The sequence below is a fragment of the Acinetobacter sp. V116_7 genome (assembly GCF_056735735.1).
The window spans coordinates 1-42,781 of the sequence record NZ_JBWZIF010000020.1; the positions used below are offsets into that span (position 1 = coordinate 1).

At 39.4% G+C, this 42,781-nt stretch carries 47 protein-coding genes, 1 tRNA gene and 1 pseudogene; 17 read left to right on the forward strand and 32 right to left on the reverse strand.

The features are described 5' to 3' along the window. Positions 1 to 341: 341 nt before the first annotated feature. Positions 342 to 912 (reverse strand): annotated as a pseudogene (locus tag AC1PJP_RS08480) (TetR/AcrR family transcriptional regulator). 88 nt (positions 913 to 1,000) lie between these two features. Between AC1PJP_RS08480 and AC1PJP_RS08485 the strand changes: the two are divergent. Then, entirely contained in the window at positions 1,001 to 2,215 is a 1,215-nt protein-coding gene (locus AC1PJP_RS08485; protein WP_479766812.1) for an oxygenase MpaB family protein, read from the forward strand. 68 nt (positions 2,216 to 2,283) lie between these two features. Here AC1PJP_RS08485 and AC1PJP_RS08490 read toward each other — a convergent pair whose 3' ends face one another. The 4 genes from AC1PJP_RS08490 to def form a co-directional block, all read right to left on the reverse strand. Beyond that, positions 2,284 to 2,490 carry a hypothetical protein gene (locus AC1PJP_RS08490; protein ID WP_049838257.1) on the reverse strand — a complete coding sequence of 69 codons (207 nt, stop codon included), beginning with the start codon at positions 2,488 to 2,490 and terminating at the stop codon, positions 2,284 to 2,286. A gap of 54 nt (positions 2,491 to 2,544) precedes the next feature. Then, complete coding sequence (locus tag AC1PJP_RS08495; protein WP_416685787.1) at positions 2,545 to 4,659, reverse strand: TonB-dependent copper receptor; 2,115 nt, start codon at positions 4,657 to 4,659, stop codon at positions 2,545 to 2,547. Between the two features lie 72 nt (positions 4,660 to 4,731). Beyond that, entirely contained in the window at positions 4,732 to 5,157 is a 426-nt protein-coding gene (locus AC1PJP_RS08500; RefSeq protein WP_005309169.1) for a DUF2946 family protein, read from the reverse strand. A 43-nt stretch (positions 5,158 to 5,200) separates the two neighbouring features. Next, positions 5,201 to 5,731 carry a peptide deformylase gene (gene def, locus AC1PJP_RS08505; protein ID WP_004795267.1) on the reverse strand — a complete coding sequence of 177 codons (531 nt, stop codon included), beginning with the start codon at positions 5,729 to 5,731 and terminating at the stop codon, positions 5,201 to 5,203. Positions 5,732 to 5,853: 122 nt separating this feature from the next. Here def and AC1PJP_RS08510 point away from each other — a divergent pair, with 122 nt between their 5' ends. From AC1PJP_RS08510 to tsaC, 3 genes are read left to right on the forward strand one after another with little or no spacing between them, the layout of a single operon-like run. Next, positions 5,854 to 7,008, forward strand: coding sequence for a LysM peptidoglycan-binding domain-containing protein (locus AC1PJP_RS08510; protein ID WP_479766813.1), 1,155 nt, complete (start codon positions 5,854 to 5,856; stop codon positions 7,006 to 7,008). Positions 7,009 to 7,028: 20 nt separating this feature from the next. Further along, positions 7,029 to 8,162, forward strand: coding sequence for a DNA-processing protein DprA (gene dprA / locus AC1PJP_RS08515; protein WP_198308394.1), 1,134 nt, complete (start codon positions 7,029 to 7,031; stop codon positions 8,160 to 8,162). A 49-nt stretch (positions 8,163 to 8,211) separates the two neighbouring features. After that, positions 8,212 to 8,781: an L-threonylcarbamoyladenylate synthase type 1 TsaC gene (gene tsaC / locus AC1PJP_RS08520; protein WP_013199176.1), complete on the forward strand. Its 570-nt coding sequence runs from the start codon at positions 8,212 to 8,214 to the stop codon at positions 8,779 to 8,781. A 391-nt stretch (positions 8,782 to 9,172) separates the two neighbouring features. Here the strand turns inward: tsaC and AC1PJP_RS08525 are convergent, their stop codons facing one another. Both AC1PJP_RS08525 and AC1PJP_RS08530 read right to left on the reverse strand, forming a co-directional pair. Beyond that, positions 9,173 to 10,093: a DMT family transporter gene (locus AC1PJP_RS08525; protein ID WP_107882118.1), complete on the reverse strand. Its 921-nt coding sequence runs from the start codon at positions 10,091 to 10,093 to the stop codon at positions 9,173 to 9,175. Positions 10,094 to 10,204: 111 nt separating this feature from the next. Beyond that, positions 10,205 to 10,858, reverse strand: a complete 654-nt coding sequence (locus AC1PJP_RS08530) for a TetR/AcrR family transcriptional regulator (RefSeq protein WP_151767486.1) — start codon at positions 10,856 to 10,858, stop codon at positions 10,205 to 10,207. 135 nt (positions 10,859 to 10,993) lie between these two features. Here AC1PJP_RS08530 and AC1PJP_RS08535 point away from each other — a divergent pair, with 135 nt between their 5' ends. The 4 genes from AC1PJP_RS08535 to AC1PJP_RS08550 all read left to right on the forward strand — a co-directional run bounded on the left by AC1PJP_RS08535 (position 10,994) and on the right by AC1PJP_RS08550 (position 14,401). Next, complete coding sequence (locus AC1PJP_RS08535; protein WP_198308392.1) at positions 10,994 to 12,208, forward strand: MFS transporter; 1,215 nt, start codon at positions 10,994 to 10,996, stop codon at positions 12,206 to 12,208. A gap of 21 nt (positions 12,209 to 12,229) precedes the next feature. Further along, positions 12,230 to 12,994 (forward strand): AraC family transcriptional regulator, encoded by a 765-nt coding sequence (locus AC1PJP_RS08540; protein WP_479766814.1) that lies wholly within the window; start codon positions 12,230 to 12,232, stop codon positions 12,992 to 12,994. A 121-nt stretch (positions 12,995 to 13,115) separates the two neighbouring features. Then, a complete protein-coding gene (locus tag AC1PJP_RS08545) occupies positions 13,116 to 13,661 on the forward strand; it encodes a glutathione peroxidase (protein ID WP_479766815.1) in 546 nt (181 codons plus the stop codon). 143 nt (positions 13,662 to 13,804) lie between these two features. Next, on the forward strand, positions 13,805 to 14,401 hold the full coding sequence (locus AC1PJP_RS08550; RefSeq protein ID WP_479766816.1) for a hypothetical protein: 597 nt from the start codon (positions 13,805 to 13,807) through the stop codon (positions 14,399 to 14,401). A 58-nt stretch (positions 14,402 to 14,459) separates the two neighbouring features. Here the strand turns inward: AC1PJP_RS08550 and AC1PJP_RS08555 are convergent, their stop codons facing one another. The 10 genes from AC1PJP_RS08555 to AC1PJP_RS08600 all read right to left on the reverse strand — a co-directional run bounded on the left by AC1PJP_RS08555 (position 14,460) and on the right by AC1PJP_RS08600 (position 22,636). Beyond that, the gene (locus AC1PJP_RS08555; RefSeq protein WP_004795288.1) at positions 14,460 to 14,879 is read right to left on the reverse strand and encodes a F0F1 ATP synthase subunit epsilon; all 420 of its coding nucleotides are present in this window, start codon (positions 14,877 to 14,879) and stop codon (positions 14,460 to 14,462) included. A 17-nt stretch (positions 14,880 to 14,896) separates the two neighbouring features. Further along, positions 14,897 to 16,291 carry a F0F1 ATP synthase subunit beta gene (gene atpD, locus AC1PJP_RS08560; RefSeq protein ID WP_004795290.1) on the reverse strand — a complete coding sequence of 465 codons (1,395 nt, stop codon included), beginning with the start codon at positions 16,289 to 16,291 and terminating at the stop codon, positions 14,897 to 14,899. A 30-nt stretch (positions 16,292 to 16,321) separates the two neighbouring features. Then, a complete protein-coding gene (gene atpG, locus AC1PJP_RS08565) occupies positions 16,322 to 17,191 on the reverse strand; it encodes a F0F1 ATP synthase subunit gamma (RefSeq protein ID WP_002114131.1) in 870 nt (289 codons plus the stop codon). A 77-nt stretch (positions 17,192 to 17,268) separates the two neighbouring features. Beyond that, on the reverse strand, positions 17,269 to 18,813 hold the full coding sequence (gene atpA, locus AC1PJP_RS08570; RefSeq protein ID WP_004795293.1) for a F0F1 ATP synthase subunit alpha: 1,545 nt from the start codon (positions 18,811 to 18,813) through the stop codon (positions 17,269 to 17,271). Positions 18,814 to 18,859: 46 nt separating this feature from the next. Further along, complete coding sequence (locus AC1PJP_RS08575; protein WP_004795294.1) at positions 18,860 to 19,396, reverse strand: F0F1 ATP synthase subunit delta; 537 nt, start codon at positions 19,394 to 19,396, stop codon at positions 18,860 to 18,862. Positions 19,397 to 19,408: 12 nt separating this feature from the next. Further along, positions 19,409 to 19,879: a F0F1 ATP synthase subunit B gene (locus tag AC1PJP_RS08580; RefSeq protein ID WP_004795296.1), complete on the reverse strand. Its 471-nt coding sequence runs from the start codon at positions 19,877 to 19,879 to the stop codon at positions 19,409 to 19,411. A 38-nt stretch (positions 19,880 to 19,917) separates the two neighbouring features. Next, on the reverse strand, positions 19,918 to 20,163 hold the full coding sequence (atpE, locus tag AC1PJP_RS08585) for a F0F1 ATP synthase subunit C (RefSeq protein WP_000424060.1): 246 nt from the start codon (positions 20,161 to 20,163) through the stop codon (positions 19,918 to 19,920). A gap of 84 nt (positions 20,164 to 20,247) precedes the next feature. Next, positions 20,248 to 21,123 (reverse strand): F0F1 ATP synthase subunit A, encoded by an 876-nt coding sequence (atpB, locus tag AC1PJP_RS08590; RefSeq protein ID WP_004795298.1) that lies wholly within the window; start codon positions 21,121 to 21,123, stop codon positions 20,248 to 20,250. 104 nt (positions 21,124 to 21,227) lie between these two features. Next, the gene (locus AC1PJP_RS08595; protein WP_296527626.1) at positions 21,228 to 21,626 is read right to left on the reverse strand and encodes an ATP synthase subunit I; all 399 of its coding nucleotides are present in this window, start codon (positions 21,624 to 21,626) and stop codon (positions 21,228 to 21,230) included. A 170-nt stretch (positions 21,627 to 21,796) separates the two neighbouring features. Continuing rightward, positions 21,797 to 22,636, reverse strand: coding sequence for a metal ABC transporter solute-binding protein, Zn/Mn family (locus AC1PJP_RS08600; protein ID WP_174729102.1), 840 nt, complete (start codon positions 22,634 to 22,636; stop codon positions 21,797 to 21,799). Between the two features lie 127 nt (positions 22,637 to 22,763). Between AC1PJP_RS08600 and AC1PJP_RS08605 the strand changes: the two genes are divergently transcribed. From AC1PJP_RS08605 to znuB, 3 genes are read left to right on the forward strand one after another with little or no spacing between them, the layout of a single operon-like run. Continuing rightward, complete coding sequence (locus tag AC1PJP_RS08605; RefSeq protein WP_005309148.1) at positions 22,764 to 23,261, forward strand: transcriptional repressor; 498 nt, start codon at positions 22,764 to 22,766, stop codon at positions 23,259 to 23,261. Next, a complete protein-coding gene (gene znuC / locus AC1PJP_RS08610) occupies positions 23,234 to 24,022 on the forward strand; it encodes a zinc ABC transporter ATP-binding protein ZnuC (protein WP_479766817.1) in 789 nt (262 codons plus the stop codon). The genes AC1PJP_RS08605 and znuC overlap by 28 nt, the downstream gene beginning before the upstream one ends. A gap of 3 nt (positions 24,023 to 24,025) precedes the next feature. Then, positions 24,026 to 24,835, forward strand: a complete 810-nt coding sequence (znuB, locus tag AC1PJP_RS08615; RefSeq protein WP_476009753.1) for a zinc ABC transporter permease subunit ZnuB — start codon at positions 24,026 to 24,028, stop codon at positions 24,833 to 24,835. Between the two features lies 1 nt (position 24,836). On the opposite strand, the gene AC1PJP_RS08620 is transcribed toward znuB, so the two are convergent. After that, positions 24,837 to 25,463 carry a LysE family transporter gene (locus AC1PJP_RS08620; RefSeq protein WP_023274342.1) on the reverse strand — a complete coding sequence of 209 codons (627 nt, stop codon included), beginning with the start codon at positions 25,461 to 25,463 and terminating at the stop codon, positions 24,837 to 24,839. A gap of 159 nt (positions 25,464 to 25,622) precedes the next feature. Between AC1PJP_RS08620 and AC1PJP_RS08625 the strand changes: the two genes are divergently transcribed. Continuing rightward, the gene (locus AC1PJP_RS08625; protein ID WP_192455753.1) at positions 25,623 to 26,543 is read left to right on the forward strand and encodes a Dyp-type peroxidase; all 921 of its coding nucleotides are present in this window, start codon (positions 25,623 to 25,625) and stop codon (positions 26,541 to 26,543) included. 45 nt (positions 26,544 to 26,588) lie between these two features. Here AC1PJP_RS08625 and AC1PJP_RS08630 read toward each other — a convergent pair whose 3' ends face one another. After that, a complete protein-coding gene (locus tag AC1PJP_RS08630; protein WP_013199187.1) occupies positions 26,589 to 28,286 on the reverse strand; it encodes an NAD-dependent malic enzyme in 1,698 nt (565 codons plus the stop codon). Between the two features lie 496 nt (positions 28,287 to 28,782). On the opposite strand from AC1PJP_RS08630, the gene argS reads away from it, so the two are divergent. Together argS and AC1PJP_RS08640 are read left to right on the forward strand one after the other, a co-directional pair. Next, on the forward strand, positions 28,783 to 30,573 hold the full coding sequence (gene argS / locus AC1PJP_RS08635) for an arginine--tRNA ligase (RefSeq protein ID WP_479766818.1): 1,791 nt from the start codon (positions 28,783 to 28,785) through the stop codon (positions 30,571 to 30,573). Between the two features lie 154 nt (positions 30,574 to 30,727). After that, positions 30,728 to 31,342 (forward strand): SPOR domain-containing protein, encoded by a 615-nt coding sequence (locus tag AC1PJP_RS08640; RefSeq protein ID WP_416663432.1) that lies wholly within the window; start codon positions 30,728 to 30,730, stop codon positions 31,340 to 31,342. A gap of 40 nt (positions 31,343 to 31,382) precedes the next feature. On the opposite strand, the gene AC1PJP_RS08645 is transcribed toward AC1PJP_RS08640, so the two are convergent. From AC1PJP_RS08645 to guaA, 7 genes are all read right to left on the reverse strand, one after another. Continuing rightward, the gene (locus AC1PJP_RS08645) at positions 31,383 to 32,051 is read right to left on the reverse strand and encodes a glutathione S-transferase family protein (RefSeq protein WP_035332057.1); all 669 of its coding nucleotides are present in this window, start codon (positions 32,049 to 32,051) and stop codon (positions 31,383 to 31,385) included. A gap of 112 nt (positions 32,052 to 32,163) precedes the next feature. Further along, positions 32,164 to 32,571 (reverse strand): OsmC family protein, encoded by a 408-nt coding sequence (locus tag AC1PJP_RS08650; RefSeq protein ID WP_005309135.1) that lies wholly within the window; start codon positions 32,569 to 32,571, stop codon positions 32,164 to 32,166. Further along, on the reverse strand, positions 32,568 to 33,515 hold the full coding sequence (locus AC1PJP_RS08655) for a pirin family protein (RefSeq protein ID WP_049838240.1): 948 nt from the start codon (positions 33,513 to 33,515) through the stop codon (positions 32,568 to 32,570). The genes AC1PJP_RS08650 and AC1PJP_RS08655 overlap by 4 nt, the downstream gene beginning before the upstream one ends. A 161-nt stretch (positions 33,516 to 33,676) precedes the next feature. Then, positions 33,677 to 33,982 carry a DUF3861 domain-containing protein gene (locus tag AC1PJP_RS08660; RefSeq protein ID WP_016144037.1) on the reverse strand — a complete coding sequence of 102 codons (306 nt, stop codon included), beginning with the start codon at positions 33,980 to 33,982 and terminating at the stop codon, positions 33,677 to 33,679. Positions 33,983 to 34,003: 21 nt separating this feature from the next. Next, the gene (locus tag AC1PJP_RS08665) at positions 34,004 to 34,393 is read right to left on the reverse strand and encodes a Fur family transcriptional regulator (RefSeq protein WP_479766819.1); all 390 of its coding nucleotides are present in this window, start codon (positions 34,391 to 34,393) and stop codon (positions 34,004 to 34,006) included. A gap of 13 nt (positions 34,394 to 34,406) precedes the next feature. Further along, on the reverse strand, positions 34,407 to 34,934 hold the full coding sequence (locus AC1PJP_RS08670) for a PadR family transcriptional regulator (RefSeq protein ID WP_005309127.1): 528 nt from the start codon (positions 34,932 to 34,934) through the stop codon (positions 34,407 to 34,409). 188 nt (positions 34,935 to 35,122) lie between these two features. Then, positions 35,123 to 36,691, reverse strand: a complete 1,569-nt coding sequence (gene guaA / locus AC1PJP_RS08675; protein WP_004795322.1) for a glutamine-hydrolyzing GMP synthase — start codon at positions 36,689 to 36,691, stop codon at positions 35,123 to 35,125. A gap of 385 nt (positions 36,692 to 37,076) precedes the next feature. Between guaA and AC1PJP_RS08680 the strand changes: the two genes are divergently transcribed. Continuing rightward, entirely contained in the window at positions 37,077 to 38,294 is a 1,218-nt protein-coding gene (locus AC1PJP_RS08680) for a DUF445 domain-containing protein (RefSeq protein WP_171056882.1), read from the forward strand. Positions 38,295 to 38,361: 67 nt separating this feature from the next. On the opposite strand, the gene AC1PJP_RS08685 is transcribed toward AC1PJP_RS08680, so the two are convergent. Beyond that, positions 38,362 to 38,799, reverse strand: coding sequence for a DoxX family protein (locus AC1PJP_RS08685; RefSeq protein WP_004795325.1), 438 nt, complete (start codon positions 38,797 to 38,799; stop codon positions 38,362 to 38,364). A gap of 194 nt (positions 38,800 to 38,993) precedes the next feature. Between AC1PJP_RS08685 and AC1PJP_RS08690 the strand changes: the two genes are divergently transcribed. After that, positions 38,994 to 39,641 (forward strand): DedA family protein, encoded by a 648-nt coding sequence (locus tag AC1PJP_RS08690; RefSeq protein ID WP_005309124.1) that lies wholly within the window; start codon positions 38,994 to 38,996, stop codon positions 39,639 to 39,641. Here AC1PJP_RS08690 and AC1PJP_RS08695 read toward each other — a convergent pair whose 3' ends face one another. The 5 genes from AC1PJP_RS08695 to AC1PJP_RS08715 form a co-directional block, all read right to left on the reverse strand. Beyond that, positions 39,642 to 40,232 carry a LysE family translocator gene (locus AC1PJP_RS08695; RefSeq protein WP_479766820.1) on the reverse strand — a complete coding sequence of 197 codons (591 nt, stop codon included), beginning with the start codon at positions 40,230 to 40,232 and terminating at the stop codon, positions 39,642 to 39,644. 214 nt (positions 40,233 to 40,446) lie between these two features. Then, positions 40,447 to 40,833, reverse strand: coding sequence for a hypothetical protein (locus tag AC1PJP_RS08700; protein WP_004795328.1), 387 nt, complete (start codon positions 40,831 to 40,833; stop codon positions 40,447 to 40,449). Positions 40,834 to 40,843: 10 nt separating this feature from the next. Continuing rightward, positions 40,844 to 41,686 (reverse strand): ParA family protein, encoded by an 843-nt coding sequence (locus AC1PJP_RS08705; RefSeq protein WP_003655596.1) that lies wholly within the window; start codon positions 41,684 to 41,686, stop codon positions 40,844 to 40,846. Positions 41,687 to 41,762: 76 nt separating this feature from the next. Continuing rightward, a complete protein-coding gene (locus AC1PJP_RS08710) occupies positions 41,763 to 42,155 on the reverse strand; it encodes a SirB2 family protein (protein WP_045437026.1) in 393 nt (130 codons plus the stop codon). An 11-nt stretch (positions 42,156 to 42,166) separates the two neighbouring features. Then, positions 42,167 to 42,475, reverse strand: a complete 309-nt coding sequence (locus tag AC1PJP_RS08715) for a BolA family protein (RefSeq protein WP_000051228.1) — start codon at positions 42,473 to 42,475, stop codon at positions 42,167 to 42,169. Positions 42,476 to 42,704: 229 nt separating this feature from the next. Here AC1PJP_RS08715 and AC1PJP_RS08720 point away from each other — a divergent pair. After that, positions 42,705 to 42,780, forward strand: a tRNA-Gly gene (locus tag AC1PJP_RS08720). The last annotated feature ends 1 nt before the right edge of the window (position 42,781 follow it).

The following is a 42,781-nucleotide window of genomic DNA, read 5'->3' on the forward strand; positions in this document are numbered from 1 at the left end:
TTCCTGGTTCGTCACCAGCAAGCTAGGTCGGCTATATTACTCTTAATCTCTTAAAAGTCAACAGGTAATTTCGATATTTTTAAAACTTAATCTCAAAACCAACTTCTCATCAAATTCATCACTTAAAGTAACCAACTTAATCCCAAGTAACTGTTTTTCAACAAGTTATTATCTGCATCACCGCCGATGGATGTGCATTATAGAGGATTAACATCCCTTTGCAAGCGAAAATTAGAAACTTATGACTTGAGCGTTCACTTTTAAATCAACAATCAATATAACATATTGTTTTATATTAATAATTATTTTAATTATTTATTTTTGACCTAAATAAGCCAGTATCATGCTCGACAATTCGCGCTTAAGTTGTTGTTCTGATATAAGAAAATTGTTCTGACTCACATATCGCATCATCGTAAAAAGCGTACTATTAATAATTACAAAGGATTTATGCTTCACCTGTTCGAAGTCCCACTGATGAGGATTTCTACTAAATGTATATAGCCCTACTTCAAAAAAATGCTTTTCTAAAATCTGAGCAGCTTGCGAATGGCTATAGTCATGCCAATGTTTCAACACTTCTATAAAAAATCCATGATCGGCTTTTAATGCATTAAACCCTAGCTCTATCGCCAAGGGGATGAGCAGGTCTAAAGGAATATTTCCTTGCTGCATAACCAGCTCTTTAAGTTGATGTCCTAATAGTTCGCTTTTACGGCGTAATAGTTCTTCTATGATTTGATCTTTATTCTTAAAGTATTGGTAAATCGAACCTACACTTACTCCAGATTTCTCTGCAATTTTAGGAGTTGTGGTATGTAGTAATCCATATTGGGCAATACAGTGCTGTGTCGCCTCTAAAATATGGCCAACAATAATTTTTGAACGCTGTTGCTGTGGAGCTTTTCTCATCAGTTAGTTATTCGTTAAATGCGAATTGAATGCGAATAATTATTCATATTAGCCTATTTATTATTCAGTTCAATAAGTAAGTAACGATATGCAAACGATTAGCCCAACTCGACTTGCTTCTTTTAATGACATGCAAGACAGTAATTTCTTTACTCAGTTTTTAAATATCTGTTGCGAAAAACCAGCTCAGCCAAACTATACGGAATATGTGTCTTTACAACGTGCTCTTTGTGAAGGGGACGTTGAAATGGATAAGGTGATTGATTGGGTTATGCAAGATCCCAAAGGTCACCGAATGTTTTTTGAGAAGATATTATTTCAAGGCCGCGATGACCTATCTGAGCCGCTACCTACTGAGTTAGAAAATTTCTTTAATTACATTGAACAAAAGCCCGAATGGTTAGACAAGCGCCAAATTGATGAGGCTGTTAAATTTACTCATCGTTTAGGAGTAAATAATGGTTTTATCCTTAGAGATTTATCTTTAATGGCAGGATACTTATATCCGGGATTTAATCAGCCTCTAATTTTAACGGGCGCATTAAAGAAACAGGCGGGTACTCGTTTAGCAGAAACTACAAAATGGTGGGTTGATATTACTGAACCTCAGGGGCTTTCTCGTTTAAGCTCAGGTTTCACGTCAACGATCTATGTTCGCTTTATTCACGCACTTGTTCGTCGACAATTAAAAAAGTCTGATCGTTGGGATAGTGAAGTTTGGGGAATTCCACTTAATCAATTTGATTTAGCAATGACTAATTTAGCTTTTAGTAGTGTAGTTTTACTTGGTATTAGAGCTTTAGGTGTATGGCCAACGAAACAAGAAGCTAAGAGTTTTTTACATTTTTGGCGCTATGTTGGCTGGTTGATGGGTATTGATGAAAAATGGCTTATTCAATCTGAAACCGAAGGTTGGCGGTTACTTTACTGGATGCAGTTTGCTCACCCTCGCTCTGATCACAGCAGTGTTGAATTAGGATCAAGCTTATCTAAAGAGCCTTTTGAGAGAAAATATCTGCATTTACGCTCTTTGCAGCAAAAACTTGCTTACCACCAACATTTAGAACTTACCCAATTTTTTATTGGTAAGAAAAGAATGAAACTACTTGGATTGCCTCAGCAGTCCGCTTCATGGTTTGCTTATTATTTGATTGTGCGCAATTCACTACTTTATAGTGGTGCGAAGCTTTCACCAAAAGTTGAAAAGTTTTTATCCAAATCAGGTCGCAATATACAAAAGCTTGGCTTAACGCTTTATCAGAATCAAGGTAAGGCAAAAACCTTAGCAAGTATGCATCAATAATTTTTAAAACCTAAAAATAACAAAAGGAAGCCTGTTAACCAGACTTCCTTTTTCAAATATTAAGACGCTTATTGAGATGATGAACTATGCATTTCAGCGTGATTCATTTGCTCAGGTGTCTCCATCATTTGCTTATTTTTTTGACTTGGCATGTAGTCAGGCTCATTGTTGATCGCCAAATAAAAAATGATCATAAACAATAAGCTTAAGATACAAGCCACAATAAGTGACTTCCATCCCCACCACGATTGTTCAGGCGATAATTTATTTGTCATTTCATTTCTCTCATTCAATTAATATTTTCAGTTCATTTCATTCGCTATAGCTTATTAAAACTTCATACTCATACGAACCCAGTAATTTCTTCCGATATTGTTGAATTGCTCTTCACTCGCAAATCCAAAACCTGCACTACCTGCTTTGTTTAAGTGTTCGGTATAGGTTTTATCTAATACGTTATCAACACCAACAGAGACATCAATATCTTTACGAAGGTTGTAACTTCCGTTTAAAGAAAGAGTTGAAAAACCTTTACTTGGTTTGAGGTCATACCCCACGATGTTACCTTGATGTAGACTCACGCGGTTTTGCTCAGCAACAGCTCGCCACAACAGACCTAAATTATATTTGTCAGCTACATAGCGAATATTTAAGCGACCTTCTAAAGGTGAAATTTGAGGTAGTGGTTTGTCATCTGTAGTGTTTTTACCCCATGCATACATCGCACTCAAATCTGCCTGAATATGATCGGTAAATTGATATCCAATACCAGCTTCTGCACCAGCAATGGTTGCATCGACATTTTTGGCACCCGCAGTAATATCATGACTCATGTCATGCCCATCCATTCCCATACTTGGATGATGGTGGTAACTCATTAAAATGTAGTCATCTACTAAGCCTGCATAAGCAGAAGCCCATGTATTTAAAGCACCATGTTGCTGCTGGAAGCCCATATCCAACTGTAATGTTTTCTCAGGATTTACACCGTTAAAAGTATTGGTTGAGCCAGCATTACCGTGTTTAGGCGAGAAAAGCTCCCAATAATCAGGCATACGCTCTACATAACCTAAACCGATATAGCTTTTTAGGTCATGCTTAGGATGTTGGTTTTCCCAGCGGACAAATGCACTTGGTAATGTCTTTTCAAGTTTAGTGTTAAAACCTTGTGCTTGAGAGTCGGCACGTTCATCTTCAACTGTGACTCGATCTAAACGCACACCTGTGACCAGTTTGTTGAGATCGTTCCATTGATAACCAAGCTCACCAAAAGCACCGTATGATTGAAAACGCATATCTTGACGATATGGAACATTCATAGAAGGCATATTTGGCGATGACATGCTACCGCCATGTTTATTGAATTGAGAATCTACACCTGTAATCAAACTCCACTTATTCCATTCAGAAGTCATGGCCAAACGTGAGTTTAATGTACGGCGCGTTACCTGCATTGCCATCGCGTTCGGCATCAGCATGGTCATACCACCATGATTCATTTCAACTAATGGCGGAGTACGTAAGCTAAAGTTATCCATAATATGGTCGTTATAGCTGTAGTTCACCTGCCCTTCAATTTTCTTAATGACATCAGTGATATTTTTCTTTTCAAAACGCAATCCTAAGCTCTCACGCGCAAACTGAGAACCGTCCATTGAACGTCCAGCATAAAGCGATTCACCATCAGATTTCCCACCCGTGAGCTCGATCCAAGTGTCTTCGTCTGGAGTGAAGCCAAGTGCTACATCAGCATTCCACTTTTTCCATGCTGAAGGAACGGTATTGCCATCACCGTCTTGATAACTATTAGACTCTGAACGGTTGGCATTTAAACGAATATATTTCTTTTCATCGCCAATTGCCGCCTCAACGTTATGGTCAATACGTCCATATGAACCTAATAAGACACTTGCTTGTCCACGATAAGGTTTTTCAGAGGTGAGTTTCTCAGGCTGACGTTCAAAAAGGACTGTTGCAGCAGAACCTGTATTGGCATATTGAACAGTTTGGGGACCTTTAATGACAGAAATACGATCATAACTTTCTGGTGAGATATAAGAAGTTGGAGCATCCATACGGTTTGGACATGCACCTAGGTTTTCTGTTCCATCTGTCAAAATTTTGATGCGTGAACCAAACATGCCTCGGAAGGTCACATCACCATTTGTTCCACCGCTTTGTATTGAATTAAAACCCATAATACTTTGTAGATAGTCTGCCCCATCTGTAGCAGGTACTGGCTGAATTGGCTGCTTCGGGTCTGCATGTACAATCAAACCATTTGCATCGTTACCTTGTTGTGCTGTAACAACAATAGGTGCTAATGAGTGAAGTGTTTTGGTATCAGCATCATTTCTTTCTGAATCAGCAAAAACTAGACCCGAATGAGAGACAGCAAGCATCGCAACCCATAGAGGTTGTAATAAGAATTTAGAATGTGGCATTTTTATACGCTCTAAAACATAAATAAAGTGATATTGAAGTCAGTTAAGACCCCAACAAAAAATTGCTTTTATTTATGCAAATAGAGGCGGTGCACGCCCTTGAGGGAGTAGGAAAAGTCGCTGTAGCGCAAAGTAAACATGTCGAAATGCTTGTTGATAGGCAACTAAGCGGACTTGTATACGGACTAAAACTTCTTTCACACCAAATTCAGGTGGTAAAACCAGATTGGCATAGACGGTACAATATTGACACTGGTGATTTGCATCATGATGATCATGTTGCCCAGAAGCTTGTGCCTGTTCAATATGATGTTCATGATGTGAATGCATGGTATGTGACATGGTTTCCATTTGTGCTTTGGGTTTAAGCAAAGCACGAGTAATAGTTTCACAGACCGGAGCAATTTGATATTGCTTCGGTAATAGCGGCTGTAGAAATACCGCAACCTGTAAAAATACTGCTGCACATGCAAGCAGTAACCCACTACGAAAAACCAAAAATCACATCCACACTACATTAATGTTTCAAGAATAGAAATTTTTAACGTTTTACTGCAACTTTTTCACGCTCACGTTGACGAACAACTTTTTCGACTTTTTCTCGAGCACGTTGACGTTTAAGTGGCGACAAATAATCCACAAATAATTTGCCATTTAAGTGATCCATTTCATGTTGGATACAAACAGCGAGAAGTCCATCAGCTTCTATCTCAAATGCTTGACCTTCAAGGTTAATTGCCTCAATTTTCACACGTGACGGGCGCTCAACTTTATCGTATATTTGTGGCACCGATAGGCAGCCTTCTTCGTACTGCTGCTTATCTTCTGTCAGTGGAGTGATTTTGGGGTTAATAAAAACCAAGGGTTCATCTTTAGCTTCAGATAAATCTATAACGATTAACTGAATATGACGATCTACTTGTGAAGCTGCTAAACCAATACCGGGTGCGGCATACATGGTTTCAAGCATATCTGCTGCAAGTTGACGAATTTCATCAGTAACTTCTTCAACAGGCTTAGCAATGGTACGAAGACGGGGATCAGGAAAACTTAAAATAGGTAATAAGGCCATACTGACGTCCTCACTTATGCCATTGATTGAAAAACCAAATGAAGGAAATACTTCATCGAAAAATTGTGTGTTAGCCGTCTATTATAACGCATCTGCACGCATAATTTTTAGGAATTATCATAATGAAAAAGGTTTTTAACGGCATGGTTGAATTTCATGCTTTGGGGATAAAAAAGCATTTACTTGCTTTCGCACTTTTTACAGGGGTTGCAATGGGTACAGTAGCAGAGGTTCATGCTGCTAGTCCAAACCATAATCCACCCTCTCTAAAAAGTAATGCACCACATGTCTACGTTGTAAAACGCGGAGATACGCTGTGGGATATTTCCGGTCATTTCCTAAGTAAACCTTGGCGCTGGCCAGAAATCTGGGCAAATAATCAACATGTCAAAAATCCACACTGGATTTATCCTGGTGACCGATTGTTGTTATGCAGTTTAGCGGGTCGACCATTGATCGGTAAAGATGAGGGAGATGGTTGCGTTGGCATTATTCGTCGCTACACAGGCCAAATGACAAACTTGCAACCTCAAGTTCGTGTGGAATCGCTTAACGACAATGTGCCTGTTATTCCACTTGAACATATCAAACAGTGGTTAGAACACAGCACAATTTTGCCAGCCGATGCAATTGAACACACTCCTTATGTAGTGGGTACTGCTGATCAACGCGTGCTTGCGGCAAGAGGCCAAACCATTTATGCGCGTGGACAAGGTTTAGTTAATGGCCAACGTTATGCAGTCTACCGTGAAGGCGAACCTTATTATTTCACAGACAGTAAAGGTAAAAAGCATAGTCTAGGTATTGAACTACAACAAGTTGCCTCAGGGATTGCGATCTCTTCTGAAAAAGACATAACAACACTTGAGTTAACTGATAGCTACAATTCCGAAGTACGCCGTGGTGATCGGGTTATGCCGGAAGAAGAAGCAACATTACCTACTTTATTTTATCCAGTAGATGCCACTCAAGTTACAGATGCTGGCAAGATCATTCGTGTAATGGGTTCAATTGGCAGCGCTGCAAAAAATAGTGTGGTGACTTTGGACCGAGGTACAGCACAAGGGATTCAAGTAGGGCAAGTTTTTGATATTACTCAAAAGGGTGAGACTATTCGAGACCCTAAAACCAAAGAACCAATACAGTTACCCGGACAACAGATTGGTAGTCTGATGGTTTTCAGAACCTTTGATCAGCTTAGCTATGCCTACGTATTAGAAAGTGACCTACCTATTAAAGTTGGTTCAAGTATTCAGCCACCTCGTTTTGATGATTAACGCTGGATATACCCTTTACAATGCTTACTCAACTTTCTTCACACCATTACCACACGCTTAAAGTGTGGTATTTGGTGCAACACTCCTTAGTTAGCTTCAAAAAAATTGTCAATTATTTTGGTAGCTGTGAAAAAGCGGTCCAACCTGCTGGGTTATCTCAATGGCGCAATCTCGGGTTACATGCTAATCACTTAAAACGCGTAGATGAATTTCAAACTGCTCAGGGTCAAGCTCAGTTTGAAAAACTAATTGAGCAGATCCAGCAATATACTGACTTTATTTTAACGTCCGAAGACTCTGGCTATCCTACTCAATTACTACCTTATACAGACCATCCACCCATCATTTTTGGAAAAGGACAAGCTCAGGCTTTGTTACAGCCACAAATTGCGATTGTCGGTAGTCGAAAACCAAGCCCGCATGGTCGTCAGGTTGCTTATGATTTTGCCTATTACTTAAGTGAAAAAGGATTTTATGTAAGTAGTGGTTTGGCATATGGGATTGACGAAGCTGCTCACCAAGGAGCTTCAGCACATCAACGTACGATTGCTGTGACAGGGACCGGTTTAGACAGTACCTACCCTGCTCAAAATAAAAAACTTGCAGAACAGATCTTGGCTCAAAACGGCGCCATCATTACTGAGTTTTTGCCCGGTACGCCACCATTACAGCAACATTTTCCTCGTAGAAACCGAATTGTCAGTGGCCTGAGTTTAGGTGTTTTAGTGGTAGAAGCGACTTTAAAAAGTGGTTCTCTCATTACTGCGAACAAAGCTGCCGAGCAAGGTAAAACCGTATTTGCCATTCCTGGTCATATTTACAGTGAGTTTCATCAAGGCTGCCATCAACTTATTCGTGAGGGAGCCATTTTAGTCGATCATCCTGAACAAATTATTGAAGATCTTGCTTTACCTACTCAATGGCAAAGTCAGCAACAGAACTCAACTGAAGAGGTCGTGGTTTCTTGTGCCCCAGAAATTCCTGAGCACTTAATTAACCTTTATCAGTCTTTAGACTGGGTCGGACAAAATATTGACCAGCTTGTCATACACCACTCTCAACCTGTGGCAGAACTCACCTCTTCACTCATGGAACTAGAACTACTTGGTTTATGTATGCAACAATCAGGGCTGTATTTACGTTGTCGCTCTTAGTGCTGGAGCACAATAGCAATTCTGTTTGATTGAAAGGAAGAGTATTACCATGATTACCACCTCAGTTACCGAAGCAGCCGAATGTTTACAACAAGGTCAAGTTTTGGCATATCCAACTGAGGCAGTTTGGGGGTTAGGTTGCGACCCTTTTAATGAACAAGCTTTTCAAAAAATTCTTGAGTTAAAGCAAAGGCCTATTGAAAAGGGAGTGATTTTGTTAGCAGGTCATATTAGCCAAGTTGAGCACCTACTAACTTCTCTACCTCAAACAACCCAACAAGAAATTATTGATTGTTGGACGAATCATCAACCTTCTGAAAGAGCTACAACTTGGCTATTGCCTGCTGGCGAACACATTCCTTCTTGGATTAAAGGTGAACATCCACTTGTTGCTGTTCGAGTCACTACACATCCTTTGTGTGTGGCATTATGCAATGCTTTTCATGGTTTTATTGTCTCGACGAGTGCTAACCCAAGTGGGCAAGAACCTGCTCATTCACTACAAGATGCCTGCCAATACTTTGGTTCACAATTAAACTATCTCAATGGTGATTTAGGCCAAAGTCAGCAACCAAGTAGAATTATTAATGCTCTCACTGGAGAGATTATTCGCGCCTAATTTCAGACAAAAAAAAGCTCAGTTATATAGGGATAACTGAGCATAAAAAAGGATGGGTATATACCGCATCCAGAGGGTTTGGATATCTCTGCAACGAAAGATAATTTGCACAAAAAGCACGTCTTTCGTAGTGGTCGCTATTATGTAGTAAGAGATCAAATGAGAGAAATATATTATTTCTCTAAAAAAAGCATGAAAAGTGTAGGGAATTTACGAATTTTCACTTATAAATTAAAATTATATTAATATTTTTACTCGGCTTTTTTAATATTTATATTTCAATCTATTCTTATAAACTATTTATAAATCATATAGAAAAACTTTAACTAAGAAAAAAATGGCATATTTTCATCAGTTTTTTTAAAAATATGCCATAGTTTTTTTAACGACTTTAGTTTTGCTCTTGCATTAAGTCGCTCTTTTTAGGACTAACTTTTTTCTGAGCCATAATGATACCAATTAAGATAACAATCCCACCTATTGTGTGATAGATGGTCCATTGCTCAGATAACCAAATGCTTGCAATAACTGCTGTAAAAACAGGAACCAAGTTCATAAAAATACTTGTTCTATTGGGACCCAATTGTTGAACAGCCAACATCCAAACTAACGGTGCAATCAGTGAAGCAAATACACCTGCATAAATAGCACTTGGCGCATTTTGTGCATTTAAAGCATCTAATCCGAACCAAAAAATTAAAGGCAGATGAAATATTACAGAAAATCCGATCTGAACATATAAGCTTGTCATGATTGGAAGTGGAAGCTGCCATTTTTTAAGGAAAACCCCATAAAATGCATAGAAGAATACGGCAATAATCATCAATGCATCACCAAGATGCCCGCCTCCACTTAATAAGTGGCTAATATTCCCTTGGGACATGACATAAAGCAAACCTGCAAAAGATAAAATGCTGCCAAAAACTGCAAATCGATTAGGCACATCTTTTAAAATCGCAAGCGAAACAAAGATTGTAAAGATAGGAATAAATGCATTCACAATGCCCATATTGGTTGCACTGGTATAATGGGCAGCCGTATAAGCAAGCCCTTGATAAAGCACCATTCCAAATGCACTTAACACAGCCAGCTTAGGTAAATATGGTATTAATAATCGTCTTTGTCTCCAAACAGGTAAGAGCATAAACGGCGTTAAAATAATAAAAGCGATTAACCACCGATAAAAACTAATACTTACCGGAGAGATATAATCCGAGACATAGCGGGTGACTACAATGTTTAAAGACCAAATCAGTACTGCCAAAATGGGAAAAATAAATGCCCATTTGTGATATTTCATGACCTGACTCATAGTAATACACCATCTACAAAAGAGGTTTTATTTTGAAGAATGTCTTAATAAATTGAAATATCGTATTTCCGACATTGATATTGAACTTAGGACATCATCTTTTTCTAGAATCTAAAATAATGTCCAAGCTTTCACCGCATGACCTACCACTTTATGTAATTGCTCGCTACTCGCACCATCTCTTGCTTGAATAGTCAGCCCTTGAATGACAGTGGTATAAAAATCAGTCATTTCCTGTAAAGGTGCATGAGAAGATAAATCCCCTTGCTCCACACCTTGCTGAAGACGTTTTAATAATTTTTCTTTTGTCTTTATGCGCTTATCTAATAGATTTTGCTGTACATCTTGAGTTGCATCAGAGCAATTCATAGCAGCAACAACCACCATACAACCAGCTGGCTTATTCGGCTGAACCAGTCTTTTAACAATGTCATAAAGATATAACTCAACAGCAATTTTTGCAGTTTTTGCTTCTACAAATATAGTGTCAATCGGACATCCTTCATGAGCTAAATAGTAATCAACACATCTGTAAAATAGCCCTTCTTTGTCGCCGAAGGCACTGTACAAGCTAGGTGCTGTAATTTCCAAAGCTTGTGTTAAATCACTAATAGACGTTGCTTCATAACCATGCTCCCAAAACAGCAACATTGCTTTTTGCAAAACCTGTTGTTCATCAAAGCATTTAGGACGTCCACGCTTTTTTTTCAGCGCGTCTTCTGTAACAGCTAAATTCGTTTCATGCCTATTTGTCATAAAGATCACATCTATTTTTATAACAATCGTTATTAAATTAATTGACGTTCGATTTTTTATCAACTATTTTATTTTCATAATGATCGTTAGTTAATTAATAAATTGCCTTTCTTCACTCTAAATTTAGCCAAGTAAGGATTTCCTATGGACCAATCTTCTATTTCTAAAGCGCGACCCACGACCTCCCCTCAAGGGAGCTGGTTTGCCATTTTGGCCGTTGCGATTGCAGCGTTTGCATTAGTAACAAGTGAATTTTTACCTGTTGGTGTTTTAAATAGTGTTGCAACAGATTTAAATATTTCTGTCGGTACAGCAGGTCTTATTATTACTGTACCCGGCATTATGGCAGCAATTGCCGCCCCTCTATTACCTGTATCTGTGAAACAACTTGATCGGCGTTATGTACTCATTTTACTGACAGCGATTATGGTCATTGCCAATACCATTACTGCCTTTGCAGAAAACTTCCATATTTTATTGCTCAGTCGCTTAATTTTAGGTATTTCAATTGGTGGATTCTGGGCGACAGCAATTGCTTTAAGTGGGAAATTAGCTCCCTCGCATCTTCCTATTGCGAAAGCAACAGCTGTAGTGATGGCTGGTGTAACTTTTGCGACAGTTTTAGGGGTTCCGATTGGAACATGGTTAAGTGAATTTTATGGTTGGCGCAGTGCTTTTGGAATTACAGCAGGCATTGGCTTAGTTGTTTTAATCTTACAATTAATCTTTTTACCTAAACTTGTTCCAGACTCCGCAATTCATATAAGAGACTTACCAGCATTATTACGCACCCCTAAAGCACGTAGTGGTATGTTGATTGTTTTACTGATCGGACTTGCTCATTTTTGTGCCTATAGCTATTTAGCACCTTTCTTCAAAAATATTGCAGGATTCAACGGTACAACAATTAGTTCATTATTATTGCTCTATGGAATTGCAGGTATTTTCGGAAATGCGTTCGCAGGATATAGCGGCAATTTAAATGTCCGATATACACTTGCCTTTGTTAGCGCTTGCTTTGCAATTGTGTTTTTTGGATTCCCACTTTTTGCCATTCATGAATTTGGTGCTATTGTCTTAACAGCTTTATGGGGCTTCGCATTTGGCGCTTTCCCTACCTCAGCAAATATTTGGATGTTTGTGCATGCACCAAATGCAGTTGAAAAAGGTATGCCTCTTTTTGTAGGTATGTTTCAGGTGATGATTGCGACAGGTTCATTATTAGGTGGATATGTAGTTGATCATTTCAATGAAAATACTTTAATTTATGGTGTATTAAGCTTTGTTGCACTAGCATTACTGAGTACATTTACCTTAGCAAAAGGTTTAAATAATCCTAAAGCTACTTGTGAAAATTAAAATATTATTCAGAGTGCATCAATGAAAAATGAGGACCAACAATTTTCTTTATTGAACAGTATAGAAGTTCATGAATTTCTATACCAAAAAGAAGATATTGTTCGTCCTCATGCATCTCTCTGGGGAGATTTTAATTTCAGTTTGAATGGCATTTTAGAAATGCAAGTAGAGGAACAAATCTACTTATCTCCTCCAAGCTATGGGCTTTGGATTCCTCCTCAAACAGTTCATCAATCTACTCATATCGATCATGAAATTCACTATATCTGTATTCGACTACACCCTAGCCTCTGTTCTATTTTAGGTGACGTCTGTAAATGCTTTAGTATTCAGCCTTTCTTTCGAACCTTAGTTTTACAAATTCTCGAACAGCAAAAACAAACCGAAAAACCTGAATATCTAGAACATCTCTTACAAGTTTTATTCGATCAACTTAAACAAGCTCCTGCATATTCACATTATTTACCGCAAACGCGTCATCCTGTTTTATTGCCTATTCTAGAAAAACTCTCAGACCCATTACTTTTTAATCACTCTTTACAGCAGTTGCTACAAAATTTCTCGGTCAGTGATCGCCACTTATTACGTTTGAGTCAACAAGAGCTTCAGCTTTCCCTATCAGAATGGAGAAATCGAGCAAAAATTGTTTATGCCATTCATCAGATCCGCCAAGGGACATCCATTAAGCGTTTAGCTTATGATTTAGGTTATCAACATAGCTCAAGTTTTATCGAATTTTTTAAACGCTATACTGGGCAAACACCTATCCAAATGAGAAATAACTAAAATTCAGTTTATCTTTTAAAATCTTTTTCTTTTTAGAACACGAATATTATTGCACTACCCTTCAATAGCAGTTAAAACAAATGCGTTACTTGATATCAATTACAATCTTTAGGAAAGACTCATGACACAATCTGTATATCACATTCCAGTAAAAGCCATTTCAGGCGAAACGGTTGACCTCGAACAATACAAAGGGAAAGTTTTACTTATTGTAAATACTGCTTCTAAATGTGGCTTAACTCCACAATACGAAGGCTTAGAAAAGCTTTATCAAGCCAGGAAAGATCAAGGTCTTGAAATTTTAGGTTTCCCTGCAAACAACTTTAAGGAACAAGAACCAGGTTCTGATGAAGAAATTCAACAATTCTGTTCATTAAATTACGATGTTCACTTCCCTTTATTTTCTAAAGTATCTGTTGCAGGTGAAGACAAGCATCCACTGTATGCAACTTTGACATCAGCTCAACCAGAACGTACTGGTGAAGGACCTTTCCGTGAACGCTTAGAAGGTTTAGGTATTCCAACTAATCCAGCTCCAGAAGTTTTATGGAACTTCGAAAAATTCTTAATTAATAAAAATGGCGAAGTAGTGGCTCGTTTTGCTCCAAACCTAACTGCGGATGATGAACAAATTGTTAAAGCAGTTGAAGCAGAGTTAGCAAAATAACGTTTTTAAAAACGTGAAAAAGAGCGTTTTCTACGCTCTTTTTTATTATCTGCTCAAAGTGTTGTTTGTTTGCAAAAATACAATCTTTCTCCATATTTTATGCCTATAGTACCTATTTGCTTTATTTGATGTTGTTTGTAGTTATGAAAAAAGTTTTACAGGGTGCATTTCTTCCTTTTGTAATTTTTGCCTCAGGCATGCTTTTACTCGGGTGTGATCAAGCACGAGATCATGCTACTGAACAAGAAAATACTGAAATAAGTGAACAGGCATCGGATCAAGCTATTGAACGACAAGAATCAGATATTGCTCCTAGCAAAACTGAACTCAAAAGCGGCAATATTTTTTATATGGTCCGAGATGCTGCTAATTTACAGCTTAAAGCTGGAGATTATGTTGAACAGCTTAAAGACACTCAACTTGACGTTGAACAAGCAATTCAAGATAAGAATCAAAGTGAATTAAAAACAACTGTTTCAACTTTAAAACAGCAATTACAAGGTTTAAATCAAGCTCTTCTCACCTTAGATGTCAAAAGTCAGGAAATTGAGAATATTCGCCAAAGTTTATTACATGCCAATCAACAAGCTCTTAGTATGCCGTTATTAAATGGGAAATTAGATCAAATCAATTTTGACCAAATTGAAAAACAGCTAAATACTATTCAAATGGATATGGTTAAGTTAGCCGCCATGATTATGGCTGGAGATGAAAAATCAGACTCAAAAACTGAATCTTAAAAAATTAACTTATAAAAAAAGCCACCTTACGGTGGCTTTTTCAATCTCGAACCGCGTCTTATTGAGCGCGGTTTTTGATTTTACGGATTGTTTCAAGCTGGCCTGAGATCTCTGATAGAGATGCCAAAGCAGCAGCTGAGTCCAAATCACTCTTTTGGTTCGCAAGCAATTGTTCAGCATTTTTACGTGCTTCTAAAATTGCAGCTTCATCCAAATTGTCTGCACGGATTGCAGTATCTGCAAGAACCGTTACAACATGAGGTTGAACTTCTAAAACACCGCCTGATACATAGACGATTTCTTCTGTACCATTTTCCAACTGAACACGAATCGGGCCCGGTTGAAGCAAGGTTACGAGTGGAGCGTGTCCTGGCAAAATACCAAGCTCACCACCAGCACCTTTCGCGATTAACATCGTCACTGCGCCAGAGTAAATAGACTCTTTAACACTTACGACATCACATTGCATAGTCGCCATGAGATGATCTCCTTAAATTAGAGTTTCTCAGCTTTAGCAATCACTTCGTCAATACCACCAACCATATAGAACGCTTGTTCTGGGATGTGATCGTATTCACCAGCTAATAGACCTTTAAAGCCACGAATCGTTTCTTTAAGTGGTACTAATTTACCAGGAGCACCAGTAAACACTTCAGCTACGTGGAATGGTTGAGAGAAGAAACGTTGGATTTTACGCGCACGGTAAACAACCAATTTATCTTCTTCAGCTAACTCATCCATACCCAAGATTGCGATAATGTCTTTAAGCTCTTTATAACGTTGCAATACGTTCTGTACAGAACGAGCAATTTCATAATGCTCTTGACCAACAACTAATGGGTCTAACTGACGTGAAGTTGAGTCAAGTGGATCGATCGCTGGATAGATACCAGAAGATGCGATGTCACGGCTCAATACTACTGTTGCATCTAAGTGAGCAAATGTAGTTGCAGGCGATGGATCTGTTAAGTCATCGGCAGGTACATATACTGCTTGGATCGATGTGATCGAACCAGATTTAGTAGATGTAATACGCTCTTGAAGAACACCCATTTCTTCTGCAAGTGTAGGTTGGTAACCTACCGCAGATGGCATACGACCTAACAATGCTGATACTTCAGTACCTGCAAGTGTATAACGGTAGATGTTGTCGACGAATAATAATACGTCACGACCTTTACCATTTTCATCTTTTTGATCACGGAAGTATTCAGCCATAGTCAAACCAGTTAACGCTACGCGTAAACGGTTACCTGGTGGCTCGTTCATCTGACCGTAGACCATTGCTACTTTGTCAAGAACGTTAGAATCTTTCATTTCGTGATAGAAGTCGTTACCTTCACGAGTACGCTCACCAACACCAGCAAACACAGATAAACCTGAGTGAGCTTTCGCGATGTTGTTGATCAACTCCATCATGTTAACGGTTTTACCAACACCCGCACCACCGAATAAACCAACTTTACCACCTTTTGCAAACGGGCAAAGTAAGTCAATTACTTTAATACCAGTTTCTAAAAGATCAGTAGAAGCTGCTTGTTCAGCATAAGAAGGTGCTTCACGGTGAATTGGCAAACGCTCTTCAGTCGCAACAGGACCTGCTTCATCAATTGGGCGACCCAAAACGTCCATGATACGACCAAGCGTAGCTGGACCCACTGGAACAGAAATCGGTGCATTTGTGCTGGTTACGTTAAGGCCACGTTTAAGACCTTCTGTAGAACCCATTGCGATGGTACGAACAACACCATCGCCAAGCTGTTGCTGAACTTCTAATGTAGTTTCAGTACCGTCAACTTGGAGAGCGTCATAGATCTTAGGAACGCTATTGCGCTCAAACTCGACGTCGATAACCGCGCCGATGATCTGAATGATACGACCGCTACTCATTGCTGTCTCCTCAATTCAAACTTAATAATGTTAAACGGCAGCGGCACCGCCAACGATCTCGGAAATTTCCTGAGTAATCGCGGCTTGACGCAGCTTGTTGTAAATGAGTTGTAGGTCTTTAATCAGTTGTCCTGCGTTGTCTGTCGCTGCTTTCATCGCGACCATACGAGCTGACTGCTCACATGCAACGTTTTCAATCACACCTTGATAAACCATAGACTCGATATAGCGAACCAACAAACCATTTAACAATTCTTCTGCTTCTGGTTCGTAGATATAGTCCCAACCATAAGTACGGTTGAGATCATCGCCTTCTTCTGCTGGTGCTAAAGGAACAAGTTGTTCTACTTTAGGCTGCTGAGTCATTGCATTAACGAAGCCATTTGATACGAGGTAGATACGATCTAATTCGCCCTTATCAAATGCATCAAGCATAACTTGTACTGAGCCAGTTAACTGTTCCAAACTCGGCGCATCGCCAAGTTGGGTAGTTGCACCAAGCACTTTACCGCCGTAATTCTTAAAAAACGAAACCGCTTTTTGACCAATTAAAGCAAATTCAACTTCAATTGACTGCTGTTGTTGTGCTTTGACATGCTGCACAACTTTCTTGAACAAGTTAATGTTCAAGCCACCTGCCAAACCACGATCTGAAGACACTACGATATAGCCAACGCGCTTAACTGGGCGATCAACCATATAACGGTGTTTATATTCAGGGTTTGCTTGGACCAAGTGAGCAATTACACGGCGCATATTATCGGCATACGGACGGCCCTGAGCCATGCGCTCTTGCGCACGACGCATTTTAGAAGCAGCTACCATTTGCATCGCGCGAGTAATCTTTTGCGTGCTCTTGATACTAGCTACTTTGGCGCGAATTTCTTTTAAATTTGCCATACGCTTAACCTAGTATTCGAAAGCTCTTTCGAGCTTCCGAAGGTTGATCCGTGAACCAAACTTAACTAAAACTGAACTTAGTAAGTTTGAGTCGCTTTAAAGCTTTCAATACCTGCTTTGATTGCTGCTTCGATGTCTTTGTTGTAATCACCAGTTTCATCGATTTGTTTCATCAACGGAGCATATTCTGCGCGGAAGTAAGAAATTAACGCAGCATCAAAGTCTACGATTTTCTTAACTTCTACGTCAGCCATATAGCCTTCGTTAGATGCATAAACAGAAACAGCTTGGTCAGCAATTGAGTAAGGAGCATATTGCTTTTGCTTCATTAACTCAGTTACACGTTGACCATGTTCAAGTTGCTTACGAGTTGCTTCATCAAGGTCAGAAGCGAACTGAGCAAACGCAGCCAATTCACGGTATTGTGCTAAAGCAGTACGGATACCACCAGACAATTTTTTGATGATCTTAGTTTGAGCAGAACCACCAACACGAGATACAGAGATACCCGCGTTCACAGCAGGACGAATACCTGCGTTGAATAATGATGTTTCTAAGAAGATCTGACCGTCAGTAATCGAAATTACGTTCGTTGGTACGAATGCAGATACGTCACCTGCTTGAGTTTCAATAATTGGCAATGCAGTTAAAGAACCAGTTTTACCAGTTACTGCGCCATTAGTGAATTTCTCAACGTAGTCAGCAGATACACGAGAAGCACGTTCAAGAAGACGTGAGTGAAGATAGAATACGTCACCCGGATACGCTTCACGACCTGGTGGACGACGTAAAAGTAATGAAATTTGACGGTAAGCAACTGCTTGCTTAGACAAATCATCATAAATAATAAGAGCGTCTTCACCGCGGTCACGGAAGTATTCACCCATTGTACAGCCAGAGTACGGAGCTAAGTACTGCATTGCAGCAGGATCAGCAGCCGCAGCAGCGACAACAGTTGTATACGCCATAGCGCCAGTTTCTTCTAGCTTACGTACAACGTTTGCAATTGTTGATTGTTTTTGACCAATCGCAACGTATACACATTTAATGCCAGAATTTTTCTGAGCGATAATCGCATCGATCGCCATTGCTGTTTTACCAGTTTGACGGTCACCAATAATCAACTCACGCTGACCACGACCCACAGGAATCATGGTATCAACTGATTTGTAACCAGTTTGAACAGGTTCGTCTACAGATTGACGCCAAATTACGCCTGGTGCTACTTTTTCAACAGCATCAGTTAATTTTGCATCAATTGGGCCTTTACCATCAATTGGGTTACCCAAAGCGTCGACAACACGGCCAAGAAGTTCCGGACCAACTGGAACTTCAAGTACACGACCTGTACAACGAGCTTTTTGACCTTCTTGAAGGCTTAAGTAGTTACCTAAGACAACGGCACCCACTGAATCCTGTTCTAGGTTCAGTGCCATACCAAATAAGCCGCCGTCAAATTCGATCATTTCACCGTACATTGCATCAGCAAGACCGTGAATGCGCACGATACCGTCGGATACCATAACAATGGTACCTTCGTTTTTAGCGGTCGCGCTGGTGTCCAGATCGCTGATACGCTGTTTAATGAGCGCACTGATCTCGGATGGATTCAGTTGTTGCATTGCGCTATTCCTCAATCTTTTATTAGTTCAGTCTTCATCATTTGCATTATGCAAGAAGACGAGTACGCATTTTTTCAAGCTTGTTAAGCGCAGAATCATCTATCACTTGATCGCCTGCACGAATTACAACACCCGCAATAAGCTCAGGTTTAACTTCAACTGAAACAGTTACAGTACTGTTGAAACGCTTTTCTAAAGCAGATTTCAACAATTGCTCTTGTTCAGCAGTTAATGGGAAAGCCGATTCAATCACGACATCCACATTGTTGTTATTCTGTGATTTAAGCTGTTCATATTCTGCTTCAATTTCAGGTAACAACATTAAACGATCGTTATCTGCAAGAAGTGTCAAAAAGTTAGACACTGCTTGAGATTGACCTTCACCTAAAACTTTAGCAAAAAGCTTCACTTGCTCCACAGGAGTAAGTTCAGGGCGATTTAAATAAGCGGAAAATGCTTCGTCTTGCACCGCAGCACTGAGCACTTGTAACGCATTCGACCAATTGTCTGTTGCACCTTGCTCAGAAGCATAAGCAAATGCTGCTTTGGCATACGGACGTGCCAACGTCAAGAGTTCAGCCATGATTCGCCTCTCTTAAAGTTTAGCAGCCAGCTGAGACAGCATGGCATTATGAGCTTCTGCGTCAACTTGCTGGTTCAGGATTTTTTCTGCGCCAGTTACTGCCAAAGCAGCTACTTGTTGACGTAATTCTTCGCGAGCAGAATTGATATCTTGATCAACAGCTTCTTTAGCCTGTTGACGAATACGCTCACCTTCAGCCGCAGCTTGAGTACGAGCTTCTTCGATCAATTGTGCTGCACGACGGTTCGCTTGTTCGATCAATTGAGCCGCTTGTGCTTTAGCTGCATCAAGCTCTTGCTTTACTTGCGATTGTGCATCGGCAAGATCAGCTTTCGCTTTTTCTGCTGCATTTAAGCCATCAGCAATTTTACGCTGACGCTCACTAATCGCATTGATTAGTGGTGGCCAAACAAACTTCATGCAGAATGCAACAAAGAATGCAAACGCAATCGCTTGACCAATCAATGTGAGGTTGATATTCATTGCAATTCCTCAAATAGTGGATTTAGGAATTAAGATGATTAACCTACAAATGGATTAGCGAAGATGAAGAACAAGCCAATACCAACACCGATCATAGGCACAGCATCAAGAAGACCCGCGATTAAGAACATACGAGTTTGAAGTTGTGGAGCCAATTCTGGTTGACGAGCAACAGCTTCTAAAAAGCGACCACCCAAAAGACCAAAACCAATCGCAGTACCTAAAGCACCGAAAGCGATCAAGATAGCAGATGCAATTGCAACTAGACCTAAAGTGAGTTCCATGAAAAATTCCTCAGAGGTTAGGTTATTACCAAATTAAATTAAAAAAATTCAGCCCAACCATCGTTTGATAGTTAGGCAATACCATTAATGTTTTTCGCTTGCCATGCTCAAGTAAACGATGGTAAGCATCATAAAGATGAATGCCTGCAACGTGATTACAAGAATGTGGAAGATCGCCCAAGGCACAGACAACGCCCATTGAATCCAGAACGGCAATAAAGCAATTAGGATAAAGATCAACTCACCGGCATACATGTTACCGAATAGTCGGAGAGCTAATGAAATCGGACGAGCAAGGAATGTTACCAATTCCAAAATCAAGTTCACTGGAATAAGCAACGCTTTTGCAACTGGATTACTTGGGTTAAATGGGTTAAGTGCCAATTCACCAACGAAACCACTAACACCCTTTTCGCGGATGCTGTAGAACAAGATAAGTACAAATACAGATAAAGACATACCTAAAGTAATGTTTGGATCTGTAGATGGAACGATCTTGAAGTAAACGTGGTGAGGGTCCATACCAAATACGTTTGCACCTACAAACGCTGCAACTTGAGGAATCCAGTCAACTGGGATCAAGTCCATTAAGTTCATGAGGAAAATCCACACGAAAATAGTGAGTGCAAGCGGAGCGATTAAACGTGATTTGCCATGAAAAGTATCACGGACACTTGAGTCAACAAACTCGATGATCATTTCAATTGCAGACTGGAATTTAGTTGGAACACCTGCATTAGCAGCTTTCGCAACGATCCAGAACATCAAACAGAAAATAACACCAAGGCCAATTGACCAACCCATTGAATCCAAGTGAATTGCAGTGAACCCCATCGAATGAGCTTCTTCAGCAGTCTCAGCCAATTTCCATGTACCATCTGGCATTTTGCCATAGGTCATATTGGTCAAGTGATGCTTGATATACTCTGTCGAAGTGAGGGCATGTTCTTCAGCAGCCATAAATCACACCTGGTCAATGTCAATTACTAAAAAGAAGGGAAACGAACATCGGCGCACTGTCGATATCTCGCTGCCCTCCAAAAAATCTTCAATTCTTCTTGTTTCTACACCCGTTTTTGTTGACGTGACACCCAAAACGGAGCGACCCACGACATTGCCTGAACGAGAATAAAACCAAACAGCAATGCTAACGGTGATAAAGGTTTAACATTGCTCAAAATCAAAATAAATCCAACGATCATGATTGCAAATTTGCCTAACATGCCCCTATACATGTTAGACAGCACTTGTTTTGATGCTCTCGCACCTGCTGTCCTGAAGGATTGCCACGAGAAATAACTCATAGCAAGCCAGCAAACCAGTGCACCAAGTGCCGCACTTAATGCTGCTGTCATGTCTTTTATGCTCCACGCCACTAGGGCGGAAACAGGGATCATACATGCTTGTAAGAAGACCAAAGCTTTTGCTAATCGTCGGTCAATCAAGCGACTAGTTTGGCTCATTATTTATCCACTCACAGCATAAATGCTTGACAAGTTTAGCTGATGATCGCTTTTAATCGCAGGCATTATAGAGTTACACCCCTGAACATGCAATCTTTTCCCGACTTTAGTCGGGGTTTTTCATGACAGGTGGTGCTGACGCTACAGTCAGCCTTTGTTTATTTTTTATCTTACTTTTGCGTACTTAATACACATTTATCTGTTTTTATAGCCAGTTTCTTCCATGCAGTGACGAAATCATCCTCGTTATTCATGCTCTCGTCTACGGGTTGAAAAGTAATGTTACCTAATTTTTGATACTGACTTTTAGTGGTAAAACTTTCCGCTAACAAACACATCTGATCTTTTGGTCGATTATCATTAAGATACTTAATTTGAGCTGCTGTTGGTGCAACATGAGGATCATCTGTTAAAGCGCCTGCGAACTTTAAATTTAAAGAGCGTTCTAAATATTGATAGGCATCATGATACGACCAATACGGCTTACCATTACTTGTACTGTCATAAGCTTGTGCTGCCTGAAACATTTTGCGAGCAAAGATATTGGCATTATTCCAATATTTAGCCTTATTTTCAGGATGCTGCTGGGAACGTAAAGCCGCAATGAAGAAACCGATTCGAACCGCGTTGTTTGGTTCTAACCACACATGGGTATCTACTGTATTAGGTAAAGCCGCACCGCGGGTACTACGCAGGGGTAAAACAGAAACTATACCACTATCTAATAAGGCAATCGCTTTCTTATTATTACCTAACAATTTATTTAGAGGTGCTTCATGAGCCTTACCCAACCAAATTACCAAAGATGCATCATTAATTGCTTTACGGTGCGCTGGGGTTAATTGTACGTCATGCCCAGTTTGTCCCTTTAATAAGAGTTGTGGTTCCTCAATACCTTGAGTGACTTCTTTTGCAATCAGATAAATCGGGTGTGTAGAAACCACCAAACCCTGACTCCACCCTAACGTACTCAAAAGAGAGAACATACTGAAAACAAAAAAACGGAACATGACAGACCATCAATTTAAATTAGCTCGAAGCATGTTATAATATAACAAAGTTACAAAAATACCTAAGATTAATCGAATGAAGCATCGCTTCATGCTAATATTCCGTTAAAAATTCGAGGTTATTTCTATGAGTTCCTGCTCGCATGAACATCATGATTCTTTGCATGGTGTGCATGATCACCATAATGTCGCAAACCGTTTAGCTGAAGCAGAAAATTTATGTTCTGCGACTGGCGCACGACTTACGCCTTTGCGCAAAGAAGTTTTGGAACTCATTTTAAATGCTTCGGGTCCAATGGGCGCCTATGACTTACTCGCACGTATAAAAAGTCAAACTGATCGTCCAGCTGCTCCTCCAACTGTATATAGAACTTTAGATTTTTTATTAGAAAAAGGTTTGATCCATCGCCTAACTTCTATTAATGCCTATATTCCCTGTTGCCACCCTCGCGAAGGCCATCAAGCAGCATTCCTAATCTGTACCGAATGTCACATGGTTAAAGAAGCCTCTTCTCAAGGTTTAACTCACCAGCTTGACCAACTTGCAGCGTCAGATGAGTTCGTGGCTCAACACAGCATTATTGAAATTTCGGGGAAATGCCAACAGTGCCGCACAACTCGTTAAATCCTGTATTAATTCAGCTTGAGCAGGTTTCTGTTCATCGTGATCATCGGGAAATTTTAAAAAAAGTTGATTTTGCTCTACATCAAAATGAAATTGTGTCTTTAATTGGACCAAATGGTGCTGGCAAATCAACACTGATTAAAGTTCTACTTGGTATTCTCCAACCGAGTAGCGGACGTATTGTTAATTATAAAAAACTAAAAATGGCGTATGTGCCACAAAAATTTAATCCTTCACATAGTCTACCTTTACGTGTGCAAGATTTACTTGATTTAGAAAAGTGTAGCCCTGCCCTTCGTCAGGAAATTACTCAAGACACTGGTATCTCCAAGTTACAACAATCAAAAGTACAACAACTTTCCGGGGGTGAGCGCCAACGCGTATTACTAGCGCGCGCACTACTTCGTCAGCCAGATATTTTAGTTCTTGACGAACCGATGCAAGGTTTAGACATTCAGTCAGAAGCTGAACTTTATGAATATGTCCGTAGTCTGCCAGAACGATATGGTTGTGCAATCTTAATTGTTTCTCATGACTTACAATGGGTGATGGAAGGAACACACCGCGTAGTTTGTTTGAATAAACATATTTGCTGTAGTGGGTTACCCGAGAATATTCAACAACATCCTGAATATCAGGCTATCTTTGGAACTCAACGGGTTTTCTATCAACATCATCATGATCATTGCGCTCACGGTGATGCAGCACACCCCTGCCCTCATAATGACCGTCCTCACATCCACCCAGAACCGGAAGCTTAAGCCATGATGGAATGGTTACAATTATTGTTGCCCGCATGGATTATGGGAACCTTGCTGGTGTTTTTAACTGCCCCTCTGGGTTGTCTAATGCTTTGGAGACGCATGTCTTTTTTTGCTGACACTATGGCACACGGAACACTACTTGGGGTTGCGATTGCAGGTGCTTTAAGCCTTCCTCTTTGGCTGGGTGTTGCAGGCACTGCGGTTTTACTGGTCGCAATTTTATGGGCCCTACATGACAATCGTTTACCCAATGATGCGCTCTTAGCCTTATGTTCAGCGACATTACTTTGTAGTGGCCTTCTGTTTATTCAACATGTTCCAAGTTTAAGACCAGAGCTTTTAAGTTATTTATTTGGTGACTTGCTCAGCATTGATTGGCCCGACTTACCTGTTTTCACTTTAATCATTGCGCTATCACTCGCAATTCTTTACCGCTTTTGGCAGCCACAAATACAATTTGCAATTGATCCAGACATTGCAATTAGTGAAGGGGTAAATGCGAACTGGCAACGCCTTATTTTCATGCTGTTATTGGCTTTATTTACTGTATTAGCCTTACGTGCGGTAGGTTCTTTGCTTATGGGTGCATTACTCGTAATACCTGCATTAAGCGCTCGCCTACTAGCAAACTCACCAAAGCAAATGGTCGTTTGGGCATTTGTGTTAGCTCAGCTTGGGGTGAGTGTGGGATTATGGTCAAGCGCAGCACTCAACATCTCTACAGGCTTAAGTATTGTTTTATGCATGGCTTTAACTTTCGCTGTTATTTTTATAACTCAAAAGCTAAAAAATCAGACACAGGCGACCTAAATTAGGACGCCTGATGAACTGTACTCAATAATAAAGCCGCACAACTAAACATCACAGCAAAACCTCGATTCAAATATTTTTGCTGTTTAGGGGAGCGAAGTAATCTTAGAACCTTTGATGCTAACCCTGTATATCCAGCCATTACAATCAAATCAATCGTAATCATTGTTACAGCCATAATCAGGTACTGTATCCACTGAGGCTTACCCAAATCTAGAAACTGGGGTAAGACAGCCAATAGAAATACAATCGCTTTGGGATTACTAATATTGACCACAAAGCCATTTAGCAATAGTGCAAATACAGATTTATCTCTTTTTTCTTGTTGGATTTCTATATCTTTTATAGGTGCTGTCCACTGTAAATAAGCAAGGTATAACAAATAAATCACACCAAACCATTTAACAAACTGAAAAGCCAAAGGTGTCGTTGCAAATAAAACCCCTACACCTGCTGCCACCACCATAATTTGAAGTAACAAAGCGATTTGCAAACCAATCGCATTCCAATAGCCATGCCTAAAACCATAGTTTAGACCACTCGACATTGAAGCAATTGCTCCTGCACCCGGTGAGATACTAATGACCCAACAGGCCAACATATAAGCGAACCAAACTTGCAGAGACATAGCAAAAAATAGACTATAAAAGTGGAATTATACTGTTTTATAAAGCTATCTTAGTCAGAATTCAAACAATAAAATCAAGAAATAGACTACTAACGGCTCTTCGCATCAGGCACAATAATTAAAGCTCATACTAAATTATAATTGAGGAGATACCTTCCAATGACTGCTCAATCTGTCATTTTGCCATTGCCATCAGATCATGCTCGCTTCATTGTTCTTCGTTTAAAAGACTTATCAATTGATGAATTAAAAAAACAAATTGGAGCTTTATTTGAAGCACGAGACCGTCTAATTACTCAGCATTCTGATGCTCAAATTAAAACAGCAGTCGCTTTTGGTCCGGAACTATGGAAACAGCTCTATTCGCAAATTCCTGTAGGATTTAAACAGCTTGAGCCAGAACAAGGTGCATTCAACATGCCAGCTGTGCCAGCAGATGTACTCATTCATATTGCCAGCATGCGCTCTGATATTTGTTTTGCATTAAGCCAAGCATTTTTTGAAGGTATTAAAGATAAAGTCGAAGTTCTAGATGAGCGTGTTTGCTTCCGTTATTTCGATGGTCGAGATATTACAGGTTTTATAGACGGTACTGAAAACCCTCAGTTCCCAGATGACCGTGCAGAAACAGCTCTTCTACCCGAAGAGGCTGGAGTATTTGCCGATGGTAGTTTCATTTTCGCGCAGCGCTATGCACACGACTTAGAAAAATGGAAAAAATTGAAAGTTGATGCGCAAGAAAATGTTATGGGCCGCACCAAACTTGAATCTATTGAATTAGATGATGACGTTAAACCAGAAAATGCTCATGTTGCCCGCACTGTTGTTGAAGATGATGAAGGCGAAGAAATGGAAATCTTGCGCCATAGCCTACCTTATGGCGATGGTCGAGGCGATCAGGGCTTATTTTTCATTGCTTACACAAAAGACCTCGCCATTATTGATGCCATGTTAAAGCGTATGTTCGGCACAAGTGGAGATGGTATTCATGACCGTTTATTGCACTTCGTTACCCCACTTGATGGCGCTTATTATTTTGCACCAAGTGAAGAGTTGCTTGAAGAAATTCTAGAAGACTAAAAATAAAAAGAGGAGCATAAAGCTCCTCTTTTTATATTCTAATTCTTAGAAAGGAATACGCTTATATTTGCGGTATTCAGGTTTCCAGAATGATTGATCAATTTTCTGTTTCAACAAATCATCACTAATCGTTACAGCTACACCATCCGCCATTGCAGCTTTCGCAACTTCAAATGCAATAACTCTAGACACTTGTTGAATTTCACCCAACGGCGGCAATAAATCAGCTTGTGGATCTTTAAGCAATGGAGAACAATTTGCTAAAGCACTACTTGAGGCCATTAACATATTTTCAGTAACGCGTTTAGCACCCGATGCCACCACACCTAAGCCAATGCCTGGGAAAATGTATGAGTTATTACACTGAGAAATATTATAAAGTTTACCGTGATGATTCACAGGAGCAAACGGACTACCTGTTGCAATTAATGCTTTGCCTTCAGTCCACTCCACAATATCAGCAGGTACAGCTTCAACACGTGAAGTTGGGTTTGACAATGGCATGACTATTGGGCGTTCACAGTTTGCCGCCAGGGTCTTAATGATTTCTTCGGTGAACAAACCAGGCTGACCAGAAACACCAATTAACACTGTAGGCTTCGCATTTTTAACAACATCAAGTAGTGAAATCACTTCTTCAATATTGCCCCACTGATCAACCACCTCAGCTTTTTGTGCCAACTTACGTTGGAAGTCGAGCAAGTTTGGTTGATTCTCAGTGATCAAACCAAAACGGTCTACCATATAAACGCGAGCACGCGCTTCTGCATCGGTTAGCCCTTCAGCAACCATTTGAGCAACAATTTGCTCCGCGATACCACAACCCGCCGAACCTGCACCTAAGAAAGCAATTTTCTGATCTTTTAATTGCTTGCCAGCTGCACGACTCGCAGCAATTAAACTACCAACAGATACTGCTGCTGTTCCTTGAATATCATCGTTAAAACAGCAAATTTTATCGCGATATTTTTCTAAAAGTGGCATCGCATTTTTTTGTGCAAAATCTTCAAACTGAATTAATGCTTTTGGCCAACGACGCTTCACAGCATCAATCACCATATCTACAAATGCGTAATATTCATCGCCGCTAATACGCGGCTGACGCCAACCCATATAGATCGGATCATTTAACAGTTGTGGATTGTTCGTCCCTACATCAATTGTGATTGGTAATGTATAAGCTGGACTAATCCCACCACAAGCGGTGTAAAGCGAAAGTTTTCCAATAGGAATCCCCATTCCGCCAATACCTTGGTCACCAAGACCTAAGATACGTTCACCATCAGTAATCACGATGACTTTTACATTATTTTTATTTACGTTCTGCAAAATATCATCAATCACATCACGATCTGGATATGAAATAAAAACACCACGATGACGACGATAGATATCAGAGAAACGCTGACATGCCTCACCTACTGTTGGGGTGTAAATAATCGGCATCATTTCTTCAAGATGATTTTCGATTAGGTGATAGAACAAAGTTTCATTGGTATCTTGGATATTACGCAGATAGATATGTCGATTGATATCATCAGTGAAAGCGCAATATTGTTGATAAGAGCGCTGGCTCTGCTCTTCAATAGTTTCAATAATATGGGGGAGTAAACCGTGTAAGTTAAAGTTACTTCTTTCTTCTTCAGTGAAAGCAGAACCTTTATTTAAAAGTGGTAACTCTAAAAGTGTAAAACCTGCATATGGGATATAAAGGGGGTGTTTACTTGGGTGTCCTGATATCATTGCCTATCTCATTTTCCAGCTTAGAGTAGAGAAAAACACGTTTTTGTATGGTCTCTAAAACTCTTTGTGCGTATAAGCTTAAGCCTAATTCGTTCAAAATAGATATTTTAAACTGTGATGGTAAAATTGAAGACTATTTAGTTAAAACATGTATAAAATTAAACAATAAATATCAATACCTTAATAATTTTATATTTTTAAAAAATCTTTTATTATTTTAATTTTAGCGGCCTAAACCATATATTTTAATACTACCATATATTTCCCCAAGAAATAATAGTAGGTTTTTAGTGTCATTTACTGATTAGAAAATCACAGAAGGCTTGTATTTATTTGTTTTCAGAATAATGAGACAGTCCACCCTGCAATATTCATTTAAAAAATAATACTCGGTAAGTTTCACAAAAAGAATTACTCGAATATTAAATCCACTCCCCTAACTCCTAGGAAATTTGCTATATTTGACGTTTTTCTGCGACATCTATTTTCGATTGATATGAATACGGCAATACAAGCAGCTCTCGACCATGCAGTGCAAACTCTTCAACAAGAAGGGGTGCTTCCTTCCGACTGGAAAAACACAAGCAACTTAACACGCACCAAAGACCGAAGCCATGGCGACTTTGCTTGTAATATTGCCATGATCGGCTCGAAAGCTGCTGGTATGAAACCACGTGATTTAGCTGAGAAAGTTCTAACTGCATTACCAGAAGTTGCAGATATCAGCAAAGCTGAAATCGCAGGACCTGGTTTTATTAACTTCTTTTTAAATGCAGACCAGCGCTTTGCTATTCTTGATCAGATTCAAGCACAAAAAGAAATCTTTGGTCGCAGCCAAGCGAATGCGGCGAAAAAGATCCAAGTTGAATTTGTTTCTGCAAACCCAACGTCTAGTCTACATGTAGGACATGGCCGTGGTGCTGCATATGGTATGACTGTTGCCACGTTACTTGAAGCAACAGGTGCTAAAGTTGATCGTGAATATTATGTGAATGATGCTGGCCGTCAAATGGATATTTTGGCGACTTCTACTTATTTACGTTATTTAGAATTACTTGGTCAAAACCTTGTATTTCCAAAAAATGCTTATCAAGGCGATTACGTTAAAGAAATCGCACAGACTATTATTGATAAAGATGGCGATGCCTACCTTCGTGAAGTGGCTGATGTCTACAAAGATGTGCCAGAAGACGTACAATATGCAGAAGAACTAGATAGCGACGGCAATAAAGTCGTTTTATCTGGCGACAAAGAAAAACATATTGATGGTCTTATTGCCAACTCACAACAGTTGTTAGGTGAAGGCTACCGTGTATTCCATCAAGCTGCTCTTCATGCCATTTTAGATGACATTAAAGATGACCTTGCTGACTTCGGTGTAACTTTCAATCAATGGTTTAGCGAAGCGTCTCTTAGTGCAAAAATTGATGAAGCGTTAGAAACACTTGATCAACGTGGCTTCCTTTATGAAAAAGATGGCAACATCTGGTTTAAATCAACTGAATTTGGTGATGAAAAAGACCGTGTTGTTAAACGTCGTAATGGCCAAACTACATACTTTGCATCAGACATTGCATATCACTTGAATAAATTACAACGTGGTTATACGGACCTAATCGACATTTGGGGTTCTGACCACCACGGTTATATTTCTCGCGTAAAAGCGGCAATTGATGCGATGGGTTACGACTCTAAAAAATTAACTGTACTTTTAGTTCAGTTCGTAAGTCTATGGCGTGGTGGCGAGATGGTTCAAATGTCATCTCGTTCAGGTCAGTTCGTGACTTTACGTGACTTGCGTAAAGAAGTGGGCAATGACGCGGCTCGTTTCTACTACGTAATGCGTAAGAGCGAACAACACATCGACTTTGACCTTGACCTTGCTGTGTCACAAAGTAAAGACAATGCTGTGTATTACATCCAATATGCACATGCACGTATTTGCCGCATGTTAGAAAAAGCAGCAAGCACAAACCTACAATTCGATGTAAACACTGCTCGCCCGCATGCGGCACGCTTGTCTCTTGATGCTGAAACTGAAATTCTTTCTAAATTGGCAGCTTATCCAGATGCAGTGTTGCGAGCTGCAAATGCGTATGAACCACATCAGTTGGGTAACTATTTGAAAGAGTTAGCTGCCTTGTTCCACGGTTGGTACAATGAACATAAAGTATTAAGCGATGATGCCGAGCTTACACAAGCACGTTTATTACTTTCAATCAATGTACAACAAGTGTTGCGCAATGGTTTAGAATTGCTTGGTGTATCTGCACCAGAATCTATGTAAAAATTATATTGCATGACAGTAAATAAAGGTCATGCAATATATAGTAAGCAGTGGTTTGTAGAGTTAAAATAGCTGATACGAACCACTGTTTCAGCATCGTAATACGAGACTCAAACTCGAATTAAAACAATCAAAATACAGAGGAATAATCCACGTGTTTGGCAAAACGCAACGCGGTGTATCTGAAAGACCTAACAAGCCTAAAAAGCCCCTAATTCCTAAATGGTTAGGGACACTTGTCGCTATTTTAGCGGTCTTATGTATCGCTGTAGTGCTTATGCTTTGGAAACCTTGGCAACCTGTTCCCGCAAAAAATCAGATTACCTCTGAACACTATCAAGAAGAAGATACCAATAAAGACTATCGTTTCTACGATCTATTACCTCAACAACAAGTAACACCTATTCCGGAACAAGCGATTCCTGAGAGCAAAAATCAAGGTACAGCCATGATTGTTGAGGCACCAAGTGCAGCTCAACCAGCAGCTTCAGAAAGTGCAGGAATTGAAGCTAATCCATCAGCTACCGCTCCTCAGCAACCTACCTATATTTTACAGGTTCGCAGCTATAATGACCCCGATCAGGCCGACGCTCGCCGTGCAGAAATCATTTTGAATGGCTTATCTGCAGATGTAGTCAAAAGTAGTGAAAATGGACAAATATGGTACCGCGTTATTTCAGGTCCTTATGACTCCCAAGATGCTGCATTGGCCGCTCAACAAACCTTACAACACAGTGGCATTGATTCTATCGTGATCAAACGCAAGTAAACGGCAAATAAAAAAGGAACAAATAATTGTTCCTTTTCTTTTAAATATCAGCACAATTCCTTTCATTAGTACCCATTCCCTTTTGTTTCGCTTTCTGAAATGCGGGTCTTTGCTGAATACGATGTAAGAAAGCCTGAATATTAGGGTATTTCCCTTGCAAACGTGATTGCAAAGCTTCCAGTGGGAAACTCATTTGAATATCAGCAAATGAAAAATCGCCTGCGAAATATTCATGCTCTGCCAAATAGTTTTCTAAAAAACTAATATGATCTTTCATACGTGGGCGAACAAAATTTGCCTTCACGCCTTCCGTGATTCTTTTTGCTACTGGTTGAATTAACCATGGCACATGCTTGTTTACACTATTCATGACTAAAGTCATGACTAATAGTGGCATAAGTGAACCTTCAGCATAGTGCATCCAATAAATATACTGCTGTAAATCTTGGGGCTGTGTAGGTTTAAATTGCTGCTTCTGATCATAACGCTGCTGTAAATATTCCAAGATCACAGCAGATTCTGCGATGACTTGCTCATCATCAGTCAAAATCGGAGCTTTACCTAAAGGATGAATACATTTCAATGTTTCTGGAGCGGAATAGTTAGGTAAGCGTTGATAATAATGAATATCATAATCTAAGCTTAATTCTTCTAAAGCCCATAAAATTCGAAACGATCGCGAACATTCCAGGTGGTGTACACTAATCATGTTATTGCCTGCTTTTATTTTTCTTTTTACATAAAAAACAGCATGTGAACATGCTGTTTTATTCCATTTGTGGAATGGATATAAAATCATCCACCTCCACAAAATAGCATTTTTACACTGTAACAAGCACAGTATGAATGTCTAAACTACGTAACAAAGTTTTAGTCACTGGCGTTTTACTACATACCGTTAAGATTTTTTGCTGAAGTTCTTCATCTGGTAAGTCTTTAAAAACGATACGACGTTCAATATGTTCTTCATGCTCTCTATTGGTATGAAAATCAATTTCAACCGAGAATTCACCAAAATCATACCCCTTATGCTTCGCATACATTCTTAAAGTAATGAGCGTACACGCGGCTAAACTTCCGGTGAGTAAATCATAGGGTGCTGGGCCTTGGTCCTGCCCTTCAAGTTTTTCAGGCTCATCACAAAAATATTGATGACGTCCACTGGTGATTTCACCCTTCCATTGTTCAGCAAGAGGCTTTGCTTTACTACTTGCGATTACTGCTGTCATTTTGATGCTCTCATTTGATCTGGAAGAACAGGGGCTTCTAAACGTGCACCAACATAATCTGGAATTTCACCAAAACGCGCATCATGGTTAATCCATTGCTCGCGCGCTTCTTTTAAATCATCCATTGTACGTGCAACAAAATTCCACCAGAGTAAAATTGGCGTTTCAAACGGTTCACCACCAATCAAAAGAATACGATTGCCTTTTTTTACTTCAATCTCAATTTCACTCAGTCCAGTATCCAAAACAACCATGTTGTCAGCAGTTAACTCATGACCATTTACATGGGCAACACCTTCTAATGCCATAAAGCCATATTCATAATTAGGATTTAATGGAATACGGGTTTTAGTATCTTCGGTAGCAATTAAGTCGACACCCACTAACGGCGTATGAACCACTACTGGAGAAGTCGTTGCCAAATATTCACCTACAAGAACAGTAAATTCTAGACCGTCTTTTTCAACAACAGGTAGCTCTGGGTAATGTTCAAATTTCGGATCCATATTGCGCTTTTGATCTGGCAAAGCAATCCAAAGCTGCGCAGCGTGCATTTGAGTTTCTGTATCAGGCGCAACTTCTGTATGTGAAATGCCATGACCCGCCGTCATTAAGTTCACTTGCTTAGGTCGAATAAGTTGTTTTGAACCCAAGCTATCGGTATGCATCATGGTCCCTTCAATCATCCAAGTGAAAGTTTGCAAACCAATATGAGGATGAGGACCAACATCTAAACCATCACCCGCAGGAAAGGTGACTGGGCCTGCATGATCTAAGAAACACCATGCTCCAATCATTCGTTTTTGTCGGCTAGGTAAAGCCCGCTTAATGACTGTCCCCTGTCCAATTTCAGCAGAGCGAATTGGAAATTCCTGAATAAACTGATTGGCAAATTTCTCGCAATCCTTTGAATCAGAAATATCGTAATCATTATTATTGCTCATGATATTACTCTCTTTTACCTATGCTTTTGCAATGAGTTGTTCTAATGATCTTAACAATACACTCATTATTCAATATAGTCTTTTAGTAATACACAGGGTGTTATGAATGAGACAATCAATTTTTTTTAATTATAGAAAATAATAAAGCTGCATTGAGCAGCTTAAGATGATTGAGTTTTAACGAGCTGTTTTAAGTTTTTCATAAATTGCCCAAATTGAGGAAAAAACTCTTGAAATAGTGGATGGTCTCGATTTTCTAACATAACTTCACTAAATAACTTCAAGCCAACACCAAAAGATTTTGTAGTTTCATCGTCAAAAAAATCTGCTTTTTTTAAGCGCTCGACAATTTCAAAAATATCGTCATGATTTCCCGCATAGAACTCAAGACGTTCAGTATAGGTAGAGGCTTCTCCTTTCGCGTTTTTTAGATGTTGTACAGTGACATGATATTGATGTTGTTTCATATATAAATTCTCTATTTTAAATTAATGACTTTGAATAATTTCAACCTGTTTAAGGTCGACTTGAAACGCTGTAAACACTGACTGTAAAGACGCTAAAAATTCGTCTTGTTTAGCGACCGTTAAATCTGTACAGCGAATTTGCAATAATTGATCATTCTCGACTGTTGGCAAATTAAATTTAGCTTCATCCCGTTGTGGCTGACGATTTGAAATTAAACCCGCTCCGACTAAGTCGTTCACTACCCGATAAACTGTGGCTAAACTTAATTTCTGTTTTGGGGTATATAACTTTTGGTAAATCTGTTTAACAGTCAGATCTTCTGCTTGCTGCTGAATTAAAGACAAAACAGCAAGTCTTGGATGAGTGACTTTTAGGCCCGCTTCTTTGATTTTATGCTGTAGGTCTAACATTTCTATTTCCAACCTATAATCGCCCAATTGCAACCGCAGCTTGATCAATTTTTTCGGCAATTTGATAAATCTGCTCTTGCTGTAAACCTGCCGAGTTCAACTTCAAACGTAAGGCAGTCTTTAAGTTTTCCATTGCACGGTGAATTTCGATTAATTCATCATTACTGTGGATTTCTCGTCTTAAACGTAGTTTTTCTAATAGCTCATTCAACTTATCTTGTTGTTCAGTTAAGTAAGCCTCTCCGACCTCTGTGATTTGATATTGCTTACGCTCTACGTCTAGCAAATTAATTAAATTCATTTCTTCAAGACTAGTTAGCGTTGGATAAATTGTTCCTGCACTCGGGGTATAGCCATCGCCTACCAAATCACTTATTTCTTTAATAATTTCATAGCCATGCTTTGGGCTTTGCTGAATGAGGTGAAGTACTAAAAGTTTCATACGTCCAGCTTCAAAAAGTCTTCCACGACGCCCTGAACGGTGATGTTCTCGATGATGCCCATTGTGTTCAGCATGATGATGTTCTGATTGTTGTTTCATCTTTTAAAACCTAAAAATGATCAATTTATAATTATTAAGATATATCTTAATATATCTTTTTTCAAGAATAAGTAATAAGAATAGATCTATCATTTTGATAATTATCAAAATTAATTTTAGTCTTTAAAAGTTAAGTAATAAAAAAGGACGCTAACGCGTCCTTTTCCTTACCAACTAACTGGGGAAAATTATTCCCACTCAATCGTTGCTGGTGGTTTAGATGACACGTCGTATACAACACGTGATACATCTTTAATTTCATTCATAATACGTGTTGAGATTTTATCAACTAGTTCATATGGTAAATGTGCAAAACGAGCTGTCATAAAGTCAACTGTTTCAACTGCACGAAGTGCGATTACCCATGCATAACGACGGCCATCACCGACTACACCAACTGACTTAACAGGTTGGAATACGGCAAATGCTTGAGCTGTTTTGTCATACCAGCCGCTGTCGCGAAGCTCTTGCATAAAGATATCATCAGCAAGACGAAGAATATCTGCATATTCTTTTTTCACTTCACCCAAAATACGAACACCTAAACCAGGGCCCGGGAATGGATGACGGTAAATCATGCTGTGTGGTAAGCCAAGTGTCGTACCTAATTTACGAACTTCATCTTTAAACAAGTCACGTAAAGGTTCAACTAACTCAAACTCTAAATCGTCTGGTAAGCCACCCACATTGTGGTGAGATTTAATAACGTGTGCTTTACCTTGTTTACTTGCAGCAGATTCGATTACGTCTGGGTAAATCGTACCTTGTGCTAAGAATTTCACGCCATCAAGTTTACGTGCTTCTTCAGCAAAAACTTCAATAAACTCACGACCAATGATTTTACGTTTTTTCTCTGGATCAACTTCACCAGCCAATGCAGTTAAGAAACGTTGTTCAGCATCTGCACGAATAACACGGATACCCATGTTTTCAGCAAACATTTGCATTACTTGGTCACCTTCGTTTAAACGAAGTAAACCGTTGTCAACAAATACGCATGTTAACTGGTCGCCAATTGCTTTATGTAAAAGCGCAGCAACGACAGATGAGTCAACACCACCAGAAAGACCTAAAAGAACTTTTTCATCACCGATCTGTTCACGTAGTTGTTCTACACGCAAATCAATGATGTGCTCAGGTGTCCAAAGACCACCACATCCACAAATTTTATGAACAAAATTTGCAAGTAATTCTTCACCTTTTGCCGTGTGCGTTACTTCTGGGTGGAATTGCACACCATAGAAACGGCGTGTTTCGTCACTTACAGCAGCAACAGGACAACTTGGTGTGCTTGCAGTAATGCTAAAACCTTCTGGAATCTGGCTCACTTTGTCGCCATGGCTCATCCAGACATGAAGTTGGTCTTCACGATCTTGTAAGTTGCCAATCAGTTGGTCACGTTTAACGATATCAACTTCGGCATAACCAAACTCATGTACAGTACCTGGCTCAACTTTACCGCCTAACTGTTCAGACATGGTTTGCAAGCCATAGCAAATACCCAATACTGGAACACCCAACTCAAACACTACTTGTGGTGCACGTGGGCTGCCTTCTTCATGCACACTCTCAGGTCCACCTGACAAAATAATGCCATTTGGCTTAAAAGCGCGAACGTCTTCTTCAGACATATCAAAAGCATACATTTCAGAGTAAACGCCGGCTTCACGTACACGACGTGCAATGAGCTGGCTATATTGAGAGCCGAAATCCAGAATCAGGATACGATCTTCAGTAATTTGAGTATTGGTAGTCATGACAAACCACTAAATGGCAAAAGAATTAAGCGCGCCATTTTAACATTTTTCACGCTTCGGCGCACCGCAAATCATCATATATCTTATTTTTTTCATTTCTGAATCATTTCTATCGTTGAATTCTTTGACATAAATTAATATTTACTTATATTTATCAAACATCTGGATTAGTCTTAAAAACTTCATACGTATTGATAAATTCATCACATTCTATGCAACATCACCATGAATTTGATGTTAAGATGAGCCGATAAAACAGGCATTACCATGGAAAGGTAAATACCATAAGCGATATTTGTCTGTGCTTAAACAATTATCCATTTTTATGGCTTGTTGCCCCCTATCAAAATCAATAGAAATCTAAGGAACAACAATGCTTCAAACTATGATTGCAGATTTCCAGCAACATTTTTGGTTGTATATCTCTATTCCTTTTATGAGTGGTTTAATTGGCTACATCACCAAGGTAATCGCCATTCAGATGATGTTTTCGCCACTTGAGTTTAAAGGCATTAAACCATTTCTAGGTTGGCAAGGTATCGTGCCACGCAAAGCCGAGAAAATGGCAACAATTGCTGTTGAGCTCATGACAGCCAAACTCATTAAACCTGAAGAAATTTTTGCACGCCTAGATCCTAAACGTATTGCCAAAGAAATAGAAAAACCACTGCTTGCCGCAGCTGAAGATATTACCCGTGATGTTGCGCAAGAGTATCAGCCGGGATTATGGGAAGGCATGCCAGAGTTTGCGCGTCAAAGACTCATTCGTCGTGTGCAATCAAAAGCGCCCGAGATTGTTGAGCACATCATGAGTGAAGTACAACGTGATGTGAACCGATATTTTGATATTAAACATCTTGTTATTAGCAACTTGCTTAAAGACAAACGCCTACTCAACAATATTTTTAAACGAGTGGGCAAACAAGAATTTAAATTTTTTAGTAATGTCGGATTTGTATTTGGCTTCGGCATTGGTGTGATTCAGATGCTGTGCTGGATTATCACACAAGGTAAATACCCTTGGATGCTGCCAATGTTTGGCGGCTTTGTGGGTTTTTTCAGTGACTGGATTGCATTACAAATGATGTTTAGACCACTTTATCCTAAGAAAATATTGGGCTATACGTGGCAAGGTTTATTTATTAAACGTCAAAATGAAGTTGCCGCCGACTACGCAGCGCTAATTTCCAAACAGCTTTTAACTTCTCGCCACATGATGGAAGAATTATTTTCTGGTACACATTCTGCGCGTGTTATTGATCTGGTTAACCGCCATGTCAAACAAGAAATTGATATGCAAGCAGGTGTGATTCGTCCACTTGTTGTTTACGCAATTGGCGGAGAAAAATATCAGGATATGAAATCGCAAGTTGCTGAACGTATTATGCAACGGCTTCCAGAGACGATGAAATACGTAGAATCTTATGCAGAAGATGCTATGAATATTCGCAGTACTTTAATTGAACGTATGCAAAAACTAACACCATCTGAATTTGAAGGTATGTTACGCCCTGCGTTTAAAGAAGATGAGTGGGCACTTATTGCAGTAGGTGCAGTACTTGGTTTTGTTGTTGGGGAATTACAAATCCAGTTCATGCTCTAATTTTACGTCCCTAGAAATAAAAAAAACCGGATGAGTTGATCATCCGGTTTTTATTTTGTCTTGAATATTATTTCTCGATTGCATGATCCAAACTAATACGTCCAGCACCATGAAGCATCAGAAAGAATAAACCACCTGCCATTGCAAGGTTTTTCATGAAATGGATGCCATTGTTATATTGTGCCGCTGCATCAGCACCACCTTGGTGGAATAAAAATGCAGTAAGAATACTAAAGATTCCAAGTCCAAAAGCTGCAAAGCGTGCTTGGAAACCAAATAACAAGGCTAAACCACCACCAAACTCAACCAAGATCACTAAAGGAAGAATTCCAGCTGGAACCCCCATTGCTTCCATATATCCAGCAGTTGCTGCATAACCAGTAATTTTCCCCCAACCTGCAACAAGGAAGATATAGGCGATAAGAAGACGCGCAATAAGGCTAATGAAACTGTCTGCGCCTGATTGCGTTACGATATTTTTGACCACTACATTTGGATTAAACATATTGCCACCTTTATTTAAATGCTTATTTATTGATGAGCTCATTCTAGGTTTGGGACATTGATAATTAAATACTCAAAATCCATATATATCGTTGCATAAACGAGATGATCAATTTGTATTTTTTTGATGCTTTATACTGACTTTCTATAGGCTCACTGCTAGGATTTGAGCACGGTTTACCACTTGCTCTTATCATGGAACTTATTGATTTTATTCTACACGTTGATCAACATCTCGCCGAATTTATTATAAATTACGGAACGTGGATTTATGGCATTCTATTTTTAATTATTTTTGTTGAAACCGGTTTAGTGGTTATGCCGTTCTTACCGGGAGATAGTTTGCTATTTGCAGCTGGTGCTTTAGCAGCATCTACAGGTGCGATGGATCCATGGGTACTGGGTACTCTACTCTTCATTGCTGCCGTTTTAGGTGACACGGTAAACTACCATATTGGACGTTTTATCGGTCCACGTGTGTTTGAAATGAATTCCCGATTCATTAATAAACAGCACTTAGTTAAAACTCAAGAATTCTTTGCTCGCCATGGCGGCAAGACGATTATTTTTGCTCGCTTCGTTCCATTTGCCCGCACCTTTGCGCCATTTGTTGCTGGGGCTGGTAGTATGAATTATAAGTTTTTCCTAACTTATAACCTGATTGGAGCATTGTGTTGGGTCGCTTCTTTTGTAACTTTAGGCTATTTATTTGGAAATATGCCAATCGTTAAAGATAACTTTACCCATCTTATTTTCGGCATCATTATTATTAGTGTTTTACCTGGCATCATCGGATTTCTACGTGAAAAACTCAAAAACCGAAAAGCCAATGTTCGAGACTAATTAGAAGAAACGGAATACCACCGGAAGCATACATAAAATGAGCAACATAGCCGATCCTTTATATAAATGATCGGCTTTTATTTTTTTGATTGGACCCGCTAACAACGCTCGTCCAAAAAGCATCCAGAAACTTGCTGCCGGAATCAGAATTAATGAAAAAACACCAAACACGATGAGAAAATTTTCAGGCGAATTCCATGCTTCAGCAGGAAAAATCCCCGCTGCAAACAACAAAGCTTTAGGATTTTTTAAGGTAGATAAGAATAATTGACGTGGTCGAATATTACGGTGACTTTGACTGAACTGTTGTAAGTGGGTGTTCTTCCATAAGTGAAAAGCAAGCCAGAATACATAGAACACACTCGTAATATGCAAAATGAGCAGCAGTGCTGGCCAAATTGGAGCGGCTAAATGAATAAATACAGCCCAAAAGCTAATCCCGTAGGCATAGCCTAACCATTCCATTGGAATAAGCCAGAATGCTTTAGATAAACCTTGAGAATGAGCAGCGGTTGCAAGTAAAGCATTTGTCGGACCCGGAATAAGCAACACAGCCAACATTGCCAATACAAAAAACCAACTCTCAATCATAAAATTTCCACAACATCCAAGATGGGGCCACCTTAAACGAAATAGGCAAAATATAGCAAGTTTGTGAGGGCTTTTGATTATAGAAAACACAGAAATTATTAAGCTTTAAAATTTCAAATGTATTGATTTATATTGATTTTATTATGAAACATTTTGCTAAACTTTATTCATCACAATATGCCTTAATTAGCATATTGTGATGCAAAATCGACTATTAATTCGTCTTTTTTCGAACAATAATTGGACAGTTTTTGAATTGAGCAGCCTGAACTATGGCTTCTTGCTGACCTAAAACACGTGAAAGTTCAGTATTTTTCGTTGAAGAAGATTGTCCCATATTGACAGAGATAGATGGACCGAATCCCCAACCGCCTCGTCCCCAGCCGCCACCGAGTCCAAGTCCAACACCCATACCGGTACTTTTCGGAGTTTGGACACCATTGTCGATATATTGTTGGATACGGTTATATTCACTTTGCAGCTGTTGGCAGCCCAAAGATTGATATTGTGTCGGAGACACGTAAGTCGGTTTTACCGTCGTCGCACAAGCGCCTAGTAATAAAGTGGCTGCCACCAAAGGCGCAATATATAAGCCTTTCATCATTTTTCTCTTATCGTTTTGGCTCAATTTCACCAAACAATGTCTCATAAGCTTGAGTCAATTTATGTTCTGGTGCCAAATGAGCCAAAGGTAAATTTTTCTGATGCGATTCTTTCATTAAAACCGAAGGCGGTAACATGCTATTAAGTACAGGCAAACCTTCATCTTTCAACTGCTGAACCACTTCCCGAGGTAATTTTGCTTGAGCTTGAAATTGGTTGACGACAATTCCTTCAATTTCCAAGCGATCATTATGATCATCTTGCGTTTCGAGAACATTTTCAATCAATGTTTGTAACGCGCGCTTTGAAAAGACATCACAATCGAAGGGAATTAAGACTTTATCTGCTGCTATCAGTGCTGACAAAGTAAAAAAGTTAAATGCAGGTGGTGTATCTATATAGATACGATCATATCGTCCAATTAAGTTTTGAATTGAATCACGTAATTTATAAATTTTATGTTTACTTTCAAGTGCATGTTCAAGAGCACCAAGTGTTGGGCTGGCAGGAAGCACGTCTAATTTTGCAAAAGGAGTTGAGTGTACAAAGCTATCAATATCTTTATTTCGTGGGGCTTTTAAAATCGAACCTAACGCATTACCGATTAAACCCTTTTGTTGATTGTTTCCCAACACATCATCAAAGAAATTTTCGATATTTGGTTCTATAATTGATTTTTCAGCAGAATAGGTTGCGTCATCCCCTAAAAGGTACTGACTAGAATTGGCTTGAGGATCAAGATCAATGACCAATGTCCTTAAGCCATGTTTGGCACTAATTGCGGCCAAATTTACAGTAATACTTGATTTCCCTACACCGCCTTTTTGGTTAAACACCACACGAGTTAACATGTTTCCCTCTGCATATTTTTTTACTGTACGCAGTTTAACCTAGAGCTTAAGCAAAAAGGCAAAGAATGTAGAACAATTAAGCAAAAACAGGCTTCACAATCACTAAAATAATAATAGCAATAAATGCGATAGCGCTAATCATTAAACCGGCCCTACGTTGCGCTAATAAAAGAGTGTCATCTTTTTTAAAGGCTTTCATAAGGGAAGATAACAAGACTAAAAATAGAATAATTTTAGCGTAAAACCACGGCTGTACCTGAAAGTCTTTCATGACCAATAAAATTGCGCCAGTAATAAAAACTACGGTAAATGATAGATGTTGTAAGGCAACTAATATTTTACGTCCCGCCGGATTTGGTTGTTCACCTTGCACGCCTACAAACAGAGTTGAAGCGCGTAATACAAAAACTATAAGTGCGGCAGCCACCGCGGTCATGTGAATAATTTTAGTCAGTAAATGTGCATCCATGAAATTAACCCTTAGCTTTTAGGTGCATGTGCACATTCTGGGCTAGCAGGTGCCTGACCTTGCCACTCACTTGGTAAATAAGCATGAATTGCTAAAGCATGAATTTGCCCTGGATTCATTAAATCTGAAGCTAAGGCATAAACTTTTTGATGGCGTTGAACCAAACGTAATCCGTTAAATTCTTCACTCACTACAATCACTTTAAAATGTGACTCTTTACCTGGGAAATAACCACCATGTCCAGCAGACTCATTGATAACTTCCAAATGGCTAGGTGCAAGGGTTTGTAACCGTTCAATCAATTGTTGTTCAAGACTCATAGCTTTTCCTTTACGATTATTCGTATATTTGAACCTAGTATACCCTGTCTGCACACAAACAAAAGTTGCTCTTGTATGCTTTGGCCTCAAACAAAATGTCTATTTATTCGGCAACTTAACGATAAAAATACATCTAATTGCTCATTTCTGATTTTATTTTATGCAATCAGCATATTTATTTGCATAAAGTTGTTGACCCATGTTTCGCTTAATGTATTATAAGCGGCACGCGGGAATAGCTCAGTTGGTAGAGCATAACCTTGCCAAGGTTGGGGTCGCGAGTTCGAGTCTCGTTTCCCGCTCCAA

What these genes read in the sequence shown, in the direction of transcription:
- AC1PJP_RS08485 (WP_479766812.1), top strand. Translation starts at nt 1,001, where the DNA reads ATGCAAACGATTAGCCCAACTCGACTTGCTTCTTTTAATGACATGCAA.
- AC1PJP_RS08490 (WP_049838257.1), bottom strand. Translation starts at nt 2,490, where the DNA reads ATGACAAATAAATTATCGCCTGAACAATCGTGGTGGGGATGGAAGTCA.
- AC1PJP_RS08495 (WP_416685787.1), bottom strand. Translation starts at nt 4,659, where the DNA reads ATGCCACATTCTAAATTCTTATTACAACCTCTATGGGTTGCGATGCTT.
- def (WP_004795267.1), bottom strand. Translation starts at nt 5,731, where the DNA reads ATGGCCTTATTACCTATTTTAAGTTTTCCTGATCCCCGTCTTCGTACC.
- AC1PJP_RS08510 (WP_479766813.1), top strand. Translation starts at nt 5,854, where the DNA reads ATGAAAAAGGTTTTTAACGGCATGGTTGAATTTCATGCTTTGGGGATA.
- dprA (WP_198308394.1), top strand. Translation starts at nt 7,029, where the DNA reads ATGCTTACTCAACTTTCTTCACACCATTACCACACGCTTAAAGTGTGG.
- tsaC (WP_013199176.1), top strand. Translation starts at nt 8,212, where the DNA reads ATGATTACCACCTCAGTTACCGAAGCAGCCGAATGTTTACAACAAGGT.
- AC1PJP_RS08525 (WP_107882118.1), bottom strand. Translation starts at nt 10,093, where the DNA reads ATGAGTCAGGTCATGAAATATCACAAATGGGCATTTATTTTTCCCATT.
- AC1PJP_RS08535 (WP_198308392.1), top strand. Translation starts at nt 10,994, where the DNA reads ATGGACCAATCTTCTATTTCTAAAGCGCGACCCACGACCTCCCCTCAA.
- AC1PJP_RS08540 (WP_479766814.1), top strand. Translation starts at nt 12,230, where the DNA reads ATGAAAAATGAGGACCAACAATTTTCTTTATTGAACAGTATAGAAGTT.
- AC1PJP_RS08545 (WP_479766815.1), top strand. Translation starts at nt 13,116, where the DNA reads ATGACACAATCTGTATATCACATTCCAGTAAAAGCCATTTCAGGCGAA.
- AC1PJP_RS08550 (WP_479766816.1), top strand. Translation starts at nt 13,805, where the DNA reads ATGAAAAAAGTTTTACAGGGTGCATTTCTTCCTTTTGTAATTTTTGCC.
- AC1PJP_RS08555 (WP_004795288.1), bottom strand. Translation starts at nt 14,879, where the DNA reads ATGGCGACTATGCAATGTGATGTCGTAAGTGTTAAAGAGTCTATTTAC.
- atpD (WP_004795290.1), bottom strand. Translation starts at nt 16,291, where the DNA reads ATGAGTAGCGGTCGTATCATTCAGATCATCGGCGCGGTTATCGACGTC.
- atpG (WP_002114131.1), bottom strand. Translation starts at nt 17,191, where the DNA reads ATGGCAAATTTAAAAGAAATTCGCGCCAAAGTAGCTAGTATCAAGAGC.
- atpA (WP_004795293.1), bottom strand. Translation starts at nt 18,813, where the DNA reads ATGCAACAACTGAATCCATCCGAGATCAGTGCGCTCATTAAACAGCGT.
- AC1PJP_RS08575 (WP_004795294.1), bottom strand. Translation starts at nt 19,396, where the DNA reads ATGGCTGAACTCTTGACGTTGGCACGTCCGTATGCCAAAGCAGCATTT.
- AC1PJP_RS08580 (WP_004795296.1), bottom strand. Translation starts at nt 19,879, where the DNA reads ATGAATATCAACCTCACATTGATTGGTCAAGCGATTGCGTTTGCATTC.
- atpE (WP_000424060.1), bottom strand. Translation starts at nt 20,163, where the DNA reads ATGGAACTCACTTTAGGTCTAGTTGCAATTGCATCTGCTATCTTGATC.
- atpB (WP_004795298.1), bottom strand. Translation starts at nt 21,123, where the DNA reads ATGGCTGCTGAAGAACATGCCCTCACTTCGACAGAGTATATCAAGCAT.
- AC1PJP_RS08595 (WP_296527626.1), bottom strand. Translation starts at nt 21,626, where the DNA reads ATGAGCCAAACTAGTCGCTTGATTGACCGACGATTAGCAAAAGCTTTG.
- AC1PJP_RS08600 (WP_174729102.1), bottom strand. Translation starts at nt 22,636, where the DNA reads ATGTTCCGTTTTTTTGTTTTCAGTATGTTCTCTCTTTTGAGTACGTTA.
- AC1PJP_RS08605 (WP_005309148.1), top strand. Translation starts at nt 22,764, where the DNA reads ATGAGTTCCTGCTCGCATGAACATCATGATTCTTTGCATGGTGTGCAT.
- znuC (WP_479766817.1), top strand. Translation starts at nt 23,234, where the DNA reads ATGCCAACAGTGCCGCACAACTCGTTAAATCCTGTATTAATTCAGCTT.
- znuB (WP_476009753.1), top strand. Translation starts at nt 24,026, where the DNA reads ATGATGGAATGGTTACAATTATTGTTGCCCGCATGGATTATGGGAACC.
- AC1PJP_RS08620 (WP_023274342.1), bottom strand. Translation starts at nt 25,463, where the DNA reads ATGTCTCTGCAAGTTTGGTTCGCTTATATGTTGGCCTGTTGGGTCATT.
- AC1PJP_RS08625 (WP_192455753.1), top strand. Translation starts at nt 25,623, where the DNA reads ATGACTGCTCAATCTGTCATTTTGCCATTGCCATCAGATCATGCTCGC.
- AC1PJP_RS08630 (WP_013199187.1), bottom strand. Translation starts at nt 28,286, where the DNA reads ATGATATCAGGACACCCAAGTAAACACCCCCTTTATATCCCATATGCA.
- argS (WP_479766818.1), top strand. Translation starts at nt 28,783, where the DNA reads ATGAATACGGCAATACAAGCAGCTCTCGACCATGCAGTGCAAACTCTT.
- AC1PJP_RS08645 (WP_035332057.1), bottom strand. Translation starts at nt 32,051, where the DNA reads ATGATTAGTGTACACCACCTGGAATGTTCGCGATCGTTTCGAATTTTA.
- AC1PJP_RS08650 (WP_005309135.1), bottom strand. Translation starts at nt 32,571, where the DNA reads ATGACAGCAGTAATCGCAAGTAGTAAAGCAAAGCCTCTTGCTGAACAA.
- AC1PJP_RS08655 (WP_049838240.1), bottom strand. Translation starts at nt 33,515, where the DNA reads ATGAGCAATAATAATGATTACGATATTTCTGATTCAAAGGATTGCGAG.
- AC1PJP_RS08660 (WP_016144037.1), bottom strand. Translation starts at nt 33,982, where the DNA reads ATGAAACAACATCAATATCATGTCACTGTACAACATCTAAAAAACGCG.
- AC1PJP_RS08665 (WP_479766819.1), bottom strand. Translation starts at nt 34,393, where the DNA reads ATGTTAGACCTACAGCATAAAATCAAAGAAGCGGGCCTAAAAGTCACT.
- AC1PJP_RS08670 (WP_005309127.1), bottom strand. Translation starts at nt 34,934, where the DNA reads ATGAAACAACAATCAGAACATCATCATGCTGAACACAATGGGCATCAT.
- guaA (WP_004795322.1), bottom strand. Translation starts at nt 36,691, where the DNA reads ATGACTACCAATACTCAAATTACTGAAGATCGTATCCTGATTCTGGAT.
- AC1PJP_RS08680 (WP_171056882.1), top strand. Translation starts at nt 37,077, where the DNA reads ATGATTGCAGATTTCCAGCAACATTTTTGGTTGTATATCTCTATTCCT.
- AC1PJP_RS08685 (WP_004795325.1), bottom strand. Translation starts at nt 38,799, where the DNA reads ATGTTTAATCCAAATGTAGTGGTCAAAAATATCGTAACGCAATCAGGC.
- AC1PJP_RS08690 (WP_005309124.1), top strand. Translation starts at nt 38,994, where the DNA reads ATGGAACTTATTGATTTTATTCTACACGTTGATCAACATCTCGCCGAA.
- AC1PJP_RS08695 (WP_479766820.1), bottom strand. Translation starts at nt 40,232, where the DNA reads ATGATTGAGAGTTGGTTTTTTGTATTGGCAATGTTGGCTGTGTTGCTT.
- AC1PJP_RS08700 (WP_004795328.1), bottom strand. Translation starts at nt 40,833, where the DNA reads ATGAAAGGCTTATATATTGCGCCTTTGGTGGCAGCCACTTTATTACTA.
- AC1PJP_RS08705 (WP_003655596.1), bottom strand. Translation starts at nt 41,686, where the DNA reads ATGTTAACTCGTGTGGTGTTTAACCAAAAAGGCGGTGTAGGGAAATCA.
- AC1PJP_RS08710 (WP_045437026.1), bottom strand. Translation starts at nt 42,155, where the DNA reads ATGGATGCACATTTACTGACTAAAATTATTCACATGACCGCGGTGGCT.
- AC1PJP_RS08715 (WP_000051228.1), bottom strand. Translation starts at nt 42,475, where the DNA reads ATGAGTCTTGAACAACAATTGATTGAACGGTTACAAACCCTTGCACCT.